Origin of the sequence: Pseudomonas sp. C32 (assembly GCF_030417915.1) — a bacterium.
Taxonomy (GTDB): domain Bacteria; phylum Pseudomonadota; class Gammaproteobacteria; order Pseudomonadales; family Pseudomonadaceae; genus Aquipseudomonas.
Genome location: NZ_JAUHUK010000003.1, coordinates 57,672 through 115,342, shown reverse-complemented (window position 1 = coordinate 115,342; position 57,671 = coordinate 57,672). Strand labels below are relative to the sequence as shown.

41 protein-coding genes are annotated in these 57,671 nt (G+C 60.6%); 15 read left to right on the top strand and 26 right to left on the bottom strand.

Features of this window, described 5'->3' with window-relative positions; translation table 11 throughout:
* Nucleotides 1-118: 118 nt before the first annotated feature.
* The 3 genes from QYH43_RS04405 (at nt 119) to glgB (ending at nt 7,886) form a co-directional block, all read left to right on the top strand.
* On the top strand, nt 119-2,116 hold the full coding sequence (locus QYH43_RS04405; protein ID WP_301156501.1) for an alpha-1,4-glucan--maltose-1-phosphate maltosyltransferase: 1,998 nt from the start codon (nt 119-121) through the stop codon (nt 2,114-2,116).
* A gap of 194 nt (nt 2,117-2,310) precedes the next feature.
* Nucleotides 2,311-5,652 (top strand): maltose alpha-D-glucosyltransferase, encoded by a 3,342-nt coding sequence (gene treS, locus QYH43_RS04400; protein WP_301156500.1) that lies wholly within the window; start codon nt 2,311-2,313, stop codon nt 5,650-5,652.
* Between the two features lie 2 nt (nt 5,653-5,654).
* Entirely contained in the window at nt 5,655-7,886 is a 2,232-nt protein-coding gene (gene glgB / locus QYH43_RS04395; RefSeq protein ID WP_301156499.1) for a 1,4-alpha-glucan branching protein GlgB, read from the top strand.
* A gap of 109 nt (nt 7,887-7,995) precedes the next feature.
* Here the strand turns inward: glgB and QYH43_RS04390 are convergent, their stop codons facing one another.
* The 9 genes from QYH43_RS04390 to glgA form a co-directional block, all read right to left on the bottom strand.
* On the bottom strand, nt 7,996-9,063 hold the full coding sequence (locus QYH43_RS04390; RefSeq protein WP_301156498.1) for an autotransporter outer membrane beta-barrel domain-containing protein: 1,068 nt from the start codon (nt 9,061-9,063) through the stop codon (nt 7,996-7,998).
* A gap of 434 nt (nt 9,064-9,497) precedes the next feature.
* Nucleotides 9,498-10,298 (bottom strand): endonuclease/exonuclease/phosphatase family protein, encoded by an 801-nt coding sequence (locus QYH43_RS04385; protein ID WP_301156497.1) that lies wholly within the window; start codon nt 10,296-10,298, stop codon nt 9,498-9,500.
* 85 nt (nt 10,299-10,383) lie between these two features.
* Complete coding sequence (locus QYH43_RS04380; RefSeq protein WP_095060160.1) at nt 10,384-11,142, bottom strand: PIG-L deacetylase family protein; 759 nt, start codon at nt 11,140-11,142, stop codon at nt 10,384-10,386.
* Nucleotides 11,143-11,346: 204 nt separating this feature from the next.
* Entirely contained in the window at nt 11,347-13,509 is a 2,163-nt protein-coding gene (gene glgX, locus QYH43_RS04375; protein WP_301156496.1) for a glycogen debranching protein GlgX, read from the bottom strand.
* Between the two features lie 186 nt (nt 13,510-13,695).
* On the bottom strand, nt 13,696-14,025 hold the full coding sequence (locus QYH43_RS04370; protein ID WP_095060120.1) for a DUF2934 domain-containing protein: 330 nt from the start codon (nt 14,023-14,025) through the stop codon (nt 13,696-13,698).
* Between the two features lie 21 nt (nt 14,026-14,046).
* Nucleotides 14,047-16,842, bottom strand: a complete 2,796-nt coding sequence (locus QYH43_RS04365; RefSeq protein WP_301156493.1) for a malto-oligosyltrehalose synthase — start codon at nt 16,840-16,842, stop codon at nt 14,047-14,049.
* Nucleotides 16,839-18,917, bottom strand: a complete 2,079-nt coding sequence (malQ, locus tag QYH43_RS04360; protein ID WP_301156492.1) for a 4-alpha-glucanotransferase — start codon at nt 18,915-18,917, stop codon at nt 16,839-16,841. The genes QYH43_RS04365 and malQ overlap by 4 nt, the downstream gene beginning before the upstream one ends.
* A complete protein-coding gene (treZ, locus tag QYH43_RS04355; protein ID WP_301156490.1) occupies nt 18,910-20,709 on the bottom strand; it encodes a malto-oligosyltrehalose trehalohydrolase in 1,800 nt (599 codons plus the stop codon). The genes malQ and treZ overlap by 8 nt, the downstream gene beginning before the upstream one ends.
* 13 nt (nt 20,710-20,722) lie before the next feature.
* On the bottom strand, nt 20,723-22,306 hold the full coding sequence (glgA, locus tag QYH43_RS04350) for a glycogen synthase GlgA (RefSeq protein WP_301156488.1): 1,584 nt from the start codon (nt 22,304-22,306) through the stop codon (nt 20,723-20,725).
* Nucleotides 22,307-22,865: 559 nt separating this feature from the next.
* On the opposite strand from glgA, the gene QYH43_RS04345 reads away from it, so the two are divergent.
* Together QYH43_RS04345 and nudC are read left to right on the top strand one after the other, a co-directional pair.
* Nucleotides 22,866-23,678, top strand: coding sequence for a crotonase/enoyl-CoA hydratase family protein (locus QYH43_RS04345; RefSeq protein ID WP_301156485.1), 813 nt, complete (start codon nt 22,866-22,868; stop codon nt 23,676-23,678).
* Between the two features lie 6 nt (nt 23,679-23,684).
* Nucleotides 23,685-24,515, top strand: a complete 831-nt coding sequence (gene nudC / locus QYH43_RS04340; protein ID WP_095060108.1) for an NAD(+) diphosphatase — start codon at nt 23,685-23,687, stop codon at nt 24,513-24,515.
* Here nudC and QYH43_RS04335 read toward each other — a convergent pair.
* A complete protein-coding gene (locus QYH43_RS04335; protein ID WP_095060106.1) occupies nt 24,483-25,262 on the bottom strand; it encodes a TSUP family transporter in 780 nt (259 codons plus the stop codon). The genes nudC and QYH43_RS04335 overlap by 33 nt on opposite strands.
* A gap of 351 nt (nt 25,263-25,613) precedes the next feature.
* On the opposite strand from QYH43_RS04335, the gene pssA reads away from it, so the two are divergent.
* Nucleotides 25,614-26,957 (top strand): CDP-diacylglycerol--serine O-phosphatidyltransferase, encoded by a 1,344-nt coding sequence (gene pssA, locus QYH43_RS04330; RefSeq protein ID WP_301156482.1) that lies wholly within the window; start codon nt 25,614-25,616, stop codon nt 26,955-26,957.
* 118 nt (nt 26,958-27,075) lie between these two features.
* The gene (locus QYH43_RS04325; RefSeq protein WP_301156480.1) at nt 27,076-28,092 is read left to right on the top strand and encodes an AraC family transcriptional regulator; all 1,017 of its coding nucleotides are present in this window, start codon (nt 27,076-27,078) and stop codon (nt 28,090-28,092) included.
* Between the two features lie 34 nt (nt 28,093-28,126).
* Here the strand turns inward: QYH43_RS04325 and QYH43_RS04320 are convergent, their stop codons facing one another.
* From QYH43_RS04320 to QYH43_RS04305, 4 genes are all read right to left on the bottom strand, one after another.
* Nucleotides 28,127-29,590, bottom strand: a complete 1,464-nt coding sequence (locus QYH43_RS04320; protein ID WP_301156478.1) for a nucleobase:cation symporter-2 family protein — start codon at nt 29,588-29,590, stop codon at nt 28,127-28,129.
* Between the two features lie 99 nt (nt 29,591-29,689).
* Nucleotides 29,690-30,397 (bottom strand): HPP family protein, encoded by a 708-nt coding sequence (locus QYH43_RS04315; protein WP_301156475.1) that lies wholly within the window; start codon nt 30,395-30,397, stop codon nt 29,690-29,692.
* Between the two features lie 157 nt (nt 30,398-30,554).
* Nucleotides 30,555-31,733 carry an MFS transporter gene (locus QYH43_RS04310; RefSeq protein ID WP_301156473.1) on the bottom strand — a complete coding sequence of 393 codons (1,179 nt, stop codon included), beginning with the start codon at nt 31,731-31,733 and terminating at the stop codon, nt 30,555-30,557.
* A 188-nt stretch (nt 31,734-31,921) separates the two neighbouring features.
* Entirely contained in the window at nt 31,922-33,301 is a 1,380-nt protein-coding gene (locus QYH43_RS04305) for a UDP-glucose/GDP-mannose dehydrogenase family protein (RefSeq protein WP_301156471.1), read from the bottom strand.
* A gap of 189 nt (nt 33,302-33,490) precedes the next feature.
* Between QYH43_RS04305 and xerC the strand changes: the two genes are divergently transcribed.
* Complete coding sequence (gene xerC / locus QYH43_RS04300; protein WP_095152636.1) at nt 33,491-34,429, top strand: tyrosine recombinase XerC; 939 nt, start codon at nt 33,491-33,493, stop codon at nt 34,427-34,429.
* A 10-nt stretch (nt 34,430-34,439) separates the two neighbouring features.
* Here the strand turns inward: xerC and QYH43_RS04295 are convergent, their stop codons facing one another.
* The 10 genes from QYH43_RS04295 to QYH43_RS04250 form a co-directional block, all read right to left on the bottom strand.
* Complete coding sequence (locus QYH43_RS04295; protein WP_301156468.1) at nt 34,440-35,510, bottom strand: ABC transporter ATP-binding protein; 1,071 nt, start codon at nt 35,508-35,510, stop codon at nt 34,440-34,442.
* Entirely contained in the window at nt 35,507-37,105 is a 1,599-nt protein-coding gene (locus QYH43_RS04290) for an iron ABC transporter permease (protein WP_301156466.1), read from the bottom strand. Before QYH43_RS04290 ends, QYH43_RS04295 begins: the two co-directional genes overlap by 4 nt.
* Nucleotides 37,106-37,108: 3 nt before the next feature.
* Nucleotides 37,109-38,122, bottom strand: a complete 1,014-nt coding sequence (locus tag QYH43_RS04285; RefSeq protein WP_301156465.1) for an iron ABC transporter substrate-binding protein — start codon at nt 38,120-38,122, stop codon at nt 37,109-37,111.
* A 149-nt stretch (nt 38,123-38,271) separates the two neighbouring features.
* Nucleotides 38,272-38,829 carry a membrane integrity-associated transporter subunit PqiC gene (locus tag QYH43_RS04280; protein WP_301156464.1) on the bottom strand — a complete coding sequence of 186 codons (558 nt, stop codon included), beginning with the start codon at nt 38,827-38,829 and terminating at the stop codon, nt 38,272-38,274.
* Between the two features lie 17 nt (nt 38,830-38,846).
* On the bottom strand, nt 38,847-40,526 hold the full coding sequence (locus tag QYH43_RS04275; protein ID WP_301156462.1) for an MlaD family protein: 1,680 nt from the start codon (nt 40,524-40,526) through the stop codon (nt 38,847-38,849).
* Nucleotides 40,507-41,163, bottom strand: a complete 657-nt coding sequence (locus QYH43_RS04270) for a paraquat-inducible protein A (protein ID WP_095060081.1) — start codon at nt 41,161-41,163, stop codon at nt 40,507-40,509. Before QYH43_RS04270 ends, QYH43_RS04275 begins: the two co-directional genes overlap by 20 nt.
* Nucleotides 41,160-41,756: a paraquat-inducible protein A gene (locus QYH43_RS04265; protein ID WP_301156460.1), complete on the bottom strand. Its 597-nt coding sequence runs from the start codon at nt 41,754-41,756 to the stop codon at nt 41,160-41,162. Before QYH43_RS04265 ends, QYH43_RS04270 begins: the two co-directional genes overlap by 4 nt.
* A gap of 194 nt (nt 41,757-41,950) precedes the next feature.
* Nucleotides 41,951-43,252, bottom strand: coding sequence for an FAD-binding oxidoreductase (locus QYH43_RS04260; RefSeq protein WP_301156459.1), 1,302 nt, complete (start codon nt 43,250-43,252; stop codon nt 41,951-41,953).
* Nucleotides 43,249-44,337, bottom strand: a complete 1,089-nt coding sequence (locus QYH43_RS04255; protein ID WP_301156458.1) for a polyamine ABC transporter substrate-binding protein — start codon at nt 44,335-44,337, stop codon at nt 43,249-43,251. The genes QYH43_RS04260 and QYH43_RS04255 overlap by 4 nt, the downstream gene beginning before the upstream one ends.
* A 157-nt stretch (nt 44,338-44,494) precedes the next feature.
* Nucleotides 44,495-45,853: a glutamine synthetase family protein gene (locus QYH43_RS04250; RefSeq protein WP_095060074.1), complete on the bottom strand. Its 1,359-nt coding sequence runs from the start codon at nt 45,851-45,853 to the stop codon at nt 44,495-44,497.
* Between the two features lie 162 nt (nt 45,854-46,015).
* On the opposite strand from QYH43_RS04250, the gene QYH43_RS04245 reads away from it, so the two are divergent.
* Nucleotides 46,016-46,948 (top strand): helix-turn-helix domain-containing protein, encoded by a 933-nt coding sequence (locus tag QYH43_RS04245; protein ID WP_301156454.1) that lies wholly within the window; start codon nt 46,016-46,018, stop codon nt 46,946-46,948.
* Here QYH43_RS04245 and QYH43_RS04240 read toward each other — a convergent pair.
* Together QYH43_RS04240 and QYH43_RS04235 are read right to left on the bottom strand one after the other, a co-directional pair.
* Complete coding sequence (locus QYH43_RS04240; protein ID WP_095060070.1) at nt 46,945-47,541, bottom strand: helix-turn-helix domain-containing protein; 597 nt, start codon at nt 47,539-47,541, stop codon at nt 46,945-46,947. The genes QYH43_RS04245 and QYH43_RS04240 overlap by 4 nt on opposite strands.
* A gap of 176 nt (nt 47,542-47,717) precedes the next feature.
* A complete protein-coding gene (locus tag QYH43_RS04235; RefSeq protein WP_301156592.1) occupies nt 47,718-49,679 on the bottom strand; it encodes an FAD-dependent oxidoreductase in 1,962 nt (653 codons plus the stop codon).
* A gap of 597 nt (nt 49,680-50,276) precedes the next feature.
* On the opposite strand from QYH43_RS04235, the gene QYH43_RS04230 reads away from it, so the two are divergent.
* From QYH43_RS04230 to QYH43_RS04205, 6 genes are all read left to right on the top strand, one after another.
* Nucleotides 50,277-50,924, top strand: a complete 648-nt coding sequence (locus tag QYH43_RS04230) for a TetR family transcriptional regulator C-terminal domain-containing protein (RefSeq protein WP_095060068.1) — start codon at nt 50,277-50,279, stop codon at nt 50,922-50,924.
* 92 nt (nt 50,925-51,016) lie between these two features.
* Nucleotides 51,017-51,733 carry a response regulator gene (locus tag QYH43_RS04225; protein ID WP_301156452.1) on the top strand — a complete coding sequence of 239 codons (717 nt, stop codon included), beginning with the start codon at nt 51,017-51,019 and terminating at the stop codon, nt 51,731-51,733.
* Nucleotides 51,734-51,736: 3 nt separating this feature from the next.
* Complete coding sequence (locus QYH43_RS04220; protein ID WP_301156451.1) at nt 51,737-52,510, top strand: ABC transporter substrate-binding protein; 774 nt, start codon at nt 51,737-51,739, stop codon at nt 52,508-52,510.
* Entirely contained in the window at nt 52,507-54,762 is a 2,256-nt protein-coding gene (locus QYH43_RS04215) for an ATP-binding protein (RefSeq protein ID WP_301156450.1), read from the top strand. The genes QYH43_RS04220 and QYH43_RS04215 overlap by 4 nt, the downstream gene beginning before the upstream one ends.
* A 208-nt stretch (nt 54,763-54,970) precedes the next feature.
* Nucleotides 54,971-56,383, top strand: a complete 1,413-nt coding sequence (locus tag QYH43_RS04210; RefSeq protein WP_301156448.1) for an amino acid permease — start codon at nt 54,971-54,973, stop codon at nt 56,381-56,383.
* A 466-nt stretch (nt 56,384-56,849) separates the two neighbouring features.
* Nucleotides 56,850-57,641, top strand: a complete 792-nt coding sequence (locus QYH43_RS04205; RefSeq protein WP_095060406.1) for an enoyl-CoA hydratase/isomerase family protein — start codon at nt 56,850-56,852, stop codon at nt 57,639-57,641.
* The last annotated feature ends 30 nt before the right edge of the window (nt 57,642-57,671 follow it).

Here is a 57,671-nt window from a genome sequence, read left to right as displayed (position 1 = left end):
TGAACTTTTCCCGACGCCTGTTGCTCGGAATCTAAGTGAGTCCATCCCGGGGCGGATCGCCCGGCAGGGATGTTCAACAGCCACACGCGCGTCCATGGGGCGTAAGGAGAGAAGCTCGATGACGGCCGAAAAACCCACGGAGTTGAGCTACAACCCGCACATGCCGCTGTCGCAGGCGTTGTTGCTGCCGCGCATTGTCATTGAAAACACCATGCCGACCCTCGAAGGCGGGCAGTTCGCAGTCAAGGCCGTGGTGGGGCAGGACGTGGTGGTGACCGCCAAGGTGTTTGCCGACGGCCACGACAAATTGGCGGTGCGGGTGCGCTGGCATGCCGAAGGCGAGGACACCTGGCAAAGCGATGTCATGGCCGACGTGGGCAATAACGGTTGGCAGGGTCGATTCCGTGTCCCCCTGCAGGGCCGTTATCTGTTTTGCATCGAGGCCTGGATCGATCAGTTCGCCAGTTTCCGTTACGAACTGGAAAAGAAGCACGCCGCCGCGGTGCCGGTCAGTCTGGAATTGCAGGAAGGCCGGCTTCACGTTCAGCAAGCCGCCGAACGCTCGGAAGGTCAGCTCAGCGAGCAACTCGCGGCGCTGCACCATGAACTCTCAGGCCTGCTCGAAACCGAGCAGGTCGCGCTGTTTCTGCACCAGCGTAGCGCCGGCCTGATGGCCCAGGCCGATCATCGCGCCTACCTCAGTCTGAGTCCTGAATACCCACTGGATGTTGAGCGTGAATTGGCGCAATTCGCCAGTTGGTATGAGCTGTTCCCCCGATCGATCACTGACGATCCGGCCCGCCACGGCACCTTCAACGATGTGCACTCACGGCTGGCGATGATCCAGGACATGGGTTTCGACGTGCTGTACTTTCCGCCGATTCACCCCATTGGGCGCAGCTACCGCAAAGGCCCGAACAATTCCCTCACCGCCGGCCCCGATGATCCGGGCAGCCCCTATGCCATAGGCAGCGAGGAGGGCGGGCACGAGGCGATTCATTCACAGCTGGGCTCGCGCGAAGACTTCCGGCGTTTGGTCGCGGAGGCCGCGGCCCATGGCCTGGAGATTGCCCTCGATTTTGCCATTCAGTGTTCCCAGGATCATCCGTGGCTCAAGCAACATCCCGGCTGGTTCAACTGGCGGCCCGACGGCACGATCAAATACGCGGAAAACCCGCCGAAGAAATACCAGGACATCGTCAACGTCGACTTCTATGCCGTCGAGGCGATTCCCAGCCTCTGGATCGAATTGCGCGACATCGTGGTGGGATGGGTCGAGGAAGGCGTGAAAATTTTCCGCGTCGACAACCCGCACACCAAGCCGTTGCCGTTCTGGCAGTGGCTGATTGCTGATGTGCGGGCGCTCTACCCGGACGTGATCTTTCTTGCTGAAGCGTTCACCACGCCGGCGATGATGGCGCGGCTGGGCAAGGTCGGTTATTCCCAGAGCTACACCTATTTCACCTGGCGCAACACCAAGTCCGAGCTGGCGACCTACTTCACCGAACTCAATCAATCGCCGTGGCGTGAATGCTACCGGCCGAATTTTTTCGTCAATACCCCGGACATCAACCCGGCCTTTCTTCACGAGTCCGGTCGCCCCGGTTTTCTCATTCGCGCGGTACTGGCGACCATGGGCTCGGGCCTGTGGGGCATGTATTCCGGTTTCGAGCTCTGCGAATCCGCACCGGTACCGGGCAAGGAGGAATACCTCGACTCGGAGAAGTACGAGATCCGTCCCCGGGACTTCAATGCACCGGGCAACATCATTGCCGAGATCGCCCAGCTCAACCGCATCCGCCGCCAGAACCCGGCGTTGCACACGCATTTGGGCCTGAAAATCTACAACGCCTGGAATGACAACATTCTTTACTTCGGCAAACGCAGCGCCGATGGCAGCAACTTCATTCTGGTGGCGGTCAGCCTTGATCCGCATAACGTCCAGGAGGCGAATTTCGAGTTGCCGTTGTGGGAAATGGGCTTGCCCGACGACGCCAATACCCAGGGCGAAGACTTGATGAACGGCCATCGCTGGACGTGGCACGGCAAGTACCAGTTCATGCGGATCGACCCGGCGTATCAACCCTTCGGGATTTGGCGGATTAGCGCCTTTTGAGAACACCACAACCTCTGTGGCGAGGGAGCTTGCTCCCGCTCGGCTGCGAAGCAGTCGTCAAACCAGAGGCGCGATAACACTGACGAAATGTAAGGGGTTGCTGCGCAACCCAGCGGGAGCAAGCTCCCTCGCCACGAAAGCGGATTCGCCGACCTGGGGGTCTGCAGTGGCTTCACTTTCACCAGGAGTTTCAAATGGCGAAGAAACCCAAAGCAGCCACCTTCATCAAGGACCCGCTCTGGTACAAGGATGCGGTGATCTATCAGGTTCACGTTAAATCCTATTTCGACTCCAACAACGACGGAATCGGCGACTTTCCCGGCCTGATCGCCAAGCTCGATTACATCGCCGATCTGGGCGTCAACACCATCTGGCTGTTGCCGTTCTACCCGTCGCCCCGTCGCGATGACGGCTACGACATTGCCGAATACCGCGGTGTGCACAGCGACTACGGGACCATGTCCGACGCCAAGCGCTTCATCGCCGAGGCGCATAAACGTGGCCTGCGGGTGATTACCGAACTGGTCATCAACCACACGTCTGACCAGCACGCCTGGTTCCAGCGAGCGCGCAAGGCCAAAAAAGGCTCGGCGGCGCGGGATTTCTACGTGTGGTCCGATGACGATCAAAAATACGACGGTACCCGCATCATCTTTCTCGACACCGAGAAGTCCAACTGGACCTGGGACCCGGTCGCCGGCCAGTACTTCTGGCACCGTTTCTACTCCCACCAGCCAGACCTCAATTTCGATAACCCGCAGGTGATGAAAGCGGTGCTGTCGGTCATGCGTTACTGGCTCGACATGGGCATCGACGGCCTACGGTTGGACGCCATTCCCTACCTGATCGAGCGCGACGGCACCAACAACGAAAACCTGCCGGAAACCCATGACGTCCTGAAAAAGATCCGCGCTGAAATCGACGCCAATTACCCCGACCGCATGCTGCTGGCCGAGGCCAATCAATGGCCCGAAGACACGCAGTTGTATTTCGGCGACTCCGACAAGAAAGGCCTGAACGGCGATGAATGCCACATGGCGTTTCATTTTCCGTTGATGCCGCGCATGTACATGGCACTGGCGCAGGAAGATCGCTTCCCGATCACCGACATTCTGCGCCAGACACCGGATATTCCTGCCAACTGCCAGTGGGCCATTTTCCTGCGCAACCACGATGAGCTGACCCTGGAAATGGTCACCGACAAGGAGCGCGACTACCTGTGGAATTACTACGCCGCTGACCGTCGTGCGCGAATCAACCTGGGGATTCGCCGCCGTCTCGCGCCGTTGATGGAGCGCGATCGTCGCCGCGTGGAGCTGCTCAACAGCCTGCTGCTGTCGATGCCCGGCACGCCGACCCTGTATTACGGCGATGAAATCGGCATGGGCGACAACATCTACCTCGGCGACCGCGACGGGGTGCGCACACCCATGCAGTGGTCGATCGACCGCAACGGCGGTTTCTCCCGGGCCGACCCGGCCAGCCTGGTGTTGCCGCCGATTCTCGACCCGCAGTACGGCTACCTGTCGGTCAACGTTGAAACCCAGGCCGGCGATCCGCATTCACTATTGAACTGGACCCGGCGTCTGCTCGCCGTGCGCAAGCAATCCAAGGCGTTCGGGCGCGGGACATTGAAGATGCTGTCGCCGAGCAATCGGCGGATTCTGGCGTACACCCGCGAATACACCGGGCCGGACGGCAAGTACGAAATCATTCTGTGCGTGGCCAACGTATCACGCAGTGCCCAGGCGGCAGAGCTGGACTTGTCGGCCTACGTCGGCATGGTGCCGGTGGAGATGCTGGGCGGTAACGCGTTCCCGCCCATCGGTCAGTTGAGTTTCCTGCTGACGCTGCCGCCCTACGGTTTCTACTGGTTCGGCCTGGCGGCAGAAAACCAGATGCCGAGCTGGCACGTGGAACCGGCGCAAAGCCTGCCGGACTTCACCACGCTGGTGCTGAAACAACGCATGGAAGAACTGCTCGAAGCGCCGTCCCGCACCACGCTGGAGCAGCAGATCCTGCCGAGCTGGTTGCAGAACCGCCGCTGGTTCGCCGGCAAGGATACGGCCATCGAACAGGTGAATCTGGCCTACGGCGTGCGTTTCGGCGATTCGGAACATCCGGTGTTGCTCAGTGAAGTCGAAGTCACCAGCGCTGGGCAGACCAGCCGTTACCTGTTGCCGTTCGGCTTTATTCCGGAGGAGCAGGTCGGCGCGGCGCTGCCGCAGCAATTGGCCCTGTCTCGGGTTCGGCGCGTGCGTCAGGTTGGCTTGATCACGGATGCCTTCAGTCTGGAAACCTTTGTCCACGCCGTGCTGCAAGGCATTCAGGCCGGCACGGTGTTGCAGTCGAGCGAGGGTGACATTCGCTTCGAAGCCACCGCCGAGCTGGAAAAATTTGGCCTGAACGCCGAATCGCCGGTGCGTTATCTGTCCGCCGAGCAATCCAACAGTTCCGTGGTGATCGGCAACAGCCTGGTGTTGAAGCTGATCCGCAAAGTTGCATCCGGCGTGCACCCGGAACTGGAAATGAGCGCCTGCCTGACGGCAGCGGGCTTCCAGCATATTTCGCCGCTGCTGGGTGCCGTGGTGCGTCGCGATGGTGCCGGTGAAGACAATTTGCTGATGATCGCCCAAGGCTATTTGAGCAATCAGGGCGACGCTTGGGAATGGACGCAGAACAACCTCGAGCGGGCACTGCGCGATGAGCTGGCTGATGCCGTGTCCGAACAGGCACAGCATTACAACGCGCTCGGTGAATTGAAAGATTTCGCCGGCATGCTGGGCCAGCGCCTGGGGGAAATGCATCAGGTGCTGGCGGCGCCGAGTGCCAACCCGGACTTTGCGCCGCAGGTCACTACACAGAAAGATGCACTGGCTTCGGCCAAGCACGTTGCGGCACAAATCGAGCATGCGTTGACGTTGCTCAAGCATCATCAAAACGAACTGGACCCGGCGGACAAAACCCTGGTCAGCCGTTTGCTGGACAACAAAAAAGCCATCCTCGGGCATGTCCAGGCATTGGGCAAAAAGACCGCGGGTGGCTTGCGGATTCGCGTGCATGGCGATTTGCATTTGGGGCAGGTGCTGGTGATCAAGGGCGATGCGTACCTGATCGACTTCGAGGGCGAACCGGCACGACCGCTGCATGAACGAAGGGCCAAACACAGCCCCTACAAAGATGTCAGCGGCGTGTTGCGCTCCTTCGACTACGCTGCGGCGATGACGATGAACGTGCACAGCGTCGACAACACCGCAGTCGCCGATGCGGCACGCGTGCGGGTTGCCGAGCGCTACTTGAAGGAGGCGCGGAAGTCGTTCGTCGACGCTTATCGGCTAGCGGCTGCCGGTCTTGGCCATGCATGGCAAGATCCGGACAGTGAAGATGCCGCGCTGGCGTTGTTCGGTTTGGAGAAAGCGGCGTATGAAGTAGCCTACGAGGCTGAGAATCGCCCGACCTGGCTACCTGTGCCGTTGCACGGTTTGTATGGATTACTGAGTGGGCTTAAACCCTTTTCCGATCTTGGTGGAGAGTAGTCATGAGTATCTCGAACAAGGAACAGGGTGATCACAAAGCAGCGCTGCTACCCAGGGCGCGGGATATCGATGCGCTGGTACGCGCTGAACACATCGACCCATTTTCCATTCTCGGTCCCCACGGCGATGGTGCCGGCGGGCAGTTTATCCGGGCTTATCTTCCGGACGCCCTGAGTGTCCAGGTGGTGGACAAAGCGACCGGCGACGAGCTTGGCGACCTTGAGCACACACAGACGCCGGGGTTGTTTGTCGGGCATTTCGAGCGGGCTCAGCCTTACCTGCTGCGTACACGCTGGGCGGGTGGCGAGCAACTGGCCGAAGACCCTTACAGCTTCGGCGCGTTGCTGGGCGAAATGGATTTGTACCTGTTTGCCGAGGGCAATCACCGCGATCTGAGTGCCTGCCTCGGTGCGCAACTGAAGACGGTCGACGGCGTCGATGGCGTGCGTTTCGCCGTGTGGGCACCGAATGCCAGAAGGGTCTCGGTGGTCGGTGATTTCAACGTGTGGGATGGGCGTCGTCATCCGATGCGCCTGCGCCATCCCACCGGGGTCTGGGAATTGTTCATCCCGCGCCTGCAAGCGGGAGAGGCCTACAAGTACGAGATCCTTGGCGCCCATGGGATTCTGCCGCTGAAGGCCGACCCCGTGGCACTGGCAACGACCCTGCCGCCGGACACAGCGTCGAAAGTCGCTTCGCCGCTGCAAGTCGATTGGCAGGACCAGGACTGGATGATGTCCCGAGGTGATCGCCATCTCCCGAGCGCGCCCTTGTCGATCTATGAACTGCACGCCGGATCGTGGCAATGCGAACTGGATGATCTGGGCGAAGTGGCCCGCCAGTACACCTGGCCGGAACTGGCCGAGCGCTTGATTCCGTACGTCAAGGAACTGGGTTTCACCCACATTGAACTGATGCCGATCATGGAGCACCCGTTCGGTGGCTCCTGGGGTTATCAACTGCTGGCGCAATTCGCCCCGAGTGCGCGCTACGGCACGCCGGATGAATTCGCGGCGTTCGTCAACGCCTGTCACGTGGCGGGGCTCGGCGTGATCCTCGACTGGGTGCCGGCGCATTTCCCCACCGACACCCATGGTCTGGCGCAGTTCGACGGCACCGCACTCTATGAATACGGCAACCCCCAGGAAGGTTTTCATCAGGACTGGGACACGCTGATCTACAACCTTGGCCGCACCGAAGTGCACGGCTACATGCTGGCGTCGGCGCTGCACTGGCTCAAGCATTTCCATGTCGACGGCCTGCGGGTCGATGCCGTGGCGTCGATGCTGTACCGCGACTATTCGCGCAAGGCCGGTGAGTGGGTGCCGAACCGTCATGGCGGCCGGGAAAACCTGGAAGCCATCGACTTCCTGCGTCATCTCAACGACGTCGTCGCCCTGGAAGCGCCGGGTGCCTTGGTGATTGCCGAGGAGTCCACCGCGTGGCCGGGCGTGAGCCAGAGCACGCAGCAGGGCGGTTTGGGCTTTGCCTATAAATGGAACATGGGCTGGATGCACGATTCGCTGCATTACATCCAGCAAGACCCGGTGTACCGCGCGCATCACCACAATGAACTGAGTTTCGGCCTCGTCTACGCCTGGTCCGAGCGCTTCATCCTGCCGATTTCCCATGACGAAGTGGTGCACGGCAAACACTCGCTGATCGACAAGATGCCCGGCGACCGCTGGCAGAAATTCGCCAACCTGCGGGCCTACCTGAGTTTCATGTGGACCCATCCGGGCAAGAAGCTGTTGTTCATGGGCTGCGAGTTCGGCCAGTGGCGCGAGTGGAACCACGATCAGCAACTGGATTGGTATCTGTTGCAATACCCCGAGCACCAAGGCGTGCAGAAACTGGTCGCCGACCTCAATCGCCTGTACCGGGAAGAGCCGGCGCTGCACGAGCAGGATGACGTGCCGCAGGGTTTCCAGTGGCTGATCGGCGACGATGCGATCAACAGCGTCTATGCGTGGTTGCGCTGGAGCAAGGAGGGCGAGCCGATCCTGGTGGTGGCTAACTTCACACCGGTGCCTCGTGAAGCCTATCGCGTAGGCGTGCCGTTTGCCGGGCGCTGGAAGGAATTGATGAACAGCGATTCAGCGACCTATGCCGGGTCCAATTACGGCAATGAAGGCGGGGTTCTGGCCGAGGAGACGCCAAGCCATGGTCAGGCGTTGTCGCTGGCCCTGAATTTGCCGCCGTTGGCGGTGTTGATTCTGCGGCCGGGAGACTGATCCGAAACCGCGTTGCGTTCATCGCGAGCAGCTCGCTCCTGCAGGGTTTGGTGTGAAGCCTGCAGGCGCGAGCTTGCTCGCGATAACGTCAGCCAGGCCAATACACGCCTCACCAGCGCATCCGCACACCCAGGCTGCCGATCAACCCGTTCAGATCATTGTCATCCACGTCACTGCTGTAATCGGCGCTGACGTACAGGCTCACCGCCGGAGTCACCCTGGCGACCAGGCCCAGGCCCAGTTCGACGGTTGACGACTTGCGGCTGCTGCTGATCTTGTCGACTTCATCGAGTGTCACCGTGTTGCCGGTGTACACCGTGTGCCACAAGTTGGTCCGCACGTAGGGTTCGACGGGCAGACCGCTGATGTCGTAACTACCTTTCAAACGCGCACCGACCCGGCCGCTCCAGGACGTCACGTCAGTGGATGAAGCGTTGCCCGAGCCCGCGTAGGGCGTGTCCAGCGTGATGCGCTGATTGATCAACTGCGCCTGGGGTTCAATCACCCAGTTGTCACCCAGACCGATCGGGAAACCGCCTTCGACCGACAGCGTCACTGCGCTGCCTTCGGTGGCCTGGCGGGCACCTTGTTCATTGCGGCTGAAACCGTTGACCCGGCCTCCGCTGGCCGTCAAGTCGACGTGCCAGCCTTGAGGCCCGGTCAAGCTCCAATAGGCGCCCAGGCTCTGGCCTTGAAGGTTGAGCATGTCGCTGGCGGGATCGGACAGTGCGGCGGGTGTTCGCACGCCGCTGCCATTGAACTGAATCTGGTGTGTGCCACCCACCAGTCCCACACGCTGGGTATGCCCGCTGGTGCTTTGCAGGGTCAGGATCGCCGGGCCCTTGAGGTCACTGGCGCCATGGCCGGCAGAGTCCAGCGACAGGTAGTCGGTTTGCGCCTGGCGTGAAGCCTGGCCATAGAGTTGGTCCCAGGCCGAAGGCGCGGCGTCTTCGACGGTCAGTTTCGAACTTCGCAGGTCGGGACGGGCGCTGAACTGGTGAGGGTAGGTGGTTGCAAGGGTAGACAGGCTGAGCGTCGGGATTTCTTGCTGGTACCACGGGAGGGTGTCTTCTTCGGCAGGGTCGGCCTGCACTTCCATGGACGAACACAGCAGGAGTGAACTCGAGACAGTGCAAAAAGTGACTTTGATCTCTTTTGGGGTGAGGGTGGTTTTCATGGAGGTCTACCTTGCAATCGCATGCTGGATCTCGCTTATGGCGTCTCTCCTACCCCGAGTGAGGGGCGACCGAATGGATTAGGGCACGCCATAAGCTGCCCGTTTTTACGGGCGCCGATGGCTTGTCCTGATGTTACTTCCGGGGTAGTAACGTGAAGTCAAGAAGACCCAACCCGCTGCGTCAAGAAAATGGCCGATAAGCGGTATTGGTATTTCAGGTCATTTAAGTGCCTGATTTACGGCGCGTCTCTAAGCTCTTGTTTGTTAGATGAAACGTCAAAAAAACTGCGTGCTAGAGCCTTTTTCGCGATGGACAGCGGGCCCTCACGCCTGGGTTGCCGTTTGTTCACCGTGGCTGGCTGCTGTCGATAATGCTGGAGTCGCCGATGGGGTATCGACATCACGAAACACAGGTGCGCTACGCCGCATTGAATTCAAAGATGCACTTCCACCGCCAACGGCAAATGATCGGACAGATGCGTCCAGGGTTTATTCCCGAGGATTCGCGGCTTATGACTGTTGGCGTTGCGCAGGTAGATGCGGTCCAGGCGCAGCAAGGGAAAACGCGCGGGGTAAGTCTTGGCGGGTCGCCCGTGGTGGCGCTCGAAGGCTTCGTGCAGGTAATCGTGGCGGGCGAGGGTGGCGTTGCCCTGTAGCTGCCAGTCATTGAAATCGCCGGCGACGATCACCGGCGCATCCTCAGGCAGGGATTCGAGCAATTGGCAGAGCAACTGCAATTGCAGTTGGCGATGACTTTCGAGCAGGCTCAGGTGCACACAAATCGCATGCACTTCGGCATGGCCGGGGACATCCAGCACGCAATGCAGCAGGCCGCGACGTTCGGGGCCGGTGATGGACACGTCGAGATTGCGGTATTCGCGGATCGGGTACTTCGACAGCAGGGCATTGCCATGATGGCCGTTGGGGTACACGGCGTTGCGGCCATAGGCAAAGTCGCTCCACATGCTGTCGGCGAGGAACTCGTATTGAGAGGTTTGCGGCCAGTCGCTGAAGCGTGAGGAGTGACGCTCGTGTTCACCGACAACTTCCTGCAGAAACACCAGATCCGCCGATGTGCTGCGCACCGCTTCACGCAGCTCCGGCAGAATGAAGCGCCGGTTGAGCGCGGTAAAACCCTTGTGGGTATTGACCGTCAGCACGCACAGCCGATGAATCGCGGCGGGGGGATCCAACGGCGACGATTCCGTTGCCTGCTGCTTCGGATGACTGGCCACGTTGGCTCCTCTGACTCAGGGCTGCTTATGCATGCGACTGATGCGATGACGGGCAGTTCAGTTTTCCAGCGTCCAAAACACGGGCTCAGATGAAGACGACTTCATAGGGTAAGCGCATGCGTTCGAGCAACACGCGCGGCAGCATGGGGGCAAGGCCGAGGGCGGGCTCGCCTTCGAGCTGGCTGGCGTATGCGTGGGTGGCGTGGCTTTTGCGGGCGACGGTCCAGGTGTCGAGACGCACCTTTCGCGCTCGATGCCATGGAATGTGTTCTCGATCCCGTGCCGGCCAGTGCCAGGCGCGAACGGGAACTTCGTTGAATGACGCGCCGATGCTGGCAGCGGCTTTTGCACTGGCGCGACCCACAGTGTCGTGGTCGACGTTGCCGTCTTCGCGCCAGGTGCTGAACACCACATCGCCGGGGCGCAAATAACGGGCTATGAACTGACTGATCTGTTCTTCGCGCTCAACCAGGGCGTTGTCGGTGAAACCGCCGCGGATCCACTTCAGGCTATGCATCGGCAACCCCAACCGCCGCAGGGCTTCGACGCTTTCCTGTGGGCGAAAAACGCTGAGGCGTTTTTCCGACCATTGCTGAGACCCCGGATGGCTGGCGCTGCCGTCCGTGATCGAGATCAATTGCAGGGGATGCCCCAGTTGGCTGAGCAGTTGCAGCAGGCCGCCGCACGTCACGACTTCATCACCGGGGTGCGGGGCAATGAACACGGCGCGCGCACCGGCAGGCACCAGGGACTGGGTATTGATGACCGGGATGTTGTCCAGCTGTGCCGCGCTGTTCCAGATCTGGGCGGCTGCGGCGGTTTCGAGGATAGATACGGATTTCATGAGGTTACGTCCTTGTTCTGCTTGGCCTTCAGTCATGCGCGGTGCTTGTTCAACTCCTGCCCGTCAGACCCGTGAAGGCTGGTTGATGACCTGTACGGCATTCCCGATCCTGGATTGCCGCGTCACCGAGTATTGTCCATGAATGGCTATTCGTCGCGTCGCGAAACCCTCTGAGACGTCATTTTCCCGGACCTCCGGTCACTTTTATTCTTCTTCCTCACGCTGAAGTTCAAACAACAGCAGCGACCGTCCGGTGATCGAATATTCATGACCGAATTCAAAGCGCTCCTGGCCGCGAACCGACGGTTGGTTGGTGTCGATCATGCAAGTCCAGAAACCGCCGTCAGGCACTTCCGGCAACCGGAAGTTGACGATGTCGTGATGGGCGTTGACCACCAGCATCAATGTGGCGTCGACGCCTTTGCGACGAATCCCGGTTTCCTGGGCGCGCCCGTCGAGCAGCATGCCCAGGCAGCGATTGTGCGCATCGTGCCAGTGCTCGGTGTTCATTTCAGTGCCGTCCGGCGCCAGCCAGGTCACGTCCTTGACGCCGATGTCCTCGTTGTAATTACCCACCAGAAAGCGCCCGCGGCGCAGGATCGGATAAGTCTGGCGTAACTTGATCAGGCGTTTGACGAACTTGAGCAATGCCTTGCCGTCTTCGCTCAGGTCCCAGTTGACCCAGCCGATCTCGCTGTCCTGGCAATAGGCATTGTTGTTGCCGTCCTGGGTGCGCGCGAACTCATCGCCGGCCACCAGCATCGGCGTGCCTTGGGCGAGCAGTAGGGTGGCGAAGAAGTTGCGCATTTGCCGGTGACGCAGGGCGTTGATTTCGGGGTCGTCGGTCGGGCCTTCGACGCCGTGGTTCCACGACAGATTGTTGTTGCTGCCGTCCTGATTGTCCTCGTCGTTGGCTTCGTTGTGCTTGTCGTTGTACGACACCAGGTCGTTGAGGGTGAAACCGTCATGGGCGGTAATGAAGTTGACGGATGAATAGGGCCGCCGTCCACGCTGGTTGAACATTTCGCCAGAGGCGGTCATGCGGCTGGCGAAGTCCGCCAGTTGCCCGTCATCGCCTTTCCAGAACGCGCGGACGGTGTCGCGGAATTTGTCGTTCCATTCAACCCAGCCCGGTGGAAATCCGCCGACCTGATAGCCGCCGGGGCCGCAGTCCCAGGGTTCTGCAATCAATTTGACCTGGCGCAGCACCGGGTCCTGGCGGCAGGCCACGAGGAAGCTGTGGCGTTCGTCGAACCCATCGTGGTAGCGCCCGAGGATGGTCGCCAGATCAAAACGGAAACCGTCCACGTGCATTTCCGTGGCCCAGTAACGCAGGGAGTCGGTGACCATTTGCAGCACGCAAGGGTGACTGAGGTCCAGGGTGTTGCCGGTGCCGGAATCGTTGATGTAGAAGCGTTTGTCGTCGGGCATCAAGCGGTAGTACGACGCGTTGTCGATGCCGCGCATGGACAGGGTCGGGCCTTGCTCGTTGCCCTCGGCGGTGTGGTTGTAGACCACGTCGAGGATCACTTCCAGATTGGCCTCGTGCAGGTGCGCGACCATTTCCTTGAATTCGGCGATCTTGCCACTGGCCAGGTAGCGCGGATCGGGGGCGAAGAAGGCGATGCTGTTGTAGCCCCAGTAATTGGTCATGCCTTTGTGCAGCAGGTGCTGGTCATTGACGAAGGCGTGAATCGGCAACAACTCTACGCTCGACACCCCGAGCTTGCGAATGTGCTCCACCACGTCATCGACCATCAACCCGGCAAACGTGCCGCGTACGTTCTCGGGGACGCTCGGATGACGCATGGTGAAACCGCGGACATGGGTTTCATAGATGATCGTTTTGTCCCACGGCACGCTGACGCGATGGTCGTGGCCCCAAGTGTGCGCCGGGTCGATCACCTTGCATTTGGGCACGAAGGGCGCGCTGTCGCGATCGTCGAAACTGAGGTCGGCGTCGGGGTGGCCGATGGTGTAGCCGAACAGCGCTTCAGACCATTTAAGTTTGCCGACCAGTTGCTTGGCGTAAGGATCGATCAGCAATTTGTTGTGATTGAAACGATGGCCGTTCGCCGGGTCGTAGGGGCCATAGACCCGGTAGCCGTAGATGAGCCCCGGGTGGGCGTCAGGCAGGTAGCCGTGGTAGATCTCGTCGGTGTATTCCGGGAGTTCGATGCGTTCGAGTTCGACTTCGCCGGTGTCGTCGAACAGACACAATTCCACCTTGGTGGCGTGGGCGGAAAACAACGCGAAGTTGACCCCCAGGCCATCCCAGGTCGCACCCAGCGGAAAGGGCAAACCCTCGCGGATTCGCGTGGCCTCGGCATGGGGAGCGGGTGCGGTGGCTTTCTTGGGGCTGGTCATAAAATCTCCGGCAAACGTTTAACCTGTAGGCGCGAGCTTGCTCGCGATGGTGTGTCAGCCTGCGCAGGTGCTGAATGTTGAACCGCTATCGCGAGCAGGCTCGCTCCTACAGGTTTTTTCGGACGAGCGTAACCACGGTGGCGAGCGGGCCCGCCACGGCGTCATTCAGGAACAACGCTGTGTCAATCAGACCGCGGGCGGTTTTCGCGCAGCCCGGGGCTTTTTCTCGGCGGCTTTTTCCCCCGGCGGGATCACTTTTGATGCCGCCACAGGTTTGGCCTTGGCTTTTGGTGCGGCGCCGTTCAGCGCTTTGCCATCGGTGAGCTTGCCGTCGCCGGTTTTCTTTACGGCGGGTTTGCTGCCGGTGGCTTTGGGGGATTTGCTCGGGGCCAGGGCTTCGGCTTCGGCCAGCTTGCGGGCCATCTCCCAGTGGCGGGTTTCCTGACCTTCGGGTTTTCCTTCTGATTCCCAGATCTGATAAGCGAATTCGCGGATGCGTTTATCGTCGGTACTCATCGCAATGCTCCTGAACTGAACTTAAGTGTGGGTCTTTTGAATAATGAGATTGACCGGGAAATCCCCCAGCGCGGCGCTGATCATCAGCTCTCTGTGTTTTGTGACTGCGACGCTCGAAAAAAGTCCCTTCAGATTTTCCTCAGGCTCAGCGAATGGCAAGTTGACGCGTGTATCGCCCCACAGCGGCGCGTCGATCTGTGGTTCGGCACTGTTTTCCAGCAGTGGCGCGCAACGAATCGGCACAATCACGATGGCGCGTGTTCCTTCGTGTTCACGCACAAACGCCAGTACGCGATGGGCCTGGCTGCCCAGCACTTCCAAGGCCTGATAAGTGCCTCGGCGAAACAGCGGCGCCTGTTCGGCACGCAGGCTCAACGTGCGCGCAATCAAGGCCTGCTTGATGCGCCCGTCACGCCAGTTCGCCCGCAGCTCGGGCAGGTCAACCGTTTGCTGCAGCGCCTGTTGGCGGCGGGTGTAATCGACCGGTTGGCGGTTATCCGGATCGACCAGGCTGAAGTCCCAGAAGTCATTGCCCTGATAAAGGTCCGGCACCCCAGGCACTGTCATGCGCAGCAAAGTTTGCGCCAAACCGTTGAGGGCGCCGGGCGTGGCGATTGATTGGACAGCCTTTTCGAGGGCGGTGCGCAGCGGTTCACCTTCCGGGCTCAGCAGCAGGTGCTGGAGAAAGTCTTCGGTCGCTTGTTCATAGGCGTCGTTGGGCGCACTCCAGCTACTTTGCAGCTTGGCTTCACGCAGCGCTTTGCGTTGCCATTGCCACAGGCGCTTGCCATAGGCTTGCAGCGCCGCGTGGTCGTCAGCCCGCAATTCCAACGGCCAGCTCCCAAGAATGGCTTGATACAGAATCAACTCATCGCCCGCCGATGGCATTTGATCGTCGTTGCGTAGCGGGCGGGCGAGGGCGCGCCACACGCCAATCTGATCGGCATACCACTCGCTGCGTTCGCTCAACACGGCCAAGCGTGCGCGGGTGTCTTCACCGCGTTTATGATCATGTGTGGCAGTGGCCAGCAAATTGTCGGGAAAGGTTTGGCGGCGCTCGATGCAGGCCAGATGAAAGGCTTCGACTGGCGCACTGAACTGCTCGGTGCTGAAGCCCACGTCATTGCGCGACAGCAGCACCGCCGAACGATAGAGCGCCGTGTCTTCCACCGCTTTTGCTGCGGCAGGTGAAGTCAGTTGCTGAAAGCGTACGCAGGCGTGCTTGAGGCGTTTGCGCTCGCGCCCGGCGGGGCGTCGCCGCCAAGACTCTCCCCCGAGCCAGCCCGCCAGGCAATCGAGCACCGGCCAGTCGCCTTCGCCAAGGGTTGCCCGGGCACCGTCCATGGCTTGGCGGAAAAACACCTCATCCTGCCCGGAGCGACCCTCAGCGCTGATGTAGGTGCGGTACACCGGGAAATGCACGATCAACGCCTGCAACGCCCGGCGAATCGCACCGAGGGTCAGGTCGCGGGTCATGAGGTTGTCCCGGGCCACTTGCAGCAAGGCCTGGGCGACACTTTCAAAGTCACTGGCGAGGGAGCCGTTGAGGATTTGCTGTCGCGCCAGCAGAGCCTCCTGAGCAAAATCGGCGGGACGTTCACTGTCACGCTGCCAAAGCCCGGCGAGCGTCTGTTCGCCGAGTGGATCGTGTTGCAACAGCGAGAGTTGGTTCATGAACTCGTAACCGGTGGTGCCATCCACCGACCAGTCGCGGTGCAGGGTTTCACCTTCGCCAAGGATCTTTTCGACGTAGATGGGCAAGTGCCGGCCCGCCGATAAACTGTCGACCCGTCGACGCAGCTTTCGGCAATAACCCCGAGGGTCGGCGAGGCCGTCGATATGGTCGATGCGCAGCCCGTCGATCAGCCCTTCAGCCACCAGCTGGAAGATTTTCGCGTGGGTCGCTTCGAACACCGCCGGACGTTCAACACGCAGGCCACCCAGTTCGTTGATGTCGAAAAAACGCCGCCAGTTGATGTCATCGGCGGCGGTGCGCCAACTGGCCAGGCGATAGCTCTGGCGTTCCAGCAGGTTGTGCAGGCGCTGGAAACCCTCGGCAGTCTGGGTGTCGTAGCGCTTGAGGTGCTCTTCGAGGGTGCGGGCAATCAGCGGGTCGCTGGCCAAATCCCGCAGCTCGGCTTTCAGAGGGATCGCCAGACTGTGTGCATCGGTCTGGTAACTCAGGCTGCTGAATCGGTCGGCAAGGGCCTTGAGCTGTTCGGCCTGCGGTGCCTCGAGCGGCGCATCGGTCTTGAGCAATTCACCGTAATCGCTGGGGCAAATCGGAAACCGGTGGTCGTAGTGTTCAACATGGAACGCACCGTGCCAGGCGTCGAAGCGTATCGGCAGGGTTCCGTCCTGCAGGGCAACGCCGTAATCGCTGCCAAGGAACGGCAGGAGCAATTGGCCATCCATCAGCGGATCGGGTGAGTGCCACTGGATATCGAAGAACTCGCCGTAGGGGCTCAGCCGTCCCCATTCCAACAGGTCCAGCCACCAGGGGTTATCTGCGCCGCCCACCGCCATATGGTTGGAGACGATGTCGAGGATCAGCCCCATGTTGTGTTCGCGCAAGGCACTGACCAGGCGCCGCAGCGCCACTTCACCGCCCAGTTCCGGATTGACCCGGGTCGGGTCCACCACGTCATAACCATGCATTGAACCCGAGCGAGCGCGCAGCAGAGGCGAGGCGTAGACATGGCTGATGCCCAAACGGGCGAAATACGGCACTAGCGGCACTGCATCGTCAAGCGTGAAGCCTTTGTGAAATTGCAGCCGCAGGGTGGCGCGAAGCGTCGGGGTCAGCGTTTTTGTCATCGATCACGCTCGGCGGCTTGCAGGCGCGCGCAGGCGAGCAGCTCCAGGCGCCGGGCAGCGTCCGGGCCGTCGAGCAGGGCTTCGCTATAGCCGGCAAGCCGTCGCGACCAGTTGGGGTGCGCATCAATGGTGCCGGGCAGGTTGGCCTGTTGCTCGACGCCCAGCGCATCTTCCAGCGGCAGCAGCACCAGCGGCGCACGGGTGTGGCCGAGGAAACGCACGCTGGCATCGAGGATCTGATCGGTCTCGTGCGACTCTTCCCGAAAATTCTGCGGGTCCTGGCTCAAGGCCCGGCGCAGCCCTTCGCGCTCGCGCTCGCGGTGTTGGCGCCATTCAATTTCACCACTGGCATCGACCATGCCGAGCCGTGCATTCCAGTCGATGTCGCGACCATGCCACCAGCCGTTGAGCGTCGGCAGGTCGTGGGTGCTGGTGGTCGCCAAGGCGTTGTCCGGCCAGTCGAGAATCGGTTTGAAGTGGGTGTTGTCTTGCTCGAACAACAACACGCGCATGCCGAGCATCGAGCGGGCGATGAGTTTTTCCCGCAGTCCTTCCGGCACGGTGCCGAGGTCTTCACCCAGCACGATGGCCTGATGACGATGGGATTCGAGGGTCAACAGACGCAGCAAGTCGTCCACCGGGTAATAGAGGTAGGCACCGTCGGCGGGCGGCGAGCCGTTGGGAATGACCCACAGGCGTTGCAGGCCCATGACGTGGTCAATGCGCAAGCCACCGGCATGGGCGAAGTTGGCCCGCAGCATTTCGATGAACGCGCGGAAGCCATTGCGCATCAGGCCTTCCGGGGAGAACGCGGAAATCCCCCAGCCCTGACCGTTGCGGTTGAGAATGTCCGGCGGTGCACCGACGGTCAGTGAGGCGAGCAGTTCGTCCTGGCGACTCCAGGCCTGGCTGCCGGCACCGTCGGCGCCGACCGCCAGATCGGTGATCAAGCCAATGTTCATGCCGCTGCTGCGGGCGGCGGCTTGGGCTCGCTCCAGGCAGCGGGTGATCAACCATTGGCAGAATGCAAAAAAACCGATGCGGCCGGCGTTTTCTTCGGCAAATTCGGCCAACGCGGCGCTGCGTGGATTGCGCCACTGCGCGGGCCATTGACGCCAGTCGAGGTTTTCACCCCGGGCGGCACGCGCTTCTTGAATGGCTTCGAAGCGGCAATGGTTTTCCAGGGCTTCGCCACCGGCATGGCGGAAACTGCTGAAGTCGGCGTGCAACGGGTGCTCGCCCTGAACGAAACCTTCGTACAGCGCCTGCAATATCCGGTGTTTGGCCTCGGCGGCGGTCGGCCAGTCGATCAGCGGGCGGTCTTCCAGCGCCTTCAACTGATCGGCCAGGCCGGTGGCATCGATGGCGGTGCGCAAAGCGCGCTCACCCAGAATCGCTCCGGGTGCGCAGTAGAGGCTATTGAGAAATAAACGGCTGGACGGTGAATAAGGGCTGTAGCGTTGGGTGTCACTGGAGAACATCGCGTGCAGCGGACTGATTGCCAGCGCATCTGCACCGCGTTCGCCGGCCACTCGGGCAAGGTCTTCCAGCGCCTGGGTGTCGCCGAAACCGCCATCGCCCTGTCGACGCAAGCTATAGAGTTGCACGCCCAGGCCCCAGGCCCGCGGGATCGGGCTGTCGACCGCGTCGGCCACGCTGTAGCAACAGGCCGGGGCCACCGCGAGGGTAAAGGTTTGGCCATCGATGCTGACATGCTGATAGCCAACAGGGACAAGCCCCGGCAACACCGCGTCCGCATCCAGTTTCAGGTTGAGGCGCGAACCGTCTTCGAGATGGATTTCGCAAGGGGTCTGAGGTGCAAAGTAACGCGCCAGATTCAGCCCGACACCGACGTCGGCGGTGATCAAGGGCGGCAGGTGCGAGGCCTGTTGCGCCGCTTGCAGTTCCAGCAGGCTGGCGTCGATTTCCTGAGCGCTGCCGGCGGGGTGTCCGAGGCCGGTCAGTACGTTACGCAGTACCGAGGGCGCGACTTTTTGTGCGCGGCCATTGGCATCGATCCAATCGACCGCGAGGCCGGCCCGGCTGGCCAGGATTTCCAGTTGCGCATCACTCATGGACGCTCTCCGTAAGGGGTAGCAAAGGGGCTGCGGCCGAAAGGCTGACGAGCGCGCAATGGGGGGCAAGGGTGCCTTGATCCAGCAAGGTGGCGGATCGGGGCGGATGTTCGAACAATAGCTCAGCGCTGGCTTGTGGGGCGTGGAACACGGGTTTTTCGCCGAGGTTCAGGTCAATGCGCAACAAGCTGCCATCGCCCAGGCGCCAGGACGCACTGACTGCGCCATCGCCCAATACTTTGGCGTCCAGCGCCTGAGTGCCGGACAGGCGCGGGGTGATGTGTCGATGGCGGATCTGCAACAGCTCGCGATACAGGTCGTACATCGCGCTATCAACGGTCGTTGGCATCACCGGGCGGGAGGCCTCGAAGGTTTGTGGCGCATTGGGATCGGGAATACGCTCGCGCTGCTGCGGATCGGCGAACGCGCTGAGCGCGGCGAATTCGTTGCGACGTCCTTCGCGTACGAGCTTCGCCAACTCGCCGTTGTGGCTGGTGAAAAACAGGAAGGGTTGCTCGACTGCGTATTCATCGCCCATGAAGAACAGCGGAATCATCGGCGATAACAGCAACAACACCGTGGCTGCCCGCAACGCCTGCGGATGGGCCAGTTGATGCAGGCGTTCGCCGAATGCGCGGTTACCGATCTGATCGTGGTTCTGCAAAAACAGAATGAACGCACTGGGCGGCAGGTGTGCGCTGGGCTCGCCACGCGGTACACCCTGACGGTTGAGGTGGCCCTGGAACACAAAACCCTGGGTCAGGCAGCGCGCCAGCTGTTCGGTAGGGTTGTGTGCATAGTCAGCGTAGTAGGCGTCGGTTTCTCCGGTCAGCAAGACGTGCAAGGCGTTGTGCCCGTCGTCGTTCCATTGTGCGTCGTAACCTTGCTCCAGCAGGCTGGACTCGTTGTGCTCGTTTTCCAGCATCAACCAGATATGGCGCGCAGGATCGGTCTGCTGTCGTATCCGTTGCGCCAGTTCCTGAAGCACGTTCGGGTCATCGATGGCGTGCACGGCGTCCAGGCGCAAACCGTCGAAACGGTACACCTGCAACCACATCAACGCATTTTCGATAAAGAAGTCCCGCACCTCACGACGACGGAAATCAATGGCTGCGCCCCAGGGCGTGTGCTTGTCGTCGCGGAAAAAGGCCTTGGCGTAGTGATGCAAGTAGTTGCCATCCGGCCCGAAGTGGTTGTAGACCACGTCGAGAATCACCGCCAGACCATGACCATGGGCGCTGTCGATCAAGTGCTTGAGTTGCTCCGGCGAACCATACGAGGCCTGAGGTGCAAAGGGCAGGACGCCGTCGTAGCCCCAATTGCGCTCGCCGGGGAACTGCGCCACGGGCATCAGTTCGATCGCGGTGACACCCAGTTCAACCAGCCGCGCCAGATGCTGCTCGACGGCCTCGAAGCCGCCGAGCGCACCGACGTGCAACTCGTAGATCACGGCCTCGTTCAACGGTCGCCCGCGCCATCCCGCGTGTCGCCACTGATAAACCAGCGGATCGACCACCACGCTGTGGCGGTCAACATCGCCCGCCTGGGCGCGGGAGGCCGGGTCGGGCACCTCCAGCTCACCATCGATGCAGAAGCGGTAACGCGTCCCCGCCGGGCATCGGGTGTTGATCACGAACCAGCCGTCGGCCTGAGGCAGCAACGGCAAGGACTGTCCATTTTCCAGTTCGACACTGACGTAAAACGCATCTGGCGCCCACAACGCAAACTGCGTGTGGTTTGTGTCCAGCATGATCGCGCCGTGGGGCCAGGTCTCAAGGGTCCGAAACGGCATTTTTCCTGGCCTCTTACTGTTTGTTCGATTTCCCCAACGCTTTAGCCACAAGCTGTTCGTAGAGTTCGGCGTAGGGTTCGACCGCTTTGCACCAGTTGAACGGCGCCGCCATTGCCCGGCAGCGCATGGCGTTCAGCAGGTCCGGGAAGGCAAACACCTTGAACGCCCGGCTCAACGCCTCTTGATAACTAGCCACCGTGGATTCGTCGAACAGGAACCCGGTCACGCCGTTTTCGATGGTGTCGGCCAGGCCACCGGTATTGCGCGCCACCGGCAATGAGCCGAAGCGCTGGGCGTACATCTGGCTCAGGCCGCAAGGTTCGTAGCGGGATGGCATCAGCAGGAAATCGCTGCCGGCGAACATGCGGCGGGCATCGGTTTCGTTGAAACCGATGCGCACACCGATCTGCCCAGGGAAGCGCAGGGCCAGTTCACGCATGGCCTGCTCCTCTTCCGGCTCGCCGCGGCCGATGATCGCGATTTGCCCGCCGTTTTTGACGATGTACTCGGACACCGCTTCGGTGAGGTCCAGGCCTTTCTGGTAAACCAGTCGCGACACCACGGCGAACAGCGGGCCCTGGGAGTCTTCCAGACCAAACAACTCACGCACGTGGGCGGCATTCATGGCTTTGCCTTCCCATTCGCCAATGCCGAACGGGCAGAACAGGTGTGGATCGGTGGCGGAATCCCAGCTCTCATCGATGCCGTTGGGAATACCGCTCAGCAAACCTTGCTGGGTCTTGGCGGCGAGGAAACCGTCGAGACCGCAGCCGAAATCCGGGGTGGTGATTTCCTGTGCGTAGGTCGCGCTGACCGTGGTGATGTGGCTCGAATAGGCCATGCCGGCCTTGAGGAACGACATCTTGCCGTAGAACTCCATGCCTTCCTGTTGCAGCGCGTGGTGCGGGATGCCCAGTTCGGGGCACGATCCCAGACTGGTCACGCCCTGATACGCCAGGTTATGGATGGTGAACAGCGTCGGGGTGCGTTGTCCGCGCCAGTGCATATAGGCAGGGGCCAGGCCAGCCGGCCAGTCATGGGCATGCACCAGGTCCGGGCACCAGTGAATTTGCGCCAGGTTGGCGGCGATATCGGCAGCGGCCAGGCCCAGACGGGCGAAGCGGATATGGTTATCCGGCCAGTCGCGGCCGTTGTTGGCGCCGTAGGGAGAACCTTCGCGCTCGTAGAGTTCGGGGCAGATCAACACGTAAATGACCAGACCGTCGGGCATGTCCATGCGCCCGACCTTGCACGGTGGCAGCGCCGCGTGACCACCCAGCTCACCGATGACATGAATCGGGTTTTCGCTGTTCAGCACCTGCGGATAACCGGGAATCAACACCCGCACATCGTGCAGATGGGCCAAGGCGCGCGGCAGTGCGGCGGACACGTCGCCCAGGCCACCGGTCTTCACCAGATCGGCAATTTCCGAGGTGACGAACAGGACTTTCTTGCGGTTGGGGTTCTGGCTGACCACCGGCGCCAACGTCTTGGTGACGGGGACGTTGATCGGTTGAGTATTGGCGGCAGTAACGGCGCTCGATTCGCCAACCTGATGAGGACGCTCTCCCTGTATCTCCAAAGCCGTACTGATCATATGAATCTCCCGTGTTGTTGATCTAATTTTTAGGTCTGGCAAACGGTGTTCCATGGCCAATTCCCGTGGCCGGGCGCGAACGCGCTACGCATCAGTGAGCAAGCGCTGCCCAATGCGTTGAAGCAAAAGGGGTGAATGAGCCATTGCAAAGATTGCACCAGTCGCAACGCACCTTCTTTTCAGATGACCGATCGGGAATGGTAAAAGTTTCGACTTTTTTTCCGCTTTGTGACCGACCGGTCTTATCTTGAGAAAATGAGTCTAGGCCAGAACTTAGAGCGTCAGAGGGCTGATGGCAAAATTGTTCGACAATCGGTTTAAGGCGGTACGAACGTGCCTGATCACGGTGCGGACGCCCCGACGAAGTGCAGCTTTTTTTGCGTTTCGGCCTCAAAAAGTCACCGTGCAGTCACATAAATGTGCGACATGATTTTGCGGTAATGCACTGTAATGGTGCGTCTCGTGCGAGTCCCGCATTTGGCCGAACCACTGCCTTACTCCCCACCTTGGTGCCTTGTATAGTTCGGGCCTCATTTTTGCCCGCAAAAGGATCATTGGCATGTCTCAGTACACTGCGTTCAACGTCGAGCTGGTTGATAAAATCGCCCATGTGCAGATCAACCGTCCGGAGAAGATCAACGCGATGAACGCTGCGTTCTGGAGCGAGATCGTCGAGATTTTCCAATGGATCGACGACACCGATGAAGTGCGCGTGGTGGTCCTCAGCGGGGCGGGCAAGCATTTTTCGTCGGGTATCGACCTGATGATGCTGGCCGGTGTGGCCAACGAGCTCGGCAAGGACGTAGGGCGCAACGCACGCCTGCTGCGGCGCAAGATCCTCAACCTGCAAGCCTCGTTCAATGCCGTCGATAACTGCCGCAAACCGGTGCTCGCGGCGATTCAGGGTTATTGCCTGGGCGGTGCAATCGATCTGATTGCCGCCTGCGACATGCGTTATGCCGCAGAGGACGCCCAATTCTCGATCAAGGAAATCGACATCGGCATGGCCGCCGACGTCGGGACGCTGCAACGCTTGCCGCGAATCATCGGGGACGGCATGCTGCGTGAATTGGCTTACACGGGGCGCACCTTCGGTGCCGACGAAGCGCGGGACATGGGCCTGGTCAATCGCGTCTACAGCGACGCCGCCAGCCTGCTCGACGGTGTCATGGGCATTGCCCACACAATCGCCGCCAAGTCGCCGATAGCCGTCACCGGCACCAAGGAAATGATCAGCTACATGCGCGATCACCGCATCGATGACGGCCTCGAATACGTCGCTACCTGGAACGCCGCCATGCTGCAATCCACCGATTTGCGCGTGGCCATGGCCGCCCATATGAGCAAACAGAAACCTGAATTCCTGGATTGATTGACCATGATCGCTCGCTGGACCACCGCAGTACTGGACACTGACCAACCCGGCGGCTGGGCCGTCGCACGCAGCCCCGAAGGCTTTCTGTTCGACGACAATGGCGCGTTGTTCCCGCGGGAATGGCTCAAGCGTCAGGACCTGTCGATTCTGGCGGAGCACGGTATCGGTCATCTGGATGGCGAGCCGGTCTACCTGCTGGAACTGCGCAGCCACAGCGAAGTGCCGGGCTGCAACTGGAAAGGTTTGCGGGCGTTCATGCTCGACGGCGATCACACGGTTTATAAAGTGCTGGGTTACGCCGCGCAGATCGGCACCTGGGCTCGCGAGCATCGTTTCTGCGGCAATTGCGGGCAGGCCATGTCGCAAGTGCCGCGGGAGCGGGCGATGTATTGTCAGCCATGTGATTTGCGCAGTTATCCACGCATTTCGCCGAGCATGATCGTGCTGGTCACCCGTGGCGATGAAATCCTGCTGGCGCGTTCACCGCGTTTCGTCACGGGGGTCTACAGCACACTGGCGGGGTTTGCCGAGCCGGGTGAGTCGGCCGAGGATTGCCTGATCCGCGAGGTTCGCGAGGAGGTGAGCATCGAGGTCAAGAACATCCAATACCTGGGCAGCCAGTGCTGGCCGTTTCCGCACTCGATGATGCTCGGCTTCCATGCCGAATACGCCGGGGGCGAGATCGTCTGTCAGGAAGACGAAATCGAAGATGCCCAGTGGTTCAACGTACATGCGCTGCCGCCGTTGCCGGCGTCACGCTCGATTGCCCGTTACCTGATCGACGTCTATGTGGCGCGGCGCTTAGGCCACGCTGAACCAGTGCTGCCAGGCTAAACGGACGGTCAGGGCCAGCACCACGGTGATGAACACCGGGCGGATGAACTTCGCGCCGCCACTGATGGCGGTGCGGGCGCCGAAGAATGCGCCGACCATTAGCGACGAGCCCATGCACAGGCCGATGATCCAGTCCACCTGACCGGAAAAGATGAACACCGACAGCGCCGCCGCGTTGCTGACGAAGTTCATGCTGCGCGCCACGCCGCTGGCCTTCACCAGGTCGATGGGGTAGAGCAGCAGGCTGCTCACGGTCCAGAACGCGCCCGTGCCCGGACCGGCCACGCCGTCATAGAAGCCGAGGCTGAAGCCTTGGGTCGATTGCCACTTTTTCTTGATCGGTGCGTTGCTGTCCAGCGGCGCCTTGGGTGTGCCGCCAAACAACAGATAAACGCCACAGGCGAAGACGATCACCGGGAGCATCTTGTTCAGCCATTCCGCCGGCAGGTAATGCGCGACGATGGCGCCGAGCAGTGCTCCCACCAAGGTACCGACAATGGCGTGAACCCATTGCGCAGGATGGAACAGCTTGCGGCGGTAGAAGGTGAAACTGGCGATGGCCGAGCCGAAGGTCGAACTGAGCTTGTTGGTGCCCAGCACCAGATGCGGTGGCAGGCCGGCCGTCAGCAGCGCCGGGGTCGTCAGCAGACCGCCACCACCGGCGATGGCATCGATGAAACCGGCAACAAAAGCGACAAGGGCCAGAATGGCCAGGGTGGAGAGGTCAACACTGAGTTCGAAAGGCATGGGATCGGCTTATTCGGCGGGTGCAGAAAAGGCTGCAGGGAAGGGCCGACATATTACCCGCCTGCCCAACACAAAACCAATGTGTGGTCAGACACAAATGCCCGTCACACCCAGCAACCCTGTAGGAGCGAGCTTGCTCGCGATGAGGCCGGTGCATCCAAAAGAAGTTCCGCCAGACACACCGCCATCGCGAGCAGGCTCGCTCCTACAGGTGATTGTGGTTGAACACAAATGCCCGGAACGCCGAGTTACCTTGTGCTCGCGATGGCGGCATTACAGACAGTAACAAGACCCAACCCCATCGATGGTGTAAGCTCTCGGGTTCTTCGGATTCGACCCTTTGCGAGCCCTATGCCGTTGCTTTTCAAACGCTCCCTGCTGCCAAAATTGCGCAGTTTTCCGCTGGCTGCCGATGCCGTCAGCATCCTTTCCGGCGCTGCCGAGTTTCGTCGTTGCCTGCTGGAAAAAATCGCCAGTGCCACACAGCGTATTTACATCGTTGCGCTGTACCTGCAACAAGACGAAGCCGGCCAGGAAATTCTCGATGCGTTGCACGCCGCCAAAGCGGCGCGGCCGGAACTGGACGTGGTGGTGGTCGTCGACTGGCTGCGCGCCCAGCGTGGCCTGATCGGTGCCGGCAAGCAGCCGGGCAACTCGGCCTGGTATCAGGAAATGACCCGCACCCACGCCAGCGTTGTGCCGGTGTACGGGGTTCCGGTGCAGACCCGCGAGCTGTTCGGCGTGTTGCACCTCAAGGGTTTTGTCATCGATGACTGCGTGATCTACAGCGGCGCGAGCCTGAACAACGTTTATCTGCACAAATTCGACAAATACCGCTACGACCGTTATCACCTGATCCAGAGCCGTGAACTGGCGGATTCGATGCATCACCTGGTTCAACACGGTCTGGTGGCCTCCAAAGCGGTGCATCGCCTCGACCTGCCGAACCTGCCGACCACCCGCAGCCTGCGCAATGACATCGGCGACCTGCGCAGCCGCCTCAAGCACGCGGCCTACGACACCACGGCAGGCACTACGATCAAGACGGGTCTGACGGTCAGCCCGTTGCTTGGCGTCGGCAAGAACAACCCGCTGAGCCGGGTGATTTGCGAGCTCATCGCCAGTGCCCAGCATCAACTGACCATCTGCACGCCGTACTTCAACCTGCCCTTGGCCGTGACCCGGGAAATCAATCGGGCATTGGGGCGAGGTGTGAAGATCGACATCGTGGTCGGCGACAAGACCGCCAACGATTTCTATATTCCGCCGAGCGAGCCGTTCAAGGTGATCGCTGCGCTGCCGTACCTGTACGAGATCAGCCTGCGCCGGTTTGCCAAGCGCCATCAGCGCAACATCGACAGTGGTCAGTTGAACCTGCACCTGTGGCACGATGGCGACAACACCTATCACCTCAAAGGCATGTGGGTCGATCAGCGCTACACCTTGCTGACCGGCAACAACCTCAACCCGCGAGCGTTTCGCCTCGACCTGGAAAACGCCTTGCTGATCGATGATCCGCAAAGCCAGTTGCTGGGGCCTCGACACAATGAGCTGGCCGAAATCTTCCAGCACACCCGACGCATTGAACGCCACCAGGACCTGGAAACCCTCGCCGAATACCCGGCGGGCGTGGCCAAGTTCCTCAAGCGCGTCAGCCGTGTGCGCATCGAGCGTTTGCTCTACCGCATCCTGTAACGCTTGGCCCCAATCCCTTATGGGAGCGACCACGTTCACTCCCATAAGGGATCTGCGTTGACTGGGTGGTTTCAGCTAATATGCCCACCACTCAAAACAACAGGGCTTGCTTCGATCAATGTCGGAAAAAGACACCATCTCTATGCAATTGGTGCGTGAAGCGCTGATGCAAAGCTGCGCCCCGGGTATTGCCACTGAAGAAGTGTTGAGCAAGGTCGGCATTGATCCGCTGCTACTGGAAACTGCCAATGGTCGCGTGCCGGCCACCGCTTATGCGCGTCTGTGGCGGTTGTTGGCACGGCGAGGGGACGATGAGTTTTTTGGCATGGACCCGCGCAAACTCAAATCCGGCAGCCTGGAGTTTCTCTGTCGCTGCGCCATGGTCCAGCCGAATCTGGCAGCGGGCCTCACCAGCGGTTTGAGTTTCCTGTCATTGATGCTTGAACACCTGCCCGCCGAGTTGGTGCGTCAACAAAGCCTGGCGGAAATCGTGCTGCTGGAAGACGACAAAGACCCGCGCCGGGCCTTCACCTATTTCACTTATTGGATGATCGTGCACGGCGTTGCCTGCTGGCTGGCGGGGCGACGGATACCGATCCTGGCCATCGAGTTGCGTTGTGCGCAGCCGGACTTTTGCGATGACTACCAGGTGATGTTCTCGCAGAATCTGCGGTTCGACCGCCCGCGCACGCGGATGATTTTTTCCGCCGATTGCCTGGATTCACCCATCAAGCGCAGCCCCGAGGAACTCAAGCGATTCCTGGCCCATGCACCGGCCAATATCCTCGTGAAATACCGTGACCCTGACAGTCTGGCCAGCCGCATCAAGCAGGATCTTCGGCAATTGCCCGCCGAACACTGGCCGGAAACCGAGGCCCTGGCGCAGCGCCTGTGCATGTCGGCCTCGACCTTGCGCCGTCGACTGGCCGAAGAAGGGCAGACCTATCAAGGTCTCAAGGACAGCGTGCGCAAGGAACTGGCGATTGTCTGGTTGGCCGAGCCGACCATCAGCTTCGCCGAGATCGCCACACGCCTGGGATTCGCCGATGCCAGCTCGTTCTACAAGGCCTTTCGCAAATGGTCGGGTTCCAATCCCGGGCATTACCGCAGCTTGATCCTCAACGACGTAGAGTGATTTCGCCGGCTCAGTCCTTGAGTGTCCAGCGGCTCTACTGTGCGACCACCGCAGGCTTGGCGGGTTCATCCTTGGCGGGCACATCCGGGTTTTGCATGACCTGAAGCACCGAGGCTTCCGGGTCGAATTCGTCTTCTTCCAGCTCGAAGAATTCTTCGGGCAGGAAGATGTTCAGAACGATAGCGCACAGCGCGCCGACCGTGATGGGCGACTCGAAAATGTTGTGCAGCGCCATCGGCAGTTCGCGCAACACCTCGGGAACGGCGGCCACGCCCAGGCCCATGCCGAGGGAGATCGCCACGATCAGCATGTTGCGCCGATGCAGGCCGGCCTCGGCGAGGATCTTGATTCCGGCCACGGCCACCGTGCCGAACATCACCAGCTCGGCGCCACCCAGTACCGGTTTGGGCATCAGTTGCAGTACCGCGCCAATCATCGGGAACAACCCCAACACCACCAGCAGGCCCGCGATGAAGAACGCCACATAGCGACTGGCGACGCCGGTGAGCTGGATCACGCCGTTGTTCTGGGCAAAGGTCACCATCGGCATGCTGTTGAATACGGCGGCCATGGCCGAGTTGAGGCCGTCGGCGAGCAGTCCGGATTTGATCCGGCGGATGTAGAGCGGGCCCTTGACCGGTTGCCGGGAGATCATCGAGTTGGCGGTCAGGTCGCCGGCCGCTTCCAGGGGCGAGACCAGGAAAATCACCGCCACCGGCACAAACGCCACCCAATCGAAGGAGAATCCGTACTTGAACGGCACCGGAACGCTCATCAGCGGCACGTCGGGCAGGCTGGAGAAATTCACCTGGCCCATCAGCCATGCCACGAAATAGCCCAGGGTCAAACCGATCACAATCGCCCCAAGGCGCAAGAACGGCACGTCCACCCGGTTCAATACCACGATGGTGCCCAGCACCAATGCCGCCAGTGCCAGATGACTCGCGGCGCCAAGGTCAGGCGCGCCGAAGCCGCCGGCAATGTCGGTCATCGCCACTTTGATCAGCGACAAACCCATGAGGGTAATGATGGTGCCAGTCACGACCGGGGTGATCAGCATCCGCAGTTTGCCGATGAACTGACTCAGCGCCACTTCAATGAAAGCGGCGAAAAAGCACACGCCGAAGATCGTCGAGAGGATTTCGTCGGTGCCGCCGCCCCGAGCCTTGACCATGAAACCGGCGCTGAGGATCACACTGATGAACGAAAAACTGGTGCCTTGCAGGCACAACAGGCCAGAACCGATGGGACCGAAGCGCCGCGCCTGAACGAAGGTGCCAAGGCCGGAGACAAACAGCGCCATGCTGATGAGGTAGGGCACTTCGCTTTGCAGGCCCAGGGCGCTGCCCATGATCAGCGTTGGCGTGATGATGCCGACGAAACTGGCCAGCACGTGCTGCAGGGCGGCGAACACCGTGGCAGTCAGGTGGGGGCGGTCGTCGAGGCCGTAGATCAGATCATTGTGGCGTGGAGCGGGGGCTTTTTCGGAGGCGGTCATGGTGATTTGCGTGCCAGAAGGCGGGCCGGGTCAGAAATTGGACGCGCAGGATGCCAGAAGCATCTTGTCACAGCAAAACAACCTGCCCGGCAATGCGGATCAGAGCCGCGACGCCAACACCTCGCCGACACTGCGGCGGCGGGCGTGCAACTCGCTGGCATGGATCAGTTGTTCGAGGTCTTCAGGGGTCACGTCAAAGAACGCTTCCATGTCTGCCAACGCCTGTTTCAGGTCTTGGGCGGTGATGGCCTGACTGTCGACCGGTGGGTGGTCGGCCGGGATCACAACCGCCGATTCACTGGTGCGTTTGGGGTAACGAACCCGTGTCAGGTTGTTATAGGCCAAGGCACTGAGCAGCATCGTCGCTGCGCTGAGCATCACCGGCGCCAGGGCTTTCCAGTCCATGGCGATGGTCGCCGGATCGGCCAATACCAGAATCAGCGCCAACGCGCCGGCCGGCGGATGCAGGCAACGCAGGCAGCACATCAGAATCAGCGCCATGCCCGCCGCCAGACACGCCGTGCCCAGGGTGCGCCCCAGAAAGTGAGCGACGAGCAATGCGAGCACCCCGGCGCACAGGTAGCCACCCATAATCGACCACGGCTGCGCCAGTGCGCCGGAGGACACCGCGAACAGCAACACCGCCGAAGCGCCCAGCGGGCCGATCAAATGTTGCGCCACTTGCATGCCGAACACCTGACTGCAAAGCCAGACGCTGAGCAGCGTCCCCAGCGCCATGCCGATGGCGGCACGGCTCCATTCAGTGGGTCGGGTATTGATGGCGGCAGGCAACCAGCGGGCAAACATTTCGAAAAACGCTCCATAAAAAATTCAATCAAAAAAAGGACTTAGCCTGGAAACCCAGAAAGCCCTTGAAGTTGTTCCAACTATTGGGGGAGGAACGGGCACAGTTTGCCGTTCAATCCTGATGCTGACAAATTCATATTAATGCGCTTTCAGTGCATTAATTTTGCTGTATCGACTTGCCTCGACCGCTCATGAAACACAGCAGTCCGCCCAGCGCCGCAAGCGCGCTCATCGCATAGAACATGGTCGGCGCCGGGGTGTGCATCAGCAGGAAGCCGCAAATCACCGGGCTCAATGCGCCGCCCAGCGCCGCCAGGTTCTGTGCGCCGTAGTAACTGCCGCGTAATTCGCCCGGTGCGAGGGTGTCGACGAAGAGGAATTCGGCCGGGTAAATGATGATTTCACCGAGGGTGAAAATGAACATCGCCACGCACCAGCTCACTACGCTGTCTGCCAGGCTGAAGCCGATCAGGCCGAGGATGAACAGGCCGGTGCCCACGACGATCCATTGCCGCAAGTGCTCGCGTTTGAGGAAACGTCCGATCTGGTATTGCAGCGCGATGACGCTGATGGCGTTGCAGGCGAGCAGGGCGGCCATGATTTCCATGGTGTGTTGCGCGTCGCTGGTCACCAACAGGTACTGCGACAGGTAAAACGTGAACCGGCCGTGTACCACCGTGCTGAGCAGGCAGCCTGCGGTGAACAGGATCAAGGTACGGTCGTTTTTCAGGGTGATCAGGGTTTTGAGAAACGTCTGAGCCTGCACCGCAACAGGTGCTCGCGCAGGCTCTTTCGGGATCCCGGTCAACAGGAAAACACTGAAGAACGCGATGGCCGCTGCGACCAGGAACGGCGCGCTGGTGAAGCTGCCGGCAATCAACACACCGAACATCGGCCCGACCGCGTAGCCGATGTTGGTCAGCGTATAGCTCAGGGAAAACGCCTTGGCGCGCTGGCCCACGGGCAAATTGTCGCTGAGGATCGCTTTCGAACCGATCAGAAACAGCGACGAAGCGGTTTCAGTGACGATCAAAGTCGCCATGGTCAGGTAGAGGTTCTCGGCAAACGTCAGCAGCACCAGACCGATGGCGCTGGAAAGCATGGCGAGGATCAGCAGCCGGCGCTTTTCGAAGCGATCGATGATGTAGCCACCGTACAGCGACAGCAGGGTGGCGACGAATACGGCGATGCCGAGCAGCAGACCAACGTCTTGTTGGTTGAGGTCGAGTTTGTCGCTGACAAACAGGGTGAGCAGCGGGCTGGTGATGGCGCGGCTGACGACTATGGTCAGCGAGCAGATCAGCAAACGGCGGATAAGCGGGGAGTAACTGACCACGGGGAATGTCCTTATTCGATTGAGCCGGTTTCAGCCCAATCCCGGACGCTACTGTAAACGCAACACGGAACCCGTGGCGAGGGAGCTTGCTCCCGCTGGGCTGCATAGCGGCCCCGACAAGGGACTGCTGCGCACTCCAGCGGGAGCAAGCTCCCTTGCCACGGGTTTGATGATGATCCTGACCAGACTTATGCCACCACCGAAGCCGCCGACCACTGCTGATACGGAATCGGTAGCTTGCGTGACTCGCCACGGCCTATCGGGAAGTACTTGAAGCCGTTGCGCGCCAGGCGATCGGCGTCGTAGAGGTTGCGGCCGTCGAAGATCACCGGGGCGTTGAGCCGCTGCTGGAGCAGGTTGAAGTCCGGCGCCTTGAACTGCTGCCACTCCGTGCAAATGATCAGCGCATCGGCGCCGGAGAGCACCGATTCCGGTGTGCCCATGAGCATCAGTTTCGACTCGTCGGGATACAGCTGCTGGGTTTCCTGCATGGCTTCCGGATCGAACGCACGCACACTGGCCCCGGCCGCCCACAAGGATTCGAGCAACACCCGGCTCGGCGCGTCGCGCATGTCATCGGTGTTCGGTTTGAACGCCAGGCCCCACACGGCAAAGGTCCTGCCGCGCAAATCCCCCTGGTAAAACGCGTTGATGCGCTCGAAGAGTTTGTGTTTTTGCCGCTGGTTGATCGCTTCGACCGCTTGCAACAGATCGCTTGAGCAATGGGCTTCCTCGGCGCTGTGGATCAGGGCGCGCATGTCCTTGGGGAAACACGAACCGCCATAACCGCAGCCGGGATAGATGAAGTGGTAACCGATTCGCGAATCGGCGCCGATGCCCAGGCGCACCGATTCGATGTCGGCCCCCAGGTGCTCAGCCAGTTCGGCGATCTGGTTGATGAAGCTGATCTTGGTCGCCAGCATGCAGTTGGCGGCGTACTTGGTCAGTTCGGCACTGCGCAGGTCCATGAACATGATGCGTTCATGATTGCGGTTGAAGGGCGAGTACAGATCGCGCATCACATCACGCACGTCTTCGCGCTCGCAGCCGATCACGATACGGTCCGGGCGTCGGCAGTCGGCCACGGCCGAGCCTTCCTTGAGAAATTCCGGGTTGGAGACGATATCGAACTGCAACAAGCGGCCGACCGCGATCAGGCATTTGTCGATGTGCGCGCGCAGGGCATCGCCGGTGCCCACGGGGACGGTGGATTTTTCCACCAGAATCACCGGTTGCTCACGATGCCGTGCCACCGCTTCGCCGACCGACATCACGTAGCGCAGATCCGCAGATCCATCGTCCCTGGACGGTGTACCGACCGCGATGAACAGCACCTGGCCATGCTGCACCGCGAACTTCTCGTCGGTGGTGAACTGCAGCCGTCCGGCGTCCAGGCTTTCGCGCACCAGGCTGGCCAGCCCCGGCTCGAAAATGCTCACGTGGCCCTGTTGCAGCCATTCGACCTTTTTCTCGTCGATGTCCATGCAAACCACGTCATGCCCGACTTCAGCCAGGACAGCCGCCTGCACCAGGCCCACGTAACCGCTACCAAATACACTGATTTTCATGGTTTGCTCCTGCCGCGATCCGTTGCGACCACAATTAGCAAAGCCATGTTGCAGTTCATCTATCACGTCGGTCGTGTCGGGGCGCCACGGCGTTGACTTTCCCGGCCATGACCGGCAGCGTAGCGGCCATCGCTGAACCCACGCCGTTTTTTGTCTTTTGTTACACCTATCTATTTCAAGGCCGTTCGTTTGATTGACTTACCCGTTGCTGATTCACGTAATCCCTCCGTCAACCCGCTCACCGTGTATCTGGCGCGACTCGCGCCGTCCAGCCAACTGACCATGCGATATGTGTTGCAGGACGCTGCCGACCGGTTGGGCTTCGAAGATATCGATATCGAGGAGATCCCTTGGCACAACCTGCAGCCTGAAGACGTGATCGCGCTGGTCGCGACCCTGCGTGAGGATGGCTACGCACCGAACACTTCCTCGCTGTACGTCAATGCGGTGCGCGGCGTCATGAACGAAGCGTGGCGCATGAGCCTGATTTCCCAGGAACACCTGCTGAAGATGCGTTCGGTGAAGGGCATCGCCGGGACACGACTGTCCCAGGGGCGCAATCTCAGGCGGTCACTGATCCAGGAGTTGATGGCGGTCTGCGCCGCCGACCCACGGCCACAAGGCCTGCGTGACGCGGCGATCATCGGGATTTTGTACGGTTCGGGGATGCGGAAATCGGAATCGGTGAACCTGGAGCTCAACCAGGTCGACTTCGCTGAGCGCAGCCTGCGCGTCACCGCCAAGGGCAACAAACAGCTGATCAAGTACGCACCGGCCTGGGCGTTCGCCAAACTTGAAGCCTGGCTGGAATTGCGTCGTTCGATGTTGAAGGAGGGGGAGGAGGACGATCCGTTCCTGTTCAACCGCATTCGCCGTGGCAGCCACATCACCCGCGAGCGCATCACCAAACATGCGATCTACTACATCGCGCGGCAACGGGGCGCCCAGGTCGGGGTGAAAATCATGCCCCACGATTTCCGGCGCTCATTCATTACCCGGGTGATCGAAGAGCACGATTTGTCGATTGCACAGAAACTGGCCCACCACAGCAACATCCAGACCACGGCCAATTACGACGTGCGTGATGACAATGAACGGCGCCGGGCGGTCGATCGCTTCGACCTTTGAAGCGCGGCGATCAAACCTCGCTCAGGACGTGGGCGTGGCCGATGGTCGAGACCTGGACCGTGCTGCCGGCGGGCGGCGCATACATGCCGGAGCTGCGGACCAGCAATGACCGACCGGATTGTTCGCTGTTGGCCAAAGGCTGCAGCTCCACGGTCAGGGTGCAGGTATTGCCGCTGAAATCCCGGTCGGTGACGACCGCACGGCAACCGGCAACCTCTGCATCGCTGGGCAGGATGCTGAGCAGTTGCAGCTGTTCAGGCCGCAGCATGATCTGCGCCGAGTTGTTGTTGCGGTGGTTGTTGACCGGAATTCGCCCCAGATCACAATGGGCCCAGCCGGCCTCGATGCGCGCCGGCATGACCACGGCATCGCCGAGAAACAGCGCGGTTTGTTCATCCTCGGGGTAACGGTAGAGGTCCAGCGGATGCCCCGATTGCACCAGTTGACCGTGACGCATCACTGCCAGCTGATCGGCGAATGACAAAGCTTCGCTCTGGTCATGGGTGACCAGAATGGCGGTGACGCCGGTGTCTTCGAGCAATCGTGCGACCATTTTGCGCATGGCGGCGCGCAAACCGGTATCGAGTGCCGAGAACGGCTCATCCAGCAACATCAGTCGCGGTTGCTGTGCCAAGGCGCGGGCCAGTGCCACACGTTGCTGCTGACCACCGGACAATTCGTGGGGCCAGCGCTCGCCCATGTTCGAATCCAGCGCCACGCTGTCCATCAACTCATCGATGCGATGCTGCCGGGCCGAGCCCTTGGTCGACAGGCCGAAGCCGATGTTGGCCGCCACCGTCATGTGCGGGAACAGTGCACCGTCCTGCGGCACGTAGCCGATCAGGCGCTGGTGCGCCGGTACTTCGTGCGTGTTGTCGACCAGGGTCTGGCCGTTGAGCGACAGACGTCCGGAATCGGGGAATTCGAAGCCTGCGATCATTCGCAGCAAAGTGGTTTTGCCAGACCCCGAGGGGCCGACAATGACGGTGCGGCTGCCGCTGGGCACTGACAGGCTGACGTTGTGCAGGGCACGATGGGTGCCATAGGTTTTGTTCAGTGAGTGCAGTTCGAGCGTGTTCATCGGCCCGCCGTTTTCTTCGATTGGTGATAAAGGAGCCCGGTCAGCGGCAGCGACAATATGATCATCAACAGGGCATAGGGGGCTGCGGCGGCGTAATCGATTTCGCTGGTCATCGCCCAGAACCCGGTGGCCAGGGTGCGCGTGCCGTTCGGGGCGAGCAGCAGGGTGGCGGTCAGTTCATTGGTGATTGCCAGGAACACCAAAGCTGCACCAGCGGCAGCGCCCGGTGCAGCCAGGCGCAAGGTGATCAACCACAGCGCGCGGGCGGGTGAACGGCCAAGGCTGCGGGCGATGTTTTCCAGCTCCACCGGTGCCTGGGCGATACCGGCACGCAAACTCACCAGGGCCCGTGGCAAAAACATCAAAAGATAGGCCAGCAGCACGGTGATCGTGGTCTGGTAGATGGGCCGGGCAAAGTGGATGGTGACTGTCACCAACGCCAGTGCCACGACAATGCCGGGCAGGGAACTGGTGATGTAGTTGCAGCTTTCCAGCACACGCTGCAGGCGACCGGGATAACGAATCGACAACCAGGCAATCGGGATCGCCGCACAGGTGGTCAGCGCTGCGCCTGTCACCCCGAGCAACAACGTTTGCTCCAGGGCAGGCAACAGCTCAGGCAGGTCCCAGACCTGCGTGCCCCCGGCGATCAGCCACTTACCCAACGTGATCAGCGGAACACCCAGGGCAAGGATGCAGGTCACAATCATCAACGCTGTGGACAGAAGGGTCGACGGTGTTTTCAGGCTCACGACCCGTTGCTCACGGGCACTGCCCGAACCAACGCGGGCGTAACGCGCCGTCCCCCTTGCAGCCGATTCCACCGTCAACATGGCCAGGCAACACAACGCAAGCACACTGGCCAGCATGTGCGCGGCAGGCCCGTTGAAAGTGGATTTGAACTGATCGAAGATCGCCGTGGTGAACGTGTCGAAGCGGATCATCGCGTACAGGCCGTATTCGGCCAGCAGATGCAAGCCGACCAGCAACGCACCGCCGCAAATCGCCAGGCGCAGTTGTGGCAACACCACGCGAAAAAACACGGCCCAGGGCTTGAGCCCCATGGATTCGGCGACGTCTTCAATGGCCGGGTCGAGCCGGCGCAATGTCGCCGCCACCGGCAAATATAGAAACGGGAAATAGGCGATCACCGATACCAGCACGCCGGCGAACAGCCCGTGAATCGGCGGCACCAGGCTGACCCACGCGTAACTGTGAACGAAGGCGGGCACCGCCAGCGGCGCGGTTGCCAGCAACGACCACCAACGCCGTCCCGGCAGATTCGTGCGTTCCGTCAGCCACGCCAGCGTCACGCCCAATGCGATGCATAACGGAATCGTCAGCAGCACCAGCAACACGGTGTTGACCAGCAACTCGCCAACCCGTGGGCGGAACACCAATGTCACAACGCTCGCCCAGCCGGTCTGCAAGGACACGCCGATAACGTACGCAATCGGCAGCAGTGCGAGTAGCGAAACCAGCACCGACAAACCGATCACCCACGCACCGCCACGCCCCGCAAACGCACCACGGGAACGTCGACGCAAATTTGCGGGTATCGGCTTGGCGATTCCCGCAGGCAGTATTTCCGGCATCAATTAGAGCAGTCCGGCCTGTGTCATCAGCTCCACGGCTTTTTTACTGTCGAGTTTCGAGGCATCGACGGTCGGCGCATCGAGTTGTTGCAGAGGCACCAGTTTAGGGTTGGATGCAGCGTTCTTGCCCACGGCGTATTCAAAGGACTTGCCATTCTTCAGCACCGCCTGGCCATCCTTGCCGGTGATGTACTTCAGGAACGCCTGGGCTTGTTCCTTGTGTTTGCTGGACGCCAGCACGCCGCCACCGGAGATGCTGACAAACGCGCCCGGGTCTTTGTGCTTGAAGTAGTGCAGGGCGGTGTTCTTGCTGTTCTCGCCGGTCTTGGCCTGATCGACGTAAGCGTAATAGTGATAGATCACGCCGCTGTCGATCTGCCCGGCATTCACCGCTTTGAGCACCGAACTGTTGCCGCGGTACGCGGTGAAGTTGGTTTTCATCGCCTTGAGCCAGTCGAGTGTGGCGGCTTCGCCTTTCTGTTCGAGCATGGCGGCGACGATCGCCTGGAAGTCGGCACCGCCCGGTGAAGCGGCCCAGCGACCTTTCCAGCTGGGTGCGGCCAGGTCCATGATCGATTTCGGCAGGTCGGCTTCCGCCAGCTTGCTCGGGTTGTAGACGAATACGGTGGAGCGCGCGGCAATGCCGACCCATTTGCCATGGGCCGGGCGATAAGCGGCGTCCACTTGCTCCAGCGTGCTCTTGTCGAGCGGGGAAAACAGGCCGGCGTTGTCGACCAGCACCATGGCCGGGGAGTTTTCGGTCAGGAACACATCGGCCGGCGAGTCTGCACCTTCCTGAACGATCTGATTGCCCATCTCGGTGTCATCACCGTTGCGCAACGTCACCGGAATACCGGTTTCCTGGGTAAAACCCTCGACCCAGGCTTTGGTCAGGCTTTCGTGCTGGGCGTTGTAGACCACCAGACCGACGGTATCGGCGGCGTAAGCGTGACCCGCACTCAGCAGCGCGGTGGTCAGCAGGGCTTTTTTCAGAAAGGACGGAAAACGGGAAATCATGCGGCGCCAGCTCCTGTTCTTTTTAACTTGCAGACTCAACCAGAGAGAATCGACAACGCAACGTCGTCAATTATTCTAGATCAATAGGAATCATTTGCATGTTTGAGGGGCGGCTAATTTAAACCGCCCCTTGAGAAAAAAACGTCAAATCATTGCGACGCAGGGCAGCCTTTTTGTATGCCAGCCGACGCCTGGTTGATCAGCGCAGCCAGTCGCTTGACGTTCTTCTGCTGGGCGAGCACCAGTTCGTCGATGCTGGCACCGGCGGGCGTCTGCAGGGTGCTGCGGCAAACGATGCGAACGCCGTCAATTTCACTTCCGCTGCGCAGGCGCCATTTGACGTCCATCAGCGCATATTGCCCGGGGATCGAGTCAAATCGCTGCACATTGACCCCCAGCGCCTGACGGGTGCCCGGATTGCTGTTGATCAATTGATCGGCCAGTGCACTGCGCAATTCGTCGACGAGCGAAGCACCCCACCATTGGGTTTCCAGAATCGCCAGGCCGCTGTCGCCTTCGCGAATGACGATCTGCGGGCGATCGACCTGGGGTGGAACGGTAAGGGTCTCGATCTGAATAGTCCCGGCGTTCCTTGGGTGAGCGCCCGGTTGGGCCGGGGTCAGCGTGTGGAATTGAATCGGGTCACTGCGGCAAGCGGCGAGCAGTAACACAGAAGCGAGCAATGTGAACTTCAGCGGAAAAGCCATGGATGTTGCTCCTGTACTCAATTGCGCGGAGGCCCTTTCAGGTCCATTGGTGCGGCATTGTCGGGACGCCCGCGCAGCAGCGATTCCGGATGCCGGCCCAGGTAATCCGAAAGGTCACGCAAGGATCTCGATGTGCGTCCCAGTTCGTCCAGGGTCGTGCCCAGTTTTTCCCGTTGCGGTGAATCCTCGGCCAGGGTCGAGTTGGCCGACTGCAGTGTCGTATTGGCCGACTCCAGGGTCCTGCTCAGGTCCGCCAGGGTGGTAGTCACACCAGGCAATGTTTTGCCGTTGAATTGCGTCAAGCCTTTGCGCAACTCGACGAGGTTGCCATCGAGGTTGCCGGCAATGCGTTCCACGGGCAGTTTGTTGATCTTGTCGACCATGGCTTCGAGTTTTTCCTGCAATTGTTCGAGGCTGCCCGGCACGGTGGGGATCATGATCGGGCGCGCAGTGGCATCGAACACGACCTTCTCCGCTTTTGGATAGAAATCCATGGAAATGTAGAGCTGGCCGGTCAGGAAGTTGCCGGTACGGGCCTGGGCGCGCAGGCCGTTCTCGATAAAGGAGCCGATCAAGCGCACCGCGCCGGCTTCGTCACTCGGGTCATGATTGAGCGCCTTGAGCATTTTTACGTGGGCCTGCCCCAGGCGTTGCGGATAAATCACAATCCCGACATTGAGCGGGAAAGTGCGTTTCTTGGCGTCGAAATCCAGGTTGATCGACACCACTTTGCCGATTTCGATGCCCAGGAACTCAACCGGCGCATCGATCTTGAGTCCGCGCAGGGCCTGGTCGAAACGCATGGACATGTACTGCGGTTTGCCATTAGGCGGGGCGAGGGCGGTTTGCTGGTCGTCGAACAGTTCGTAGGCGTATTCGGCAGCCGCAGGTTTATCGTTGGGGCTGTAATCCGGTGCGCGGAACGCAATGCCACCGACCAGGATGGCAGACAACGATTCGGTCTTGACCGCAAAACCGTTGGCGCCAACGTTGACGTCAATGCCGCTGGCGTTCCAGAAACGGGTGTTTTCGGTGACATACTTGTCGTGCGGCGAGTGGATGAACAATTCGATGTTCACGCCTTTACCGTCCGGATCGAGGGCGTACGCCACCACTTGGCCGACCGGAATCTTGCGGAAGTAAACCGGCGAGCCGATATCCAGCGACCCCAGGTCCTGGGTGATCAAGGTGAAACGCTTGCCCGGTTCGCCATAGGTGATCGGCGGCGGGTTCTCCAGGCCCTGGAAGTTTTTCGAGCGGCCATTGGCCTGGCCGATATCGGCGCCGATGTAATCGCCGGACAGCAACGTATCGATACCCGAGACGCCACCGGCCCCGATACGTGGCCTTACCACCCAGAACTGCGAGTCTTCGCGGGTAAAGCTTTCCGCCTGCTTGGACAGTTTGATGGTGGCGTTGACGCTTTTCTGGTCGTTGCTCAGCTCCACGTCCGTGACATGGCCGATCACCACGTTGCGGTACTTGACCTCAGTCTTGTTGGCGGTCAGCCCGCTACCGGTCTTGAAGTTCACCACGACGGTGGGGCCTTCTTGCAGAATGCTGTGGACCACCAGCGAAATCCCCACCAGCACCGCGACAATCGGCACGATCCAGACCAGCGAAAAGCTGAAACGGCCACTTGTCTTGATCGGGGCCTGCCCGGGAGCTTGTGGCTCGTTAGTGGTTTGCGACTGCATCCTTGACCTCCTCAGTTTGTGGGTCCTGCTGCTCTTTATCCCAAATCAGGCGCGGGTCGAAACTCATCGCCGACAGCATGGTGAACACCACCACCAGACCAAAGAACAAAATGCCCAGGCGCGGCTCGATGTCGGCCAGGGCTTGAAACTTCACCAGCGAGGCCACCAGCGCGACCACGATGACATCGAGCATCGACCAGTAGCCAATGACTTCGACGAAACGGTACAGCGAAGAACGTTCCTTGCGTGCCCAATCGCTGTCGCGTTGCACAGTCACCAGCAGCATGGTGAGCGCGACGAACTTGACGCCCGGCACCGCGATACTGGCGATAAAAATGATCAGGGCGATGTCCCACGCGCCGGCTTCCCAGAACTCCAGAACGCCGCTCATGATCGTGCTGTCGGCGCCATTGCCGACCATTTTGGTATTCATCACCGGCAACAGATTGGCCGGGATATAGAACACCAGCGCCGCGATCATGTAGGCCCAGGTCCGGGTCAACGAATTGGTTTTGCGCCGATGCAAGGGGGCGCCGCAACGCTCGCATTCGTGGGGTTGATGGGTCACGTCGCAGGCCAGCCCACAGGTGTGGCACAGGCAAAGATTGAGTTCGTCGGCGACCGGTGGCCTGCTCATTGGATGTCCCACAGTTCACGAATGTCGCGTCCGGCGATGCGGATCATCAGAAGGCTCAGGATCGCCAGGGCAATCAGGCCGATGCCGGGCAGCACGTCGAGCAATCCGGCGAGCTTGATCACTGCAACCATGGCGCCCAACAGGCAGACTTCGAGCATGCTCCAGGGCCTTAAGCTTTCCAGCCAGCGCATGCAAAATTTGAATCCGGGCGAGCGCCGCTGAGTGACGGCGAACCCCAGGACCCAGAGCAGCAGCATCAACTGGATGATCGGCGCAATGATCATCGCGATGGCGGCAACCATGGCAATGAACGTAATAGGCCCCAGGCTCAGGGCCAACACCGAGTCCCAAAGGGTCGCGCTGTTTTTCAGGCCTTTGAGGCTGATGCTCATGATGGGATAGAAATTGGCGAAGACCCACAGCACCAGTGCGGTAAACGTCAGCGCCAGGCGCTGCTCCACCGTCAGGCCGTTATAGCGCTGAAGCACGCCACCGCAGCGTGTGCACAGGGTTTTTTGATGCTTGGCGAGCGTCACTTTCTCGTACACGCAATCGCAGTGCTCGCAGATGATCAGTTGATCAGTAGTCGCCATGGGTCAAGCTCAAAAGAAGGCAGGAAGTTCAGAGCACCTCAACAATATAGAAGTGGTTCGCAATTGAGCAAATAGAAATAAGAGGAGGGGGCACGCAAAAAACTGCAGGAGCCGGCTTGCTGGCGAATCGGGCGGTGCAGTGTGTCAGGCAAACCGCTTTCGCTGGCAAGCCAGCTCCTACAGGGGTAAGGGTGTCAGCTCAACACCTCGCGCATCCGGTACCACAACATGCCCAGTGCCAGCAGGGGCGAGCGCAGGGCGCGGCCGCCGGGGAAGGTCATGTGCGGCACAGCGCTGAACACATCGAAGCCTTTGCTGTGACCGGCGTGGATCGCTTCGCCCAACAGCTTTGCGCACCAGTGGGTCACGTTCAGGCCATGACCAGAGTAGCCCTGGGCGAAGAACACGTTCGGGTGCTGACTCAAGCGACCCACCTGCGGGAAGCGATTGGCCGAAATGCCGATCTTGCCGCCCCACTGATACTCGATGCGCATATCGGCCAGTTGCGGGAACACCTTGAGCATCTGTGGACGCATGTACGCGGCAATGTCTGCCGGATCCCGTCCGGAATAATGGCAAGCACCGCCGAACAGCAATCGCCGGTCCGCCGAGAGCCGGTAATAATCCAGCCCGACTTTCTGGTCGCACAACGCCAGGTTGTGCGGGATCAGTTGCGCGGCGGCCTCTGCTGACAACGGCTCGGTGGCAATGATGTAGCTGCCCGCCGGCAACACTTTGCCGCTGAGTTTGGGTTCGAGTTCTTCCAGGTGCGCGTTGCAGGCCAGCACCAGTGTGCCGGCGCGCACCGTACCGCCCGCACAACGTACTTGCGCGGTGCTGCCGTGGATCAACTCCAGCACCGGGCTTTGCTCGAAGATCTGCACGCCAAGGGACTCTGCGAGTTTCGCCTCGCCCAAGGCCAGATTCAGCGGGTGCAAGTGCCCCGAGCCCATGTCGACCAAGCCGCCCGCGTACACGCCAGAGTTCACAACGTGTTCACGGATCTGCCCGGGGTCGATCAGTCGGGTCTCATGGCCGTAACCCGACTCGATCAGTTCCGCCTGTTCGGCCTTCATCGCGGTGAATTGTGCCGCCGTATTGGCCAGTTCGCAGAAGCCCCAGCGCAGGTCGCAATCGATACCGTGTTCGCGGATACGCTTGGCCACCACCTGCACCGACTCGATACCGGCGTGCTCAAGGTATTGCACGCCGTCGGCACCAATGTGTTTGGCAAAACCGCTGACGTCATGCCCGATGCCGCGGATCAGCTGACCGCCGTTGCGCCCGCTGGCGCCCCAGCCGATTCGCCGGGCTTCCAGCAGGATCACCGAGAGACCGCGCTGGGCCAGTTCGATAGCGGTGTTGATACCGGTGAAGCCGGCGCCGATCACACAGACGTCGGCCACCAGGTCCGCGTCCAGCGCCGGGCGCGGCGTCATGCCGTTGGCCGATGCTGCGTAATAGGAGTGAGTGTGTTCGCTGGTGTACTGATTCATTTGTTGGACTTCACTTTGCTCCACGAACGAGTCATCAGACGCATGATCGGCTGGGGCGGGGTGGTGGAGATGTAGAGCTTGTCGAGGACTTCCTGGGGTGGATAAACCTCAGGATTGTTGACCAGTTCAGGGTCCATGAATTGCTTGGCGGCCGGGTTCGGGTTGGCGTAGCCGACCGAAGCGCTGACCTTGGCGATCACCTGCGGGTCGAGCAGGAAGTTGATGAAGGCGTGGGCTTCTTTCGGGTTGCTGGCATCGGCGGGAATGGCCAGCAAGTCAAACCACAGGTTGGCGCCTTCCTTGGGAATGGCATAGGCGATGTTCACGCCATTGCCGGCTTCCTTGGCCCGGTTGGCCGCCTGGAACACATCACCCGAGTACCCGAACGCGACGCAGATGTCACCGTTGGCCAGGTCGGACACGTATTTGGACGAGTGGAAATAGGTGATGTATGGGCGAATGCTCAGCAACTTGGCTTCGGCTTTCTTGAAGTCTTCAGGGTTCTCGCTGCGCGGGTCCATGCCCATGTAGTTGAGCATCGCCGGGAACACTTCATCGGCCGAGTCCATCATCGACACGCCGCACGCGCTCAACTTTTTGATGTTTTCCGGCTCGAACAGCACGGCCCAGGAGTCGATCTTGTCGATGCCCAGCACTTGCTTGACCTTGTCGACGTTGTACCCGATGCCGTTGGTACCCCACAGGTACGGCACCGAATGCTCGTTGCCCGGATCGTTTTTCTCAAGCAGCGCCAACAGTTTCGGGTCAAGGTTCTTGAAGTTCGGCAGTTGCTCGCGATCCAGTTTCAGGAAGGCACCGGCCTTCACCTGACGGGCGAGGAAGTGGTTGGACGGAACCACCACGTCATAGCCAGTACGCCCTGCGAGCAATTTGCCCTCCAGGGTTTCGTTGGAATCGAAGACGTCGTAGATCACCTTGATCCCGGTCTTGGCCTGGAAGTCGGCGAGGGTGGTTTCGCCAATGTAATCGGTCCAGTTATAGACGCTGACCTGTGGCTGGGCCTGGGCGACGGCGCTGAACAGAACCGCCAGCGCGGCCGGGACCACGGTTTTCAATAGACGCATATCGATACCTCTTGGAATTATTGGGTTATCCCGATTTTTTTGTCTGAACTGTAGGACCCGGCTTGCTGGCGAAAGGCGCAATGCGGTGTATCAGGTACACCCCGCCGCGTCTTTCGCCAGCAAGCCGGCTCCTACAGGGAGCGCGTGTGTGCTGTTGTCAGACGCTGAGCATCAGGAACTCACGCTCCCACGAACTGATCACCCGTTTGAAATTCTCGTGCTCGGCGCGTTTGACCGCGACGTAGCCACGCACGAACTTGTCGCCCAGGTAGCGGCCGATGGTTTCGCTCTCTTCCATCTGGGTCAGTGCGTCTTCGATGGTGATCGGCAGGCGCAGGTTGCGACGCTCATAAGCGCGGCCCTGTACCGCGGCGCTCGGTTCGATGCGCTCGACCATGCCGAGGTAACCACACAGCAGGCTGGCGGCAATGGCCAGGTACGGGTTGGCGTCTGCACCCGGCAAACGGTTTTCCACGCGCATGGCATCCGGGCTGGATGTCGGTACGCGCAGGCCGACGGTGCGGTTCTCTTCGCCCCATTCGACGTTCACCGGTGCCGAGGTGTCCGGCAGGAAGCGGCGGAACGAGTTGACGTTCGGCGCGAACATCGGCAGCACTTTCGGGATGTACTTCTGCAGGCCGCCAATGTGATGCAGGAACAGCTCGCTCATGCTGCCATCGGCATTGGCAAAGATCGGCTGGCCGGTGGCGATATCGACCACGCTCTGGTGGATATGCATGGCGCTGCCTGGCTCATCGCCGACCGGCTTGGCCATGAAGGTCGCCGCCACGTTGTGCTTGAGCGCCGCTTCACGCATGGTGCGCTTGAACACGGTGATCTGGTCCGCGAGGTCCAGGGCATCGCCATGACGGAAGTTGATTTCCATCTGCGCCGGGCCGTCTTCGTGGATCAGCGTGTCGAGGTCCAGGCCTTGCAGTTCGCACCAGTCATAGACGTCTTCGAACAGCGGATCGAATTCGTTGGCCGCGTCGATGGAGAACGACTGACGACCACTTTCGGCGCGGCCCGAACGGCCCATCGGTGCCTTGAGCGGCAAGTCCGGGTCTTCGCAACGCTGGGTCAGGTAGAACTCCATTTCCGGCGCGACGATCGGACGCCAGCCCTTGTCGGTGTACAGCTGCAGGACTTTTTTCAGTACGTTGCGCGGCGACAGTTCGATCGGGTTGCCGAACTTGTCGAAGGTGTCGTGGATCACGATGGCGGTCGGCTCGATGGCCCACGGCACCACGTAAACAGCGTCGGCGTCCGGCTTGCAGACCATGTCGATGTCGGCCGGGTCGAGCAGGTCGTAGTAGATGTCGTCGTCGACAAAGTCCCCGGTTACCGTTTGCAGAAGGACACTTTCCGGCAGGCGCATGCCTCGCTCATGCAGGAACTTGTTGGTCGGTGCAATTTTGCCGCGTGCAATGCCGGTCAGATCACTGACGACGCACTCGACTTCGGTAATCTTGTGATCTTTCAGCCAAGTGAACAGCTGATCGAAAGGGACATTCATAAAGACCTCATTATTGGTTTTATTAACGCCAGGAGAGGCCAGTTTCATCCGCCGGACACTTCCCCTGTAGCGCGTTGACGACTATCTTGTGCGAGCCTTGCAGTTCCATCTATCCACTTTAAGCAGCACAAAGCGCACCAAAAGAGTGCGTAAGGTCGTCCCATGACTGGTTTCAATTCCCTCCAGGTCCAAGCGTTCAACACCGCCGATGTCGCCGAGCAAATCCGCGCCACGCCGGGCTGGGTGCAGCAATACCAGCAGATGTCGCCGGGACATTTCGCGGGCCTGGTGCGCTACCTGGATCTGCAGGGCGTAGAGATTTACGAAGAGTCGATGAACACCCGGGTCGAGCAGAATTTCAGTGCGCCCCAGGGTTCGCTGGCGTTCTGTTTCGACCGCAGCGACAACGCGCTGTACGTGTTGAATGGTGAAAGCCGCAACATCTGGATCACCCCGGAGAACTATCAGGAAATCGCCGTGGTGTTCGGCCCCGAGTTTGTCCAGCGTCACAGCCTGGATGTCGCCCGACTCGAAGGCTTGTTCATGGCGCCGCTCAACTCCCAGCAAAATGCGCTGTTCAGTCGTTGGCTTAGCGGCACGTTGACCCGTCTTTCGCAGACGTTCGATCCGCCGAGCCGCGAAGCCCTGACTCAGCAATTGCTCGACGATTGCCTGTTTATTCTCGACAACGCCTGCGTTTGTCTTGACCAGGGCGCATTGCAACGCCGCGCCGGGGAGCGGGCGATCATGAAGCGGGTAGGGGAATGGGCCGCGGACACGCCGGAGGAACACCTCAACCTGCTTGAGCTGTCGCAGGTGGCCGGGGTTTCGCTGCGCCAGTTGCAGCATGCGTTCAAAACCTACACTGGCATGGCGCCGACCCAATGGCTGCGTTTGCGTCGCCTCAACAGTGCCCGCCGCGAATTGCTCAGCCGCACGCCGACGCAAACCACCGTGGCCGAAGTGGCGATGCATTGGTCGTTCTGGCATTTAGGCCGGTTTTCCAGCAGTTACCGTGCGTTGTTCAACGAACTGCCGAGTGACACGCTCAAGCGTGCGAGTGTGATTCAGTCAAGCGGTCGCAGCCGACGTTAGAACGTCGGCGGCGTAATCACCCAAATCACCACCGCATCGATGTCGCCAGGGTTGCCGTAGCGGTGCGGTTCCTGGCTGGAAAAGCTGAAGCTGTCGCCTTCATTGAGCTGAAAATAACGCTCGCCGACCCACAATTCGAAACTCCCCGAGAGCAGGTAACCGGCTTCTTCGCCGTCATGGCTGTAGCTTTGCTGGCTGTAGGTGCCCGGTGGAAAACGTGAGTGGAGCATTTCCAGTTGGCGGTTGGCCTGTGGGGTCAGCAACTGATCGACGATGCCGTCTTCGTAATGCACATTCAGGCGACTGTTCTTGCGCACCACGATGCCGTCGTCCTCAGGATCGGTGACGGCCTCACTGGCGAAAAACCATTGAATGGTCACGCCCAGGCTTCTGGCAATGTTGAACAGCGCGGGGATCGACGGATACGCGAGGTTGCGCTCCAGCTGGCTGATATAGCCGGCAGTGAGTTCGCTCTGTTGCGCCAGTTCCGCCAGGGTCATGCCCCGACGTTTGCGCAGGCCACGAATCCGCGTGCCGAGGAAATGCGGTTCGGCGTTGCCGGTTGCGGGGGGTGTCTTGCTGTTGCTGCTCATGGAAAATTCCGAACCGGGATGGGGGCGACTTGCGGTTTTCTGTAGGAGCTGGCTTGCCAGCGATGGGGGTACAGACACCGCCGTTATCCAGCCAGCACGCGTTATCGTTAACGACCTTCGCTGGCAAGCCAGCTCCTACAAAGCTCAGCGGTGAAAGCCCCGGAGTATAAACAGCCTTAAAGCTCCCACGCGACTTTCAAGCCTTCGTAAATCGCTTCTTCGGCAGTGCGCGGCGCCAGGCAATCGCCGATGCGCCGAAATTCCACCAGCCCTTGCAACTCATCGCCCAGGGTATCCACCGGTTGATGCCCCTGGCACAACACCAGCGTGTCGATGTTTTCCATCAGCATCGGCTCGCCGCTGGCGGTGTGTTGCAGGTACACCGTGTTGTCATCGCAGCCATACAACCGCGCATACGGTGTGATCGGAACAGCCAGTTTATGCAGCTCGCCGGCCAGTTGATCGCGCACGTACAGCGGCAGGTTTTCCCCGCAATGGGTGCCGTTAACCGCCAGTTGCACCTGGTGCCCGGCGCGGACCAGACGCTCGGCAATACCGGGGCCGATCCAGTCGCAGCGCCAGTCGACAACGACCACTGAGCGGCCGATCTGCATTTCATCGCGCAACACCTGCCAGGCATCCACTACCTGCAATTCGCCGCCCCGTTCGAACGCCGGCCAGTAGGGCTCGGCGCCAGTCGCGACAATCACCACGTCCGGTTTTTCTCTTTCTACCAACGCTCGATCAACACGGGTATTGCGGATGACACGCACGCCGGCCAATTCCATCTCCCTTTGCAGGTTGGTACTGGCGCCACCGAACTCGCTGCGACGCGGCAACAACTGCGCAAGCAACACCTGACCGCCGAGTTGTGAACTGGCTTCGTAAAGCGTTACTTCATGCCCTCGCTGGGCGGCGACGGCAGCGGCTTTCATGCCCGCCGGGCCGCCGCCGGCGATCATGATGCGCTTGCGAATATTCGTCGGTTTGCGTTCACCGAAAATCAGCTCGCGGCCGGTTTCCGGGTGCTGGATGCAGGAAATCGGCAAGCCCTTGTGAAAGTGCCCGATGCACGCCTGATTGCAGGCGATGCACGCACGTACGTCTTCGGCGCGGCCGGTGTCGGTCTTGTTCGGCATCTGCGGGTCGCAGATCAAGGCTCGGGTCATGCCGCACACATCGGCTTGGCCCCGGGCCAGAATCAGCTCGGCTTCCTGGGGCTGGTTGATGCGACCCGTGACGAACAACGGGATGTTCAAACTCGCCTTGAACGTCCCGGCCTCTTTGGCCAGGTACGCCGCTTCAATCGCCATCGGCGGCACGATATGCACCGCACCGCCGAGCGACGCCGACGTGCCGGCGACGATATGCACGTAATCCAGCTGGGTTTGCAGCCGTTTGACGGCGGCCAGGGATTCGTCTTCGGTCAGGCCTTCCGGGTCGCGTTCATCGGCGCAGATGCGCAGGCCGATGATGAATTGTTCATCGGTCGCCTCGCGGATGGCGGCAATGATTTCCCGCAGAAAACGCAGGCGTTGGTCCAGCTCACCGTTGTAGCCATCGGTGCGGCGGTTGACCCGTGGATTGATGAATTGCGCCGGCAAGTAACCGTGGCTGGCCACGACTTCGACGCCGTCGATTCCGGCTTGATGCAAACGGCGAGCAGCGGCGGCGTAACCGGAGACGATCTCGTCGATCATCGCCTGATCGAGTGCACGGGGCATCACCCGGAATCGCTCATTGGGCACCGTCGAAGCAGAGTAGGCCACCGCCAACAAGCCGTCGCTGGACTCCATGATTTCCCGACCCGGATGGAACACTTGCGACAGCACCACGGTGCCGTGGGCGTGGCAGGTTTGCGCGAGTTTGCGGTAACCCTCGATGCACGCATCGTCGGTCGCCATCAGCACATGGGAGGTGTAGCGCGCACTGTCGTGAACGCCGGCCACTTGCAACACGATCAGCCCGACACCGCCTTCGGCGCGCGCCCGGTGATAGGCGATCAGTTGCTCGTTGACCAGGTTGTCGGTGGGCATCGACGTGTCGTGCCCGCTGGACATGATGCGGTTTTTCAGACGCTTGCCACGAATCTGCAAGGGTTCGAACAGGTGCGCGAAGGCAGGTGTCGAGGTCGGCATGGTGCGGATACTCCAGGCAGGCTGACCTGTGTATGCAGGAGCGAGCTTGCTCGCGATGAACTTGAGGGCGACGCGTTCATCCTGACAACACGCATCATCGTTAACGTCCATCGCGAGCAGGCTCGCTCCTACAGAAACATCAGGTTTTCGGTGTTGTTATTATTTGCTTATGGAAATTTACCTTCAGTAAAAAATCAACTTAATTCTTTACTTTGCGCTGCGCTAGCGTGAATCAGCGGCTGGACGATGCGAAGCACTGGCCTTACTGTCTGCGCTGCCGAGCTGGCCCGGAGAACCCATACAATGCGTTGTTGCGCTTGCTGGATCGCGTGGCGCCGGGGTATCCGGCCTGATCCAGAATTTGTGGGGTATGCGCTGGCGCTATCGCTGGCAAGCCAGCTCCTACAGGGATTGTGTCGACCGAAAAAGGTGTGGCAACCCGAGATCCTGTAGGAGCTGGCTTGCCAGCGATGCAGGCGCCGCCGCCTGTAAGACGGGTATCCGACTAGAGACATCCCATGCTCTTGCTGTACAGTCGTTCAGCCCGCTGCTAACCCGCGCAAGCCTAAACGATTGAACCCAAGGAGCATGTCGCCCATGAATCAGGAAGCCCGTTTTTCCCGTATGGAACCGGAGTTGCGTAAAGCCAACCTGATCGAGGCGACGCTGGTGTGCCTCAAGCGTCACGGCTTCCAGGGCGCGTCGATCCGCAAGATTTCCGCCGAGGCCGGGGTTTCGGTCGGGCTAATCAGCCATCACTACTCCGGCAAGGACGAACTGGTGGCCGAGGCCTACATGGCGATCACTGGGCGGGTCATGACGTTGTTGCGCGATGCCATGGAACAAGCCGCGCCCAATGCCCGGGAGCGTTTGTCGGCGTTTTTCCGTGGATCGTTTTCCGCCGAATTGCTCGACCCGCAACTGATCGATGCCTGGCTTGCCTTCTGGGGCGCGGTGAAAACCGCCGAGGCGATCAACCAGGCCCACGACCATTCCTACGGCGAATACCGCGGCATCCTGCGCAAGGTGCTGACGGAACTGGCCCAGGAAGAGGGCTGGGAACATTTCGATGCGGACCTCGCCGCCATCAGCCTCAGCGCGTTGCTTGACGGTTTGTGGCTGGAATCGGGGCTCAACCCCGGCACCTTCACTCCGGAGCAGGGCATCCAGATCTGCGAAGCCTGGGTCGACGGTTTGCAGGCCGGCGGCCGGCAGCGGTTTTGCGGACAGACGAGCAGCTGTTGATCGGCTGTTCAGCAATGGCTACTCTCTGGCGCCGTTGCGGTAATACACTCTAATAAGAAACACGCCTTCGGGCTCAAGCAGGACTTCAAGCGATGACTCCTCGGGTACTGATCGTCGATGACGATCCGCTGATTCGCGATTTGCTGCACGCTTACCTGTTCCAGGAAGGTTACGACGTGCATTGCGCTGCCACCGCCGAACTGGCGGAAACCTTTCTCGCCAGCCAGAGCGTCGACCTGGTGATGCTCGACATCCGCCTGCCGGGCAAGGACGGCCTGACCCTGACCCGCGAGCTGCGGGTGCGTTCGGAAGTGGGGATCATCCTGATCACCGGTCGCAACGATGAGATCGACCGAATTGTCGGGCTCGAATGCGGCGCCGATGACTACGTGATCAAACCCCTCAATCCTCGGGAACTGGTGTCCCGGGCGAAAAACCTGATTCGCCGGGTGCGCCATGCGCAGACACCGCAACCGGTTGCCACCGTGGCCAAACCGGTCAAACAGTTCGCCGACTGGGCACTCGATACCGATCGCCGGCGCCTGATCGACGCGTCCGGCAGCGAAACATTGCTGACCCACGGCGAATACCAGTTACTCAGCGTGTTCCTGCGCAACAGCGGTCACACCCTCAGCCGTGACCAGTTGATGGACCAGATCCGCAACCGCGAATGGGTGCCCAACGACCGCTCGATCGACGTACTGGTCGGGCGCTTGCGCCGCAAGTTGCACGACGACCCTTCGGAACCTCACTTGATCATCACCATCCATGGCGCCGGATACCTGTTCACCGCCAGCGTGGCAGCCTGAATCATGGGGCGATGGCTGTGCCTGTTGTTGGCGGTCGTCGCGGGTAATGCCCTGGCGAGCGAAAAGGTCCGCTATTGCGACTACCCGGTGTACCCGCCAGTTTCCTGGAGTGACGGCACGCACGTACGTGGCCTGGCACCCAGCGTGGTGAAAAATCTGTTCGGCCAATTGGGATACGACGTCGAAGTCGTCGTGCTGGGAAACTGGAAGCGCTGCCTGCTCGATGTCGCCGAAGGTCGCGTGGATGTGGTCCTGGCCTACAGCACGGCGCAACGGGAACAAAGCATGCTGTTTTCCACGGTGCCGGTACTGCGTGAAGAAGTGGCGTTGTTCGTCAATCGGCAGCACCCGGTGAAGTTCGAAACCCTCGACGACCTCGCGCGTTACCGGGGTGGATTATTGTTCGGTGAAAGCTACGGCGTGGAGTTCGACCGCATGGTTGCCCGACACAACAACATCGAATGGGTCTCTGACAGCCGTCAGAACTTCGGCAAACTGATTCGAGGGCGCATCGACTTCATCACCCAGGAGCGCCGAACGGGCCAGCTCTACGTGGAAAACCTGCCCGGCGCCCAAGACATTGTCGCCTTGCCCAAAGCCTTGAGCGTGGACTATCTGCGCGTGGCCGTTTCGCGCCAATCGCCCTTGGCCAGCCGAATGCCGGACATCAATCAGCAGTTGCAGCGCATGGCCGACGCCGGTGATATCGAGCGCTGGCTGAATGAAAGTGAAGTGACCTACCGCGACATGATCAACCTGCCGGCGAACGCGCAATGATTCGCGCCCGGCCGGGTGGACTGCTGCGGCGCCTGTTGTTGTTCATTCTGTTGTTCAGCCTGTGTTTCACCGTGCTGGCCAGCAGCGTGCAGCTGTACATCGAGTATCGACGGGAAATGCGCGACATCGATTCGCGCATGGAGCTGATTCGCGCCGGGTACCTGGCCAGTCTGGAACGCAGTCTCTGGGACTTGAACCAGGAACAACTGAACGTGCAGTTGCGCGGCTTGGTGGACTTTTCCGACGTGGCGCGGGTGCACCTGAACAGCCCGGATTTCGACCTGGTGCAAGGCAATCCGCAGCCCGTCGGGCCGTTGCGTATCGAGCGCTTTGCGTTGGATTACCAGCCACCGTCCGGCCCCTTGCGCAACCTTGGCGAACTGGAAGTCAGCACCGATCTGGGCGCGGTGTATCAACGCCTGTACGCCACCGGTTTGACCAATTTGTTGTGGATGGCCGTGTTCTTGTGCGGTCTCGCCGTGGCGCTGTCCGGGTTGTTTTATCGGCTGGTCACCCGGCACCTGAAAGTCATGGCCGGGTTTGCCCGGCGCATCGCGGCCGGCGATTGGCAAGAACCCCTGCACCTGGACAAGCGTCGCGGCAATGATGAAATCGACACCGTGGCCCATGCCCTGGACGACATGCGGCGCTCGATCCTGCGGGACATCGAACGTCGGGAAACCGATCGCCTGGCTCTGCAGGACAACCGCGATGAGTTGCTGAAAAGGGTCGAGCGTCGCACCGCCAGCCTGATGCGCGCCAAGGACGAAGCCGAAGCGGCCAACCTCGCCAAATCGCGATTCCTGGCGACCATGAGTCATGAGCTGCGCACGCCGCTCAACGGCATTCTCGGCATGGCCGAGCTGTTGCGTTCGGCGCGGCTGGACGAGCAGGACGGTAAACGCCTCGATGCCTTGCACAAGGCCGGCGAAGGCTTGCTGACCATCCTCAACGAAGTACTGTATTTCGCCAAGCTGGAGGAGGGTGTCAGTCATCCAGAACCGGTGGATTTCTCGCTTCGACAGCTTTTGGATGAAGTGCTGACGCTGCTGGAACCGCGCGCGTTGAGCAGCGACACCTTGTTGTTACACCGAATTGATCAGCGGGTCGCCGAGCATCATCACGGCGCCGAACAGTTTTTGCGGCAAGTGTTGAGCAACCTGTTGGCCAACGCGATCAAGTTCACTGAAGACGGCGAAGTCAGTGTCGAGGTCGCCTTGATCACTCAGGCTCCCGAACAAACCGGGCAGCGGCTGCGCATCAGCGTCACCGACAACGGCATCGGTATCGCGCCCGCCATGCAGGCAAAGATTTTCGAGCGATTCACCCAGGCCAGCGAAGAAGTGGCCCAGCGCTTTGGCGGCACCGGGCTGGGGCTGGCGATCTGCAAACATCTGGTGGAACAGATGGGCGGCATTATCGGCGTCGACAGCGAGGTCGGGCGCGGCAGCTGTTTCTGGTTCGAACTGACGTTGCAACCGGCCAGCGGTGTCGCACCGGTGGTGCCGGTTCGCGCCGTCGGGCCGGCGCTGAAGATTCTGGTGGTCGAAGATGTGGCGCTCAACCGCGAAGTGGTCGAGGGCCTGCTGCAACGGGACGGCCATCAGGTATGGCTGGCCGAAGACGCGGAACAGGCATTGATTGAGTGCGCCGCCCGGACGTTCGATCTGCTGTTGCTGGACGTGCATTTGCCGGGGATCAGCGGCGTCGAATTGTGCAAAAGGATTCGCCACAGTGAAGGGCCGAATCGCCACACGCGTATCTTCGCGTTGACGGCCAGCGTGCAACCGGCATTGGTGCGCGGCTATCTGGAGGCGGGCATGGACGGCATCCTGGCCAAACCGTTGAAGCTGGAAAACCTGCGTCAGGTATTGGAGGGGCAAGCGCCAGTCGCCAGCTCCGTATCGGACGACGAGACGATCGACTGGCCGTTGCTGCAAACCCATCGCGCCTTGCTCGGCGAGCAAAAAGTCCAGGGCCTGCTCGCGGTCCTGCGCAACGCGATCGTTCAGCACCGCGAGGCATTGGTTGATGCCATCGCGGCGGATGACTGCACAGAGGTAGGGCATCAGGCCCATCGCTTGGCGGGCAGCAGCGATTCATTGGGGTTTCGCGCCCTGGCCTCGGTGCTGCGAACACTGGAAGAAGCGGCGCTGACCAATGATCAATCCGCCATCGAGGCGTTGTCGCCCCATGTCCAGGGGCAAATGCAGCACGCACTGAAGACTCTGGACGACCTGCTACAACGCTGACGTACAAATTTGTTACGACTTTGTACAACTTCGATCTTTACGGTCAACGCGAACTTACATCGCTTTCCAATAATCGACGCAACCGCCGCAGCGCGGTCTTCGAAGCTTATTGGAGATAATAATAATGAATTGCCGTAAAGCTGATCCCTCCCTGCGCCGTGACGTTCCGTCGCGCGCTGCGCACCTCACTGACTGCTGAGGTGCCGACATGAACGAAAATACTGATCATAAAGGCATCCAACTGACCCGCGCCCTCAAGAGCCGGCACATCTTCATGTTGTCGTTGGGCGGCGTCATCGGCACCGGGCTGTTCATGGGCTCGGGCGTGACCATCAACCAGGGCGGTCCGGTCGGGGCGATTCTGGCTTATCTGGTCGCGGGTTTCCTGATGTACCTGGTGATGGTCTGCCTCGGCGAACTGTCGGTACAAATGCCGGTGTCCGGTTCTTTCCAGACTCACGCGACGAAATACATCGGGCCGGCCACCGGCTTCATGATCGGCTGGGTCTACTGGATGAGTTGGGCCACCACCGTGGGCCTGGAATTCACCGCTGCCGGCATGTTGATGACGCGTTGGTTCCCGGCGGTGCCGATCTGGTACTGGTCGGCGCTGTTCGTGGTGGTGCTGTTCGGCATCAATGCCATGGCGACCCGCGCCTTTGGTGAAGCCGAGTACTGGTTTTCGGGGATCAAGGTCGCGGCCATTCTCGGTTTCATCGTGGTCGGCGTGCTGGTGATCTTCGGCGTGATGCCCCTGAGCAGTGGCGCACCCGCGCCGATGGCGACCAACCTGATCGGCGATTCGTTATTCCCCAACGGCTTGTCGGCCGTGTTCGCGGTGATGATGACCGTGGTCTATGCGTTCCAGGGTTGCGAGATCATGGGTGTGGCCGCCGGCGAAACCGATCAGCCTGAAAAAAGCATTCCCCGCGCCGTGCGCAACGTGGTGTTCCGCGTGCTGATCTTCTACGTGTTGGCGATCATCGTGCTGTCGGCCATCGTGCCGTGGCAGCAAGCAGGGTTGATGGAAAGTCCGTTCGTGCAGGTGTTCGACATGGTGGGCATTCCGTACGCGGCCGACCTGATGAACTTCGTGATCCTTACGGCGATTCTGTCGGTGGGCAACTCCGGCCTGTATGCCTCGACGCGGATTCTGTGGGCGATGTCGAAAACCGGCATGGCGCCAAAAAGCCTGTCGTCGCTGAGCAAGCGTGGCGTGCCATTGCGAGCGCTGAGCATCACCTTGTGCTTTGCGCTGGTGTCGTTGATGACCAGTTTTGTGGCTGCTGACACTTTGTTCATGGTGTTGATGGCGGTGAGCGGGATGTCGGGCACCGTGACCTGGATTGTCATCGCATTGGCCCAGTACAAATTCCGCAAGGCCTACCTGCGTGAGGGCGGCAAACTCAGCGACCTGAAATATCGTGCGCCGTGGTTCCCGGTGCTGCCGCTGATGTGCATCACGCTGTGCTGCTCGCTGTTCGTGTTCCTGGCACTGGATGAAACCCAACGGCCGTCGTTGTACTGGGGCTTTGGGTTTATTGCCCTGTGTTATGGCGCGTACTTCGTGCTTCACCGCAAGCGTCAGGGCGTGTTGGCCCCGAGCTTGCCGACTGCGTGATCCTTGTAGGAGCCGGCTTGCTGGCGATAGCAGCGTACCCATCAACAGCGATGTTGAATGTGATGCCGCCATCGCTAGCAAGCCGGCTCCTACAGTGTTTTGTGACATCCCCAGCTTCTATGCACTCCGCAGATTCCCTGTAGGAGCGAGCCTGCTCGCGATGGTCGTCAACGATAACGCGGGCTGTCTGGTTTCCCACTGTGGTCTTACGTCCCTCGCGAGCATGCTCGCTCCTATAGGGGGTTGTGGGAGGGAAGGACCGCGTGTCACCAGTTGTTCGAAGTTGTAACGGCGCCTGTGCCTCATGCGCGACAATTTTGAAATAATTCAATAAAACCAATGTGTTATAGATTTTTCGAGCCTGTTACAGCTCATCTCTTCACCGATTGCCGCCTTACTGAACACTCGTTTAGTATGGCCTCAAGTCGCATCACCTCAGACCAATCAAAATAATTCGAGGATCCCCATGACTACTCAATCGTCGCTGCTCAGCCAGGTCGAAGCAGGCGTTGCCTGGATCACCCTTAATCGAACTGCCCAGCGCAACGCGCTCGATATCCCGACCCTGAAAAACCTTCACGCGCTGCTCGATGGTTTCAACGCCGATCCGGCCGTGCGCGTTGTGGTGCTGACCGGCAGCGGCCGCAGTTTCTGCGCCGGCGCCGACCTTGATGAATGGGCCGACGCCGAAGCCCGTGGCGCGCTGGAAACCTACGGCTGGACCGAAACCGCCCACGCTCTGATGACCCGCCTGCACAGCCTGGAAAAACCGACCATCGCCGCCATCAACGGCACCGCCGTCGGCGCCGGGATGGACCTGACCCTGTGCTGCGACCTGCGCATCGCCGGGCAATCGGCACGCTTCAAGGCCGGCTACACCAGCATGGCCTACTCGCCAGACGCCGGTGCCAGTTGGCACCTGCCGCGTTTGATCGGCAGCGAACAGGCCAAGCGCCTGCTGTTCCTCGATGAATTGTGGGGCGCCGACCGTGCCTTGAATGCCGGACTGGTGAGCGAGGTCTGTGCCGACGATCAACTGCTGACGGTCACCAGCGAACTCGCCGCACGCCTGGCCAGCGGCCCGACCTTCGCCTTCGCCCAGACCAAAAAGCTCATGCGTGAAGGCGCCGAACGCAGCCTGCCGGAACAACTGCAAGCCGAGCTCGCCGCCGGCCTGCTCTGCGGTCGCAGCGAAGACGGCACCGAAGCCCTGCGCGCCGCCATGGAAAAACGCCCGGCACGCTTCATCGGCCGCTGACACGACCTGTAGGAGCTGGCTTGCCAGCGA

Excerpts from the sequence above, each read along its gene's own strand:
- treZ (WP_301156490.1), bottom strand. The coding sequence starts at position 20,709 with ATGCCGTTTCGGACCCTTGAGACCTGGCCCCACGGCGCGATCATGCTG.
- QYH43_RS04370 (WP_095060120.1), bottom strand. The coding sequence starts at position 14,025 with ATGAGTACCGACGATAAACGCATCCGCGAATTCGCTTATCAGATCTGG.
- QYH43_RS04345 (WP_301156485.1), top strand. The coding sequence starts at position 22,866 with ATGTCTCAGTACACTGCGTTCAACGTCGAGCTGGTTGATAAAATCGCC.
- QYH43_RS04335 (WP_095060106.1), bottom strand. The coding sequence starts at position 25,262 with ATGCCTTTCGAACTCAGTGTTGACCTCTCCACCCTGGCCATTCTGGCC.
- QYH43_RS04260 (WP_301156459.1), bottom strand. The coding sequence starts at position 43,252 with ATGAATCAGTACACCAGCGAACACACTCACTCCTATTACGCAGCATCG.
- QYH43_RS04390 (WP_301156498.1), bottom strand. The coding sequence starts at position 9,063 with ATGAAAACCACCCTCACCCCAAAAGAGATCAAAGTCACTTTTTGCACT.
- QYH43_RS04255 (WP_301156458.1), bottom strand. The coding sequence starts at position 44,337 with ATGCGTCTATTGAAAACCGTGGTCCCGGCCGCGCTGGCGGTTCTGTTC.
- QYH43_RS04285 (WP_301156465.1), bottom strand. The coding sequence starts at position 38,122 with ATGATTTCCCGTTTTCCGTCCTTTCTGAAAAAAGCCCTGCTGACCACC.
- QYH43_RS04380 (WP_095060160.1), bottom strand. The coding sequence starts at position 11,142 with ATGAAATCCGTATCTATCCTCGAAACCGCCGCAGCCGCCCAGATCTGG.
- QYH43_RS04290 (WP_301156466.1), bottom strand. The coding sequence starts at position 37,105 with ATGCCGGAAATACTGCCTGCGGGAATCGCCAAGCCGATACCCGCAAAT.
- QYH43_RS04265 (WP_301156460.1), bottom strand. The coding sequence starts at position 41,756 with ATGGCGACTACTGATCAACTGATCATCTGCGAGCACTGCGATTGCGTG.
- QYH43_RS04270 (WP_095060081.1), bottom strand. The coding sequence starts at position 41,163 with ATGAGCAGGCCACCGGTCGCCGACGAACTCAATCTTTGCCTGTGCCAC.
- QYH43_RS04220 (WP_301156451.1), top strand. The coding sequence starts at position 51,737 with ATGGGGCGATGGCTGTGCCTGTTGTTGGCGGTCGTCGCGGGTAATGCC.
- QYH43_RS04295 (WP_301156468.1), bottom strand. The coding sequence starts at position 35,510 with ATGAACACGCTCGAACTGCACTCACTGAACAAAACCTATGGCACCCAT.
- glgA (WP_301156488.1), bottom strand. The coding sequence starts at position 22,306 with ATGATCAGTACGGCTTTGGAGATACAGGGAGAGCGTCCTCATCAGGTT.
- QYH43_RS04315 (WP_301156475.1), bottom strand. The coding sequence starts at position 30,397 with ATGTTTGCCCGCTGGTTGCCTGCCGCCATCAATACCCGACCCACTGAA.
- QYH43_RS04235 (WP_301156592.1), bottom strand. The coding sequence starts at position 49,679 with ATGCCGACCTCGACACCTGCCTTCGCGCACCTGTTCGAACCCTTGCAG.
- glgX (WP_301156496.1), bottom strand. The coding sequence starts at position 13,509 with ATGACCAGCCCCAAGAAAGCCACCGCACCCGCTCCCCATGCCGAGGCC.
- QYH43_RS04275 (WP_301156462.1), bottom strand. The coding sequence starts at position 40,526 with ATGCAGTCGCAAACCACTAACGAGCCACAAGCTCCCGGGCAGGCCCCG.
- QYH43_RS04325 (WP_301156480.1), top strand. The coding sequence starts at position 27,076 with ATGTCGGAAAAAGACACCATCTCTATGCAATTGGTGCGTGAAGCGCTG.
- pssA (WP_301156482.1), top strand. The coding sequence starts at position 25,614 with ATGCCGTTGCTTTTCAAACGCTCCCTGCTGCCAAAATTGCGCAGTTTT.
- QYH43_RS04230 (WP_095060068.1), top strand. The coding sequence starts at position 50,277 with ATGAATCAGGAAGCCCGTTTTTCCCGTATGGAACCGGAGTTGCGTAAA.
- QYH43_RS04405 (WP_301156501.1), top strand. The coding sequence starts at position 119 with ATGACGGCCGAAAAACCCACGGAGTTGAGCTACAACCCGCACATGCCG.
- QYH43_RS04240 (WP_095060070.1), bottom strand. The coding sequence starts at position 47,541 with ATGAGCAGCAACAGCAAGACACCCCCCGCAACCGGCAACGCCGAACCG.
- glgB (WP_301156499.1), top strand. The coding sequence starts at position 5,655 with ATGAGTATCTCGAACAAGGAACAGGGTGATCACAAAGCAGCGCTGCTA.
- treS (WP_301156500.1), top strand. The coding sequence starts at position 2,311 with ATGGCGAAGAAACCCAAAGCAGCCACCTTCATCAAGGACCCGCTCTGG.
- QYH43_RS04280 (WP_301156464.1), bottom strand. The coding sequence starts at position 38,829 with ATGGCTTTTCCGCTGAAGTTCACATTGCTCGCTTCTGTGTTACTGCTC.
- QYH43_RS04320 (WP_301156478.1), bottom strand. The coding sequence starts at position 29,590 with ATGACCGCCTCCGAAAAAGCCCCCGCTCCACGCCACAATGATCTGATC.
- nudC (WP_095060108.1), top strand. The coding sequence starts at position 23,685 with ATGATCGCTCGCTGGACCACCGCAGTACTGGACACTGACCAACCCGGC.
- QYH43_RS04250 (WP_095060074.1), bottom strand. The coding sequence starts at position 45,853 with ATGAATGTCCCTTTCGATCAGCTGTTCACTTGGCTGAAAGATCACAAG.
- QYH43_RS04215 (WP_301156450.1), top strand. The coding sequence starts at position 52,507 with ATGATTCGCGCCCGGCCGGGTGGACTGCTGCGGCGCCTGTTGTTGTTC.
- QYH43_RS04210 (WP_301156448.1), top strand. The coding sequence starts at position 54,971 with ATGAACGAAAATACTGATCATAAAGGCATCCAACTGACCCGCGCCCTC.
- QYH43_RS04365 (WP_301156493.1), bottom strand. The coding sequence starts at position 16,842 with ATGACAAAAACGCTGACCCCGACGCTTCGCGCCACCCTGCGGCTGCAA.
- malQ (WP_301156492.1), bottom strand. The coding sequence starts at position 18,917 with ATGAGTGATGCGCAACTGGAAATCCTGGCCAGCCGGGCCGGCCTCGCG.
- QYH43_RS04225 (WP_301156452.1), top strand. The coding sequence starts at position 51,017 with ATGACTCCTCGGGTACTGATCGTCGATGACGATCCGCTGATTCGCGAT.
- QYH43_RS04205 (WP_095060406.1), top strand. The coding sequence starts at position 56,850 with ATGACTACTCAATCGTCGCTGCTCAGCCAGGTCGAAGCAGGCGTTGCC.
- QYH43_RS04305 (WP_301156471.1), bottom strand. The coding sequence starts at position 33,301 with ATGAAAATCAGTGTATTTGGTAGCGGTTACGTGGGCCTGGTGCAGGCG.
- QYH43_RS04245 (WP_301156454.1), top strand. The coding sequence starts at position 46,016 with ATGACTGGTTTCAATTCCCTCCAGGTCCAAGCGTTCAACACCGCCGAT.